The organism is Pseudomonas fulva (assembly GCF_023517795.1).
GTDB lineage: Bacteria > Pseudomonadota > Gammaproteobacteria > Pseudomonadales > Pseudomonadaceae > Aquipseudomonas > Aquipseudomonas fulva_D.
In genome coordinates, this window is record NZ_CP082928.1 from 5,094,620 (window position 1) to 5,151,474 (window position 56,855).

The window sequence follows — 56,855 nt, forward strand, 5'->3', positions numbered from 1 at the left end:
ATGGGTGATGATCAGCATGGCCATGCCCAGGCGCGCCTGCAGGTCCTTGAGCAGCTCGAGGATCTTCAGTTGCACGGTCACGTCCAGCGCGGTGGTCGGCTCGTCGGCGATCAGCAGCTCCGGCTCGTTGGCCAGTGCCATGGCGATCATCACCCGCTGGCGTTGGCCGCCCGACAGCTCATGGGGCAGGGCCTTGAGGCGCTTGTGCGGTTCCGGGATGCCGACCAGCTCCAGCAGCTCCAGGGTGCGCTGGGTAGCGGCCTTGCCGCGCAGGCCCTTGTGCAGGGCAAGTACTTCATTGATCTGTTTTTCGATGCTGTGCAGCGGGTTCAGCGAGGTCATCGGTTCCTGGAACACCATGGCGATGCGGTTGCCGCGGATGCCACGCAGTTTGCGTTCGGGCAGTTTGAGCAGGTCTTCGCCGCCATAGTTGATACGGCCACTGGGATGCTGGGCCAGGGGGTAGGGCAGCAGGCGCAGGATCGAGTGGGCGGTCACCGACTTGCCGGAGCCGCTTTCACCGACCAGCGCCAGGGTCTCGCCCCGGCGAATCTCGAAGTTGATGTGCTTGACCACGCTGCGGCTGCTGTCGCCGTTGACGAAGGCGACGGAGAGGTCGCGGATTTCGACGAGGTTATCGGGGTGGCTCATCTTATTTCCTCGGGTCGAACGCATCGCGAGCCGCTTCGCCGATGAACACCAGCAGGCTCAACATGATGGCCAGTACGGCGAAGGCACTGATGCCCAGCCAGGGCGCCTGCAGGTTGGACTTGCCCTGGGCGACCAGCTCGCCGAGCGACGGTGCGCCGGCCGGCAGGCCGAAGCCCAGGAAGTCCAGGGCGGTGAGGGTGCCGATGGCGCCCGTGACGATGAACGGCAGGAAGGTCATGGTCGAGACCATGGCATTGGGCAGGATATGGCGGAACATGATCGCCCCATTGCGCATGCCCAGGGCACGGGCTGCACGCACGTATTCGAGGTTGCGGCCGCGCAGGAACTCGGCGCGCACCACGTCCACCAGGCTCATCCAGGAAAACAGCAGCATCAGGCCGAGCAGCCACCAGAAGTTGGGCTGCACGAAGCTGGCCAGAATGATCAGCAGGTAAAGCACCGGCAGGCCCGACCAGATCTCCAGGAAGCGTTGCCCGGCCAGGTCCACCCAGCCGCCGTAGAAACCCTGCAGGGCGCCGGCGGCAACGCCGATCACCGAACTGGCCAGGGTCAGCGCCAGGGCGAACAGCACGGAAATCCGAAAGCCATAGATGACCCGGGCCAGCACGTCGCGGCCCTGGTCGTCGGTGCCCAGCCAGTTGGCTGCCGAGGGCGGTGCGGGGGCGGGCACCTTGAGGTCGTAGTTGATGCTCGAATAGCTGAAGGGGATCGGCGGCCAGACCATCCAGCCGTCCTTCTGCTCGATCAGCTCCTGGATATACGGGCTCTTGTAGTTGGCCTGCAGCGGAAATTCACCGCCAAAGGTGGTTTCCGGGTAGCGCTTGAGCACCGGGAAGTAGTACTGGCCGTCATAGCTGACCACCAGCGGCTTGTCGTTGGCGATCAGCTCGGCGCCCAGGGTCACGAAGAACAGCGCGAGAAAGATCCACAGCGACCACCAGCCGCGCTTGTGGGCCTTGAAGCGCTCGAAACGGCGCTGATTGAGCGGGGAAAGTGCCATGGTTCAGGCCTCCCTGCTTTCGAAGTCGATGCGTGGATCGACCAGGGTGTAGGTGATGTCACCGATCAGTTTCACGACCAGTCCCAGCAAGGTGAAGATGAACAGGGTGCCGAAGACCACCGGGTAATCGCGGTTGATCGCCGCCTCGAAACTCAACAGGCCCAGGCCGTCGAGGGAGAAGATCACCTCGATGAGCAGTGAGCCGGTGAAGAAGATGCCGATGAAGGCGGCCGGGAAACCGGCGATGATCAGCAGCATGGCGTTACGGAACACGTGGCCGTAGAGCACCCGGGCGTTGCTCAGGCCCTTGGCCCTGGCGGTGGTCACGTACTGCTTGTTGATCTCGTCGAGAAAGCTGTTCTTGGTCAGCAGCGTCAGGGTGGCGAAGTTGCCGATCACCAGGGCGGTGACCGGCAGGGCCAGGTGCCAGAAGTAGTCGAGGATCTTGCCGCTCAGGCTCAGCTCCTCGAAGTTGCTGGACGTCAGGCCGCGCAGCGGGAAGAAGTCCCAGTAGCTGCCGCCGGCGAACAGCACGATCAGCAGGATGGCGAACAGGAACGCCGGAATGGCGTAACCGACGATGATCGCCGAGCTGGTCCACACGTCGAAGGCGCTGCCGTGTCGGGTGGCCTTGGCGATACCCAGCGGGATGGACACCAGGTACATGATCAGCGTGCTCCACAACCCCAGGGAAATGGACACCGGCATCTTTTCCACGATCAGGTCGATGACCTTGGCATCGCGAAAGAAGCTTTCGCCGAAGTCCAGCCTGGCGTAGTTCTTGATCATGATCCAGAAGCGTTCGGGGGCCGACTTGTCGAAACCGTACATCTTCTCGATTTCGGCGATCAGCTCCGGATCCAGGCCCTGGGCGCCGCGGTAGTTGGAGCCGGCGGTGGACACCTCGCCGCCGCCACCGGAGATGCGCCCCGTGGCGCCGCCGGCGGCCGCGTCGAAGCCCTCGAGCTTGGCAATCATCTGTTCTACCGGGCCGCCGGGCGCGGCCTGAATGATCGCGAAGTTGATGACCAGAATGCCGAACACGGTCGGGATGATCAGCAGCAGGCGCCGCAGGATATAGGCGAGCATCTAGCGGGCTTCCTGCTCGGGGGTGGACGCATCGTCGCGGCTGATCACTTCGCCGATCGGCTTTTCCTGCCACCAGGTCATCAGGCCATAGTCGTAGAGCGGCGATTTCTCGGGATGGCCGAAGCGCTTCCAGTAGGCGACACGGTAGGCATCCACGTAGTAGTTGGGCACCACGTAGTTGCCCCACAGCAGCACGCGATCCAGGGCGCGGGTATGGGTGATCAGCGACTCGCGGGAGTCGGCCTGGATCAGCCCCTCGACCAGTTTGTCGATCGCCGGGTCACGCAACCCGATGAGGTTGCGGCTGCCCGGGTTGTCGGCACTGCTGGAGTGCCAGAATTCGCGCTGCTCGTTGCCGGGCGAGCTGGATTGCGGCCAGATCGACGACGTCATGTCGAAGTCCCGCGAGCGCAGGCGGTTCATGTACTGGGAAACGTCGACGCGGCGAATCTGCAGGTCGATGCCCAGTTCGGCCAGGTTGCGCTTGAATGGCAGGATCACCCGCTCCAGGTTGGCCTGGGTGTTGAGGAATTCGAATGCCAGCTGGTTGCCATTGGCATCGACCATCTTGTCGTTCTCGATCCGGTAGCCGGCCTCGGTGAGCAGCTGATAGGCGCGGCGCGCCTGGTCGCGAATGATGCCGCTGCCGTCGCTGACCGGCGGTGCGAAGGCTTCGGTGAACACGCGATCGGGAATCTGCCCGCGCAGCGGCTCCAACAGCTTCAGCTCGGCCGGGCTGGGCAGGCCCCGGGCGGCCATTTCCGAGTTCTCGAAGTAGCTGTGGGTGCGCTTGTAGGCCCCGTAGAACAGCTGCTTGTTGGCCCATTCGAAATCGAACAGCTGGGCGATCGCCTCACGCACCCGAGGGTCCTGGAACATCGGCTTGCGGGTATTGAACACGAAGCCCTGCATGCCGGCCGGGTTGCGGTTGGGGAAGGCTTCCTGGACGAAGCGGCCGGCGCGCAGCGCCGGCGAGTTGTAGCCGGTGGCCCAGTCCTTGGCCGAGTACTCGAGGTTGACGTCGAACTGGCCGGCCTTGAAGGCCTCCAGGGCCACGGCCATGTCGCGAAAGTACTCGATACGGATTTCGTCGAAGTTGTACATCCCGCGGGCCACCGGCAGGTCCTTGGCCCACCAGTCCTTCACGCGTTCGAAGCGGATGGAGCTGTTCGGTGAGAAGCTGGCGATGCGGTAGGGGCCGCTGCCCAGCGGCGGCTCCAGGCTGCCCCGGGAAAAATCACGGTCAGCCCACCAGTGCTTGGGCAGCACCTGCAACTGGCCGAGGATCAGCGGCAGCTCGCGGTTGCCGGCATGCTTGAAGTTGAAGCGCACGGTGCGTGGGTTCTCGGCGACCACGTCGGCCACGTCGGCGTAATAGTGCCGGTACAGCGGGTCGCCATGTTCGAGCAAGGTGTTGAAGGTGAAGATCACGTCCTCGGCGGTGACCGGCTCGCCGTCGTGAAAGCGTGCCTTGGGGTTGAGATGGAAGCGCACGTAACTGTCGTCGGCCCCTTTCTCGACCTTTTCGGCGAGCAGGCCGTATTCGGTGAAGGGCTCATCCGGCGAATGGTAGGTGAGGGTGTCGTAGATCAGGCCGATACGGTCGGCCGGATTGCCCTTGGGAATGAACGGGTTGAAGCTGTCGAAGCCGTTGAGGCCCGGCAGACGCAGCACGCCGCCCTTGGGCGCATCGGGGTTCACATAATCGAAATGCTTGAAGTTGGCCGGGTATTTCGGCGCCTCGCCGTACAGCGTCAGGGCGTGTTGCGGGGCGGCCTGGGCCAGGCTGGCGAGGCCGAGCAGCAGCAGGGCGCTGCCGTGCATGAGAAATGAACGCAGTGGGCGCGTCATTGGGTGGTCTCCGTGGGTTTCAGCCACCAGCTGCGCAGCCCCAGCGTGTAGGGCGGCGTGGCGACGAAGGCAAAGCGGTTGCGGTACGCCAGGCGGTGATAGTCGATGTACCAGTTGGGTATGGTGTAGTACTGCCAGAGCATCACCCGATCCAGGGCCCGGGTCGCGGCCACCTGTTCGTCGCGGGTACGGGCGGCGAGCAGCTTTTCGAGCAGGGCGTCGACGACCGGATCAACGATGCCGGCGTAATTCTTGCCGCCCTTCACGCTGGCCTGGCTGGAGTGGAAGTACAGGGATTGCTCCAGGCCAGGGCTGAGGGTTTGCGGCAGGGTCAGCAGGATCATGTCGAACTCGAAGCGATCCAGGCGTTGTTTGTATTGGGAGCGATCCACGGTTCTCAAGTTGGCCTGGATGCCGATGCTGGCCAGGTTCTCGGTGAATGGCTGGAGAATGCGCTCCAGGTTGGGATTGACCAGCAGGATCTCGAAACGCAGCGGCTGGCCCTTGGCATTGGCGAGGCGCTGGCCGGAGGGTTTGTAGCCTGCCTCGGCAAGTAGACCGAGCGCGCGGCGCATGGTTTCCCGGGGAATGCCACGGCCATCGGTCACCGGCATCCTGAACGGTTCGGTGAACAATCTTGCCGGCAACTGACCGCGAAATGGAGACAGCAGCAGCCATTCGGCGCCCTCGGGTTTGCCCCTGGCGGAAAACTCGCTGTTCGGGTAGTAGCTGGCGGCGCGGGTGTAGGAGCTGTTGAACAGGGTGCGGTTGGTCCACTCGAAATCGAACATCAGGCCCAGGGCTTCGCGCACGCGCGCATCCTCGAAGGTGGCGCGGCGGGTATTCATGAACAGCGCCTGGGTCTGGGTGGGGATCTGGTGGGGGATTTCCGCCCGCACCACGTCGCCACGGGTCACCGCCGGGAAGCGGTAGTTGTTGGCCCAGTTCTTCGCCTGTTGCTCGATATAGAAATCGAATTCGCCGGCTTTGAAGGCCTCGAAGGCGACATGGCTGTCACGGTAGAAGTCCACCTCGACCCGGTCGAAGTTGTATTTGCCGCGGTTGACCGGCAAGGACGCGCCCCACCAGTCTCCGACCCGTTCGAAGGTCAGGCTGCGCCCCGGATTGACCCGGGTGATGCGGTAGGGGCCGCTGCCCAGCGGCGGTTCGAAAGTAGTGGCCTTGAAGTCGCGGTCTTTCCAGTAGTGCTGGGGCAACACCGGCAGCTCGCCGAGGCGCAGGATCAGCAACGGATTGTTGGCCCGCTTGAGCACGAAGCGCACGCGATGGCGGTTGAGGATATCGACCCGTTTCACTTCCTGCAGACTGGTGCGGTACTGCGGGTGGCCTTCCTTGCGCAGCAATCGGTAGGAAAACGCCACGTCATAGGCGGTGATGGGCTTGCCATCGTGGAATCGCGCCTCCGGGCGCAGGTTGAACACCACCCAGCTGCGGTCTTCGCTGTATTCCACGGAACTGGCGATCAGCCCGTAGCTGGAAGCAGGCTCGTCGCCGGACGGATCGTAGAGCCCGGTGCCCACCATCAGCGGCTCGTTCAGCTCGGTCACGCCGTATTGAAGAAAGTTGGCGGTGGCCACCGGGCTGGTGCCCTTCAGGGTGTAGGGGTTGAGCGTGTCGAAGCTGCCCGCGGCCATGATGCGCAAGGTGCCGCCCTTGGGGGCTTCGGGGTTGACCCAGTCGAAGTGGGTGAAACTGGCGGGATACTTGAGTGCGCCGAACTGCGCATAGCCATGGCTTTCGCTGAGCGTTGCCCAGGCCGGGAAGCTGGTGGCCAGGCCAAAAAACAGCGAGAGGAAAGGGCGTCTCAAGAGCAATATCCGGTCCGGGGCAGCAAGATTTCCGTACAGTAACAGCTTGTCTGTACAGGAAAAAGAGCGGCCCCGGCGGCTCGCGTCAAAGGTATTGCAACGCGCGTCAGTCAGGCAGCCGCAGGGTCAGTACCTGGCCTGGTTTCAGGGCCTTGCCGGTGCGCGGGTTCCAGCTCTGCAGGTTTTTCATCTGCACGTTGAAACGCTTGGCGATCAGGTGCAGGGAGTCGCCCTTGCGCACCTTGTAGTAGGTGACGCCGTCACGCTGGGCGACGGTTCTGGTGGTGGAACCGCCACCCTGCAGCCTGATGGTCTGCCCGACGCGCAGCGAATTGCCTTTCAGGGCGTTCCAGCGCTGGATATCGTTGACCGACACGTTGTGGGCCTTGGCGATCTGCCAGAGGTTGTCACCATTGCGGATGGTGTAGTTGCGCGAGGCCACCGCCGTGTTGACGGTGCGTTGCGGCGCCTGGTCAGGCACGGCCTGCAGGCGGGTCGGCAGGTTCAGGTGCTGACCCACGGCCAGGGTATTGCCGCTGAGCTGGTTGAGCTCCTTGATGCTGGCAACGCTCAGCTCGTAGCGATTGGCGATGCCGTGCAGGTTGTCGCCGGCGCGCACCACGTATTCCTGCAGGCCACGCTCCTCGGGCTTGAGCGTCGACAGGTTGGCCGTCAGCAGTTCGACCTTCTGGGTCGGCACCAGCAGGTGCTGCGGGCCGTCCATGGTGATGCGTTTCTTGAAGGCCGGATTGAGCAGGTACAGCTCGTCTTCATCGACCTCGGCCAGGGCGGCGACGCGGGCCAGATCCATGCGCTGCTTGAGCTCCACCTCCTCGAAGTAGGGCTGGTTGGCGATCGGTGCCAGGCTCACGCCATAGGCATCCGGCGCCATGACCACCTGGGACAGGGCCAATAGCTTGGGCACGTAGTTCTGGGTTTCCTGGGGCAGCGACAGGTTCCAGTAGTCGGTCGGCAGGCCGAGCTTCTGGTTGCGCTCGATGGCGCGGCTCACGCGGCCTTCACCGGCGTTGTAGGCCGCCAGGGCCAGCAGCCAGTCACCGTTGAACATCTCGTGCAGGCGCGCCAGGTAATCCATGGCCGCCTGGGTGGACGCCGTGACATCGCGGCGGCCGTCGTACCAGCGGGTCTGGCGCAGGTTGAAGTTGCGCCCCGTGGAGGGGATGAACTGCCACAGGCCGACGGCATCGGCCGGCGAGTAGGCGAACGGGTTGTAAGCGCTCTCGATCATCGGCAGGAGCGCCAGCTCCATCGGCATGTTGCGCTCTTCGAGACGCTCGACGATGTAATGAATGTAGGGGTTGCTGCGCTCACCGGCCTTCTCGACGAACGACGGGTTGCTGGAGAACCACAGGCGCTGCTGCTCGATACGCGGGTTGACGCCGATGGCATCCTGCAACTGATAGCCGGAACGCACCCGCTCCCAGATATCCTTGGGCTGTTCGGCCTTGGCCGTGCCTTCGATCCACAACGGCTGATGCGGCGTTCTGCCGCTCAGATCCACCGTCGGCCCATTCTCGACCTGCTGTTGATCGAGGCTCTGGCAACCGCTGAGCACGGCACAAACCGCCAGGGCGAGCGCCGGATAGCGCAGGGCCAATGCCTTTGAATTCAAGGGTTTAGGTCGAGAAGAAGGCATTGGTTATGGAGGGTATCCTGGATCGAAAGTCGGGGGATTCTAGAAACCGATCCAGGGGTGGTCAAGTTTTGACCAGGATTTTGCGGGCCAGTCGGCGCTTCAGAAGCGATCCTTCCAGGCCCGCAGTGCGGCAAAAACCTCGCTTTCGCTGGTCATGGCGCGTCCCTCCCGGTTGGCGACCATTTCTTTAACCGATGTTTCGGCGGCGCGCAAAAACGGGTTGGTGGCCCGTTCGAGCTTCAAGGCGGACGGCAGGCTGATCTGCCCATGCTGACGCCACGCCTCGACCTGGGCGAAGCGCTCGGCAATCTGCGGGTTGCCCGGCTCGACGGCCCTGGCGAAGCGCAGGTTGCTCAGGGTGTATTCATGGGCGCAATAGATGAGCGTGTCGTCCGGCAGTTCGGCCAGGCGCTGCAACGACTGGTGCATCTGCAGGGGCGTGCCCTCGAACAGGCGACCGCAGCCGGCAGCGAACAGGGTGTCACCACAGAACAACCAGTGTTGCTCGGGTTGGTAGAAGGCGATATGGCCCAGGGTGTGTCCGGGCACCTCGAAAACCTGCAGGACCAGGCCCAGCACCTCTATACGGTCGCCGTCGAGCAGCGCCTGGTCGCGGCCCGGGATGTTCTCGCTGGCCGGGCCGTAGACCCGCGCGCCGGTTTCGCGGCGCAGTTGTTCGACGCCGCCGACGTGATCGTTGTGGTGATGGGTGATCAGGATATCGCTCAGCGTCCAGTCGCCATGTTGCTGCAGCCAGGCCTGCACGGGTGCCGCGTCGCCGGGGTCGACCACCGCGACACGCTTGTGCCGCGCATCCTGCAGCAGCCAGATGTAGTTGTCGGAGAATGCGCTGAGGGCTTCGATCTTGATCATCAGGAGGTCGCCAAGCTGGGGACAAAGGTGCATCTTAGGGGCTGTTGAGGTTTCAACGCGAGCCGTGCGTGAAACGTCGTCAGACCCCAGGTGTCATTGTTGGAGATGGCTATGCAGGTACTTTTCATCAACAAGCAGCCCATGAGCAAGCGTCCATGACCGACAACCCCTTCGCCCAGGCCGATGCCGACTGGCTGCAACTGATCGGCGCGGCCCGCCAATGGTTCACCAGCCCCCTGGGCCGCCTGCTGCTCGAGCAGGAACAGCGCCTGCTCGACGAGGAACTGGCGCGGTTCTTCGGCGGCTACCTGGTGCATTACGGCCCGTGCGCCGAAACCTCCCTGCAGACCCAGCAGATCCAGCGCAGCGTGCGCCTGGGCGCGCCATTCGCCGGGGTCGAAATCGTCTGCGAGGAGCAGTCCTGGCCGCTGGTCGAGCACGCGGCCGACGTGGTGGTATTGCAGCATGGCCTGGATTTCAGCCAGTCCCCCCATGGCTTGTTGCGCGAGGCCGCGCGCAGCGTGCGCCCGGGCGGGCACCTACTGATCGTCGGCATCAACCCGATGAGCGCCTGGGGCGTGCGCCACCTGTTCGCCCACGACGTGTTGCACGATGCCCGCTGCATCGCCCCGGGGCGCCTCGGTGACTGGCTCAACCTGCTGGGCTTCGCGCTGGAGAAACGACGCTTCGGATGTTATCGTCCGCCGCTTGCTTCGGCGGCCTGGCAGGCTCGGCTGGCCTCCCTGGAGCGCTGGGGCGGCGCCTGGCAATCGCCGGGCGGCGGGTTTTACGTACTGGTGGCGCGCAAGCTGGTGGTCGGCCTGCGCCCGCTGCGCCAGTCCCGTCGCGAGCCGATGGGCAAGCTGATGCCCATGCCGGTGGCCAAGCTCAGCCGTCGCGACCGTGACGGCGCCTGACCCGGCCCCGCACCTCGAAATCAGAGCATAGATAAAGGCGCTGCATGTCCGATCAAGTTGAGCTTTACACCGACGGTGCCTGCAAGGGCAATCCGGGCGTCGGTGGCTGGGGGGCATTGCTGGTGTTCCAGGGTGTCGAGAAGGAATTGTGGGGCGGCGAGGCCGTGACCACCAACAACCGCATGGAACTGATGGGCGCGATCCGCGGCCTGGCCGAACTGAAGCGTCCGTGCAACGTGCGCCTGGTCACCGATTCGCAGTACGTCATGAAGGGCATCAAGGAATGGATGCCCAACTGGAAGAAACGCGGCTGGAAAACCGCGGCCAAGGAACCGGTGAAGAATGCCGACCTCTGGCAACAGCTGGACGAGCAGGTCAACCGCCACAACGTGACCTGGGAATGGGTGCGCGGCCATATCGGCCACCCCGGCAACGAGCGAGCCGACCAACTGGCCAACCGTGGCGTCGAAGATATCAGGAGCATGAAGCGTGCGTAGAGTCGTACTGGATACTGAAACCACCGGTATGCCGGTAAACGATGGCCACCGGGTCATCGAGATTGGTTGCGTGGAAGTCGAGGGGCGGCGCCTGACCGGGCGGCATTTCCACATCTACCTGCAGCCGGATCGCGAGATCGATGAAGGTGCCATCGCGGTGCACGGCATCACCAACGAGGATCTCAAGGACAAGCCGCGCTTCAAGGACGTCGCCGACGAGTTCTACGAATTCATCAAGGGCGCGCAGCTGATCATCCACAACGCGCCGTTCGACATCGGCTTCCTGAACAACGAATTCGCCCTGATCGGCCAGCTCGAGCGCGCGGACATTTCGTCCTATTGCGACGTGCTCGACACCCTGCAGATGGCCCGTGAGCGTCACCCGGGCCAGCGCAACAGCCTCGATGCACTGTGCAAGCGCTACGGCGTCGACAACTCCGGCCGCGAGCTGCACGGCGCCTTGCTCGACTCGGAGATTCTCGCCGACGTCTACCTGGCGATGACCGGTGGGCAGACCAACCTGTCGCTCGCTGGCGAAGGCGCCGAGGGCGATGGCAGCGGTCGCCAGCAGGCCACGCCGATTCGCCGCCTGCCCGTCGACCGGCCCCGTGGCGTGGTGCTCGCCGCCAGCGCCGACGAGCTGGCTGCCCATGCCGCACGCCTGGCGGTGATCGAAAAGGCTGCCGGGGCACCGGCCCTGTGGGCGCAGATGGAAGCCGCGGAGCAGGGTGCGACGGCCTCCTGAGCGGCCAATTGCGACCTTTTCGTATAGCGCTCTGCGCGAGGGGTTCCGTCCTCTGCGGCGAGTCTCTACCCTGAGGGCATAGCGGGGCCATCCCGCATGACCTCAGGTGTAGCCGATGTACAAAGACCTCAAGTTCCCGGTACTCATCGTTCATCGTGACATCAAGGCCGATACCGTGGCCGGCGAGCGGGTGCGGGCCATCGCCGCCGAGCTGGAACAGGACGGTTTCACCATTCTGTCCACCGCCAGTTCGGCGGAAGGCCATATCGTCGCCTCGACCCACCACGGCCTGGCCTGCATCCTGGTCGCCGCCGAAGGCGCCGGGGAGAACCGCCACCTGCTGCAGGACATGGTCGAGCTGATCCGCATCGCCCGGCGCCGCGCGCCGCAGCTGCCGATCTTCGCCCTCGGCGAGCAGGTCACCATCGAGAACGCGCCGGCCGAAGCCATGGCCGACCTCAACCAGCTGCGCGGCATTCTCTACTTGTTCGAGGACACCGTGCCGTTTCTGGCCCGCCAGGTGGCCCGCGCTGCGCGCAATTACCTCGACGGCCTGCTGCCGCCGTTCTTCAAGGCGCTGGTGCAGCACACCTCGCAGTCCAACTATTCCTGGCACACGCCGGGGCACGGCGGCGGCGTGGCCTACCGCAAGAGCCCGGTGGGGCAGGCCTTTCACCAGTTCTTCGGTGAGAACACCCTGCGCTCCGACCTGTCGGTCTCGGTGCCCGAACTCGGCTCGCTGCTCGACCACACCGGCCCCCTGGCCGCTGCCGAGGAGCGCGCCGCGCGCAACTTCGGCGCCGACCATACCTACTTCGTGATCAACGGCACCTCGACCGCCAACAAGATCGTCTGGCACTCGATGGTCGGCCGCGACGACCTGGTGCTGGTCGACCGCAACTGCCACAAGTCGATCCTCCACGCGATCATCATGACCGGCGCGATTCCCCTGTACCTGTCGCCGGAACGCAACGAGCTGGGCATCATCGGGCCGATTCCGCTCAGTGAATTCACCCGCGAGTCGATCCAGGCCAAGATCGATGCCAGCCCGTTGGCCCGCGGCCGTGCGCCCAAGGTCAAGCTGGCGGTGGTGACCAACTCGACCTACGACGGCTTGTGCTACAACGCCGAGCTGATCAAGCGCACCCTGGGTGATTCGGTCGAGGTGCTGCACTTCGACGAAGCCTGGTACGCCTATGCGGCGTTCCACGAGTTCTATGCCGGCCGCTATGGCATGGGTACCACCCGTGAAGCCGCCGGGCCCATGGTGTTCACCACCCATTCCACCCACAAGCTGCTCGCCGCCTTCAGCCAGGCGTCGATGATCCACGTGCAGGACGGCGGCGTACGCCAGCTCGACCGCGACCGCTTCAACGAAGCCTTCATGATGCACATCTCCACCTCGCCGCAGTATGGCATCATCGCCTCGCTGGATGTGGCCTCGGCGATGATGGAAGGGCCCGCCGGGCGCTCGCTGATCCAGGAAACCTTCGACGAGGCCCTGAGCTTCCGCCGTGCCCTGGCCAACCTGGGGCAGAGCCTGAGCAGCGAGGACTGGTGGTTCAGCATCTGGCAGCCGCCGCAGACCGAAGGCACCGACGACGTGTCGACGCCGGACTGGCTGCTGCAACCCGAAGCCGACTGGCATGGTTTCGGTGACGTCGCCGAAGACTACGTGCTGCTCGACCCGATCAAGGTCACCCTGGTGATGCCCGGCCTGACCGCCGGCGGCCGCCTCGACGAGCGCGGCATTCCCGCCGCGGTGGTCAGCAAGTTTCTCTGGGAGCGTGGCCTGGTGGTCGAGAAGACCGGCCTGTACTCGTTCCTGGTGCTGTTCTCCATGGGCATCACCAAGGGCAAGTGGAGCACGCTGCTGACCGAGCTGCTGGAGTTCAAGCGCAGCTACGACGCCAACCTGCCGCTGAGCTCGGTGCTGCCCTCGGTGGCCCGCGAAGGCGCGCTTCGCTACCAGGGCATGGGCCTGCGCGACCTGTGCGATGCGCTGCACGACTGCTACCGCGAGAATGCCACCGCCAAGTCCCTCAAGCGCATGTACACCGTGCTGCCGGAAATCGCCCTCAAGCCCGCCGATGCCTACGATCAACTGGTCCGCGGCGAGGTCGAGGAGGTGCTGGTCGATGACGTCGAAGGGCGTATCGCCGCGGTGATGCTGGTGCCGTATCCGCCAGGTATCCCACTGATCATGCCGGGCGAGCGCTTCACGGCGCAAACCCGCTCGATCATCGACTACCTGCGCTTCGCCCAGGCCTTCGAGCAGCGTTTTCCGGGCTTCGATGCCGATGTCCACGGCCTGCAGCGCCATGAGGGCGAGCAGGGCAGTTACTACACCGTGGACTGCATCATCGAGCCGTGAGCCAGGCGCTGGCGATGGCGTGACGTGCTGTGCGTCACGCGCGGCGTGATCGACTTTCAGGCGCCGCTTGCTATAGTTGCGCGGTTCGCCCCCTGCCGCCGTGACGGGGGGCTCGGGCCGCCAGCAGAAGGATGAGTTGCATGCCGCACTACCAGGCTTTTCGCGTCGAATTGCAGGACAAGATCGCCCATGTGGTGATTGACCGAGCGGACAAGATCAATGCTATGAACGCCGCATTCTGGACGGAAATCATCGATATCTTCCGCTGGGCCGACGAGACCGACGAGGTGCGCGTGGTGGTGCTCTCGGGGGCCGGCAAGCACTTTTCCTCCGGCATCGACCTCAACCTGCTGGCTCAGGTCAGCAGCCAGCTGGGCAAGGATGTCGGCCGCAATGCGCAAACGCTGCGCCGCAAGATCGTCGAGCTGCAGGCCTCCTTCAGCGCCGTCGACCAGTGCAGCAAGCCGGTGCTGGCCGCCATCCAGGGCTACTGCCTGGGCGGCGCCATCGACCTGATCAGCGCCTGCGACATGCGCTACTGCAGCGCGGACGTGCAGTTCGCCATCAAGGAAATCGATATCGGCATGGCCGCCGATGTCGGCACCCTGCAGCGACTGCCGCGCCTGATCGGCGACGGCATGCTGCGCGAGCTGGCCTACACCGGGCGCGTCGTCGAGGCCACCGAAGCGCGGCAGATCGGCCTGGTGAACCGCGTATTCGAGACCCACGACACATTGCTGGCCGGCGTGATGGACATTGCCCGGGCGATCGCCGCAAAATCGCCGGTTGCCGTGCGTGGCACCAAGGAAATGATTCGCTACATGCGCGATCACCGGGTCGATGACGGCCTCGAATACGTCGCCACCTGGAACGCCGCCATGCTGCAGTCGGCCGACCTGCGCGTGGCGATGATGGCCCATATGAACAAGCAGAATCCCGAGTTCGCTGATTGAGCGCGGTTTCATCACCTGTGCGGGAGGCACACTAGCGAATGGTTTCTGGAGCATCGTCACTGGGGCTGGTTCGCGACGAACTGTTCGCCACGATCGAAGAGGCCGAAGCGAGCCTCGAGCAGTTCATCGTCGAGCGCAATAACGGCGCCCTGTTGCAGCAGGCCGTCGACAATCTGCAGCAGGTGCGCGGCACGCTCAACCTGATCGAACTGACCGGCGCGGAATTGCTCGCCCAGGAAGTGCTCGACCAGGCCACCGACATCCCGGCGGGCGTCGGCAACGAGCGTGATGCGCAGCTGGCCGCGCTGAGCAATGCCCTGCACGTGCTGCGCCGCTACCTCGAAGGGCTGGATGCCCATCGCCAGGAAATGCCCGAGCTGCTGCTGCCGGCGATCAACGACCTGCGTCAGGCGTGCAGGCAGCCGCCGTTGCCCGAGAGCTTCTTCTTCAGCGTACGCCTCGACCAGGCCCGGCCGCGCATGGTGCCGCCGGCGCTGGACGCCGCCGCCAAGGAGAACGAAGGTCGCCGCTTGCGGCAGATGTACCAGGTCGGCCTGCTGGGCTATATCCGCGAGCAGAACCCGGCGGCCAGCATGAAGCTGATGGGCCGGGCCATGAGCCGCCTGGATGGGCTGTTCGCCAACGAGCCGCGCGGGCGCCTGTGCTGGCTCGGCGCGGCCGCCCTGGAGGCGCTGAACGATGGCCAGCTGCTGCCACGCAAGTCGCGCAAGCAACTGTTCTCACGCATCGACCGGGAATTGCGGCAGATGCTGGTCAACGGCTCCTACGAGCCGCCACGCAGCCTGCTCAAGGAGCTGCTGTACCTGGTGGCGCTGTCCGCCGGGCGCGGCCCGCTGGCAAGCGAGGTGCGCGAGCTGTTCGGCATCAACGCGCTGCCCTTTACCGATCACCTGCTCGAAGAGGAATACCAGCGCCTCGCCGGCCCCGGCAAGGCGGTGATGCGCTCGCTGAGCTCGGCGATTCGCGAGGAACTGGCCAGCGTCAAGGACCTGCTCGACCTGAGCGAGCGCGGCACCCTGCAGGAAGACGGCCTGGCCAGCCTGCATGCGCTGCTCGGCAAGCTGAGCAAGACCCTGGCCATGGTCGGCCTGAGTTCGGCGGGCAATTCACTGGCCAATCAGCTGCCAACGGTCAGTGCCTGGTGCGAAGGCGCGCCGGTCGAGTCGCAACAACTGATCGCCCTGGCGGACGCCGTGCTCTACGTCGAAGGCATGGTAGCGACCCTCGAGCGTGGCGAGCGCGTGGCCACGCCAAGGGTCGAACCCGAGGTGTGCACCTTCGCCCAGCATCAGCTGTTCGAGGCGCGCGTGGTGGTGCTCGACGAAGCCCGAGCCGGCCTGGCCCTGGCCAAGCGGGCGATTACCGCGTACCTGGAATCGTCCGGCGATCGCATGCACCTGTCCAATGTGCCGTTCAGCCTGCAGGCCGTGCGTGGAGGCCTGTGGTTCCTCGGCCAGGAGCGCGCGGCGACGCTGGTGGGCGCCTGCGCCGACTACATCCAGACGCAGATGCTCGATACCGACCAGATGCCGGCCGAGGCGCGCCTGGAAGTGCTGGCCGATGCCCTGAGCAGCCTGGAGTACTACCTGGAGGCCGACAGCGGGCTGGCCCAGCCGAGCGTGCTGGACCTGGCAGCCGAGAGCGTGCGGGCCCTGGGCCACGAGGTGGCCGCCTGATGGCCGGGCACTGGCAACCCGGGTTGCTCGAGGGTGAGCAGCCAGGCGGTTTGGTGCTGGCCCATCATCGTCAGCATTTTCTCGGCGATGCCAACGGCCTGCTGCTTCCCCGTGAGTGGTTGAAGCAGCAGGCGCTGCCGGTGATCGCCGAGCATGGCCTCGGCCATTTTCATGGCGAGCCGGTCTACCTGCTCGAACTGCAGGGCAAGGCCGAGCTGCCGGGCTGCCAGTGGCAGTCGTTACGCCAGGTGATGCTCGAGGGCGACGCCGAGCTGTTCCAGCTGCTCGGTTTCGCGGCGCAGATCGGCACCTGGGCCAGCGACAACCGCTTCTGTGGCAGCTGCGCCACGGCGATGCGGCAGGTACCGGGGGAGCGTGCCATGCAGTGCCCGGCGTGCAACCTGCGCCACTATCCGCGCCTGTCGCCAAGCATGATCGTGCTGGTCACCCGCGGCGACGAGGTGCTGCTGGCCCGTTCGCCGCGCTTCGTCAGCGGGGTGTACAGCACCCTGGCCGGTTTCGTCGAAGCGGGCGAGTCGGTGGAGCAGTGCGTGGCCCGCGAGGTACGCGAGGAAGTGGGCGTGGAAGTCTGCAATATCCGCTACCAGGGCAGCCAGAACTGGCCGTTCCCGCACTCGCTGATGCTCGGCTTTCATGCCGACTATGCCGGCGGCGAGATCGTCATGCAGGAAGAGGAGATCGAGGACGCCCGCTGGTTCTCGATCCATGCATTGCCGCCATTGCCGGCTTCGCGCTCGATCGCCCGTTACCTGATCGATTCCTATGTGTCGCGCCGCCTAGGCGGCAGCGAACCAGTGCTGCCAGACTAGCCGCGTGGTCAGCCCCAGCACCACCAGGATGAACACCGGGCGGATGAACTTCGAACCGCCGCCAATCGCCGTACGGGCTCCGAGAAAGGCGCCGGCCATCAGCGAAAAGCCCATGCACAGGCCCACCACCCAGGCCACCTGACCGCCGACGATGAACACCGCCAGGGCGCAGGCATTGCTGATGAAGTTCATCGAGCGCGCCACGCCGCTGGCGCGCACCAGGTCCAGGGGGTACATGAGCAAGGTGCTGACCGTCCAGAACGCGCCGGTTCCCGGCCCCGCCACGCCATCATAGAACCCCAGGCTGATGCCCTGGGGCCATTGCCGCCGGGTGGCGATGGGCAGATCGGCGTCCAGCGGCGCGTCCGGCGTCTTGCCGAACAGCAGGTAGAGGCCGCAGGCGAACACCACCACCGGCAGCATCTTGTTGATCCATTCGGCGGGCATCCAGTGCACCAGCACTGCGCCGCCAATGGCGCCGATGGCCGTGGCGACCATCGCGTTCTTCCATTTGCCGGGGCTGAACAGCTTGCGGCGGTAGAAGGTGTAGCCGGCGGTTGCCGAGCCGAAGGTCGCGCACAGCTTGCTGGTGCCCAGTACCAGGTGCGGCGGCATGCCGGTGGTGAGCAGGGCGGGAATGGTCAGCAGGCCGCCGCCACCGGCGATGGCGTCGATGAACCCGGCGATGAAGGCCACCAGGGCGAGCAACAGCAGCGTCGTGGGATCGACGGCCAGTTCGAAGGGCAGAGACATAAAAGGCGACCTGTATCCGATTGTGCGGCAACGGTGCTATTCGCAGGCGAACGCGCTGCGCATAATGCCGACATTTTCACTGACAAGGAATCGATTCGATGCAGTACAACGCGCTCGCCTGGGCAACGGCTCTGCTGGCATTGCTGGTGCTGTTCATCGCCCTGCGCATTCTGTTCGGCGGGCGCTGGTTTCTCGCCTGGTTGCGCGGCACCAGCGGCCTGGTGTTTCTCGCTGCCGCGGTGCTGGTCGCTCTGGTGGCCTACGACCTGAGCCGCTACCAACCCTTGCCCGCCAACAAGCCGCTGCTGACCCTGAGCTTTCATCGCACGGCCAACGTCTACCAGGTCGATATTCTCGAAGGCGGCGTACAACGCAGCGTCAACCTGGAAGGCGACCTGTGGCAGCTCGACGTGCGCCTGCTGCAATGGAAGGGGCTGGCCGCGCTGATCGGCCTGGAGCCGGGCTACCGGCTGGAGAAGCTCAACAGTCGCTTCCTGTCCATCGAGCAGCAGAGCCAGGCGCGTTACACCCAGGCCGAGCTGACCCGCAGCCTGTACGGCATCGATCTGTGGCGCTGGCTGCGCCTGGGCCAGCATGACCTGTTCATGTTCGATGCCCAGGCGCGCCGGGTGACCTACCTGCCGATGGCCGACAAGGCGGTGTTCAACGTCAGCCTGACGCCCACCGGGCTGCTGGCCGAGCCGATGAACGAAGCGGCCCACCAGGCGCTCAAGGATTGGCAGTAGGTTCTACGCGTCTGACCAGTGTTGGAACCCTTCCAGCAATTCCAAGGAAAGCACGGCAGGTGGCGCAAGTGATGGGGGACCTGTGGGAGCGGGCCATGCCCGCGATTTTTCGCGCGCATGGCGCGCTCCCACAATGTTCTGCTGAGTTACAGAAATTAGGGGACGCATAAGGTAGGGTGGGCTTCAGCCCACCAACCCGGATAGGCTCTCAGGAAAGGAACCCCCCGTCGACGTTCAGCGCCACACCCGTGGTGTAGCTCGACGCCTCGCTGGCCAGGTACAGCACCGCCCCGGCCATTTCGCTCGGCTCGGCCACGCGCTTGAGCGGAATGCGTTGCAGGGCGAAGTTGAGGATCGCCTCGTTCTTGGTCAATGCCGAGGCGAAGCGCGTGTCGGTCAGGCCCGGCAGCAGGGCATTGCAGCGGATGCCGAACTGCGCGCATTCCTTGGCGAACACCTTGGTCATGCTGATCACCGCGGCCTTGGTCACCGAGTAGATGCCCTGGAACTCACCGGGTGATACACCGTTGATCGACGCCACGTTGATGATGCTGCCGCCGCCGTTGTCCTTCATCAGCTTGCCGCCTTCGATGGACATGAAGTAGTAGCCGCGAATGTTCACGTCGACGGTTTTCTGAAAGGCGCCCAGATCGGTATCCAGCACGTTGCAGAACTGCGGGTTGGTGGCCGCGTTGTTGACCAGGATATCGAGGCGCCCGTAGCGCTGGCGAATCTCGGCGAACACCGTCTGGATCTGCTCCATCTCACCGATATGGCAGGCCATGGCCACGGCCTTGCCGCCCCTGGCGACGATGGCATCGGCCACGGTCTGGCAATCGTCCAGCTTGCGGCTGGCGACGATCACCTCGGCGCCCTGCTGGGCCAGCAGGTGGGCAATGGCTTCACCGATGCCGCGGCTGGCACCGGACACGAAGGCGATCTTGCCGTCGAGGTCGAACAACTGGGTCTTGGACATGGCGTGAGTCTCTGTAAGTGGTGGCGTCAGAGCGATGAGCGCGCGATGACCCCGAGGGCCATCTGCTCGAGCAAGGCGTTCATCTGCACGAAGGAGGCGAAGCGCTTGTCGGCGGTTTGCCCATGGTAGTAGCGGTAGTAGATCTGCTGGACGATGCCGGCCAGGCGGAACAGGCCGTAGAGGTAATAGAAGTCGAAGCAGCCGATGCGGATGCCCGCTCGCTCGGCGTAGTAATCGACGAACGCCTGGCGGGTCAGCATGCCAGGCGCGTTGCTCGGCTGGCGACGCATCAGCTGCACGGGCGCCGGGTCGTCGGCCTCGATCCAGTAGGCCAGGGTATTGCCCAGGTCCATCAGCGGGTCGCCCAGGGTGGTCAGCTCCCAATCGAGCACGCCGATGATGCGCAGCGGCTCATTGGCATCGAGGATCACGTTGTCGAAGCGGTAGTCGTTGTGCACGATGGCCGGCCGCGGGTGGTCGGCCGGCATCTTCTCCTGCAGCCAGCTGCGCACCTCCTGCCAGCCGGGCGCATCGGGGGTGCGCGCGTTGTCGTAGCGTTCGCTCCAGCCGTTGATCTGCCGCGCCACGTAACCCTCAGGCTTGCCCAGGTCGGCCAGGCCGCACGCCTGATAATCGACCTGATGCAGCTCCACCAGGCGGTCGATGAAGCTCTTGCACAGGGTGGTGGTCTGGGCAGACGTGAACTGCAGCTGCGCTGGCAGATCGGCGCGCAGGATGATGCCGTCCAGGCGTTGCATGACGTAGAACTCGGCGCCGATCACCGATGCGTCGGTGCAGTGCACGAAGGCCTGCGGGCAATACGGAAAGGCGCTTCTGAGTTGGTTGAGGATGCGAAATTCGCGGCCCATGTCGTGGGCCGATTTGGCCTTGCTGCCGAACGGCGGGCGGCGCAATACCAGCTCGCGGTCGGCATAGCGCAGCAGGTAGGTCAGGTTGGACGCGCCGCCGGGGAACTGGCTGATCTGCGGTTCACCGCGCAGGTCGCTGATATGGGCCTTGAGGTAGGCGTCGATGGCGCGGGCATCGAGTTCTTCGCCCTGGCGGATGGCGCTGGGCCGGTCGGTGAGTGTCATCCCTATCCCTTCTCATTGTCGTTGGCGGTGATGATCGGGCCAATCTAATCAGCCCGGCAGCAGGTCACAAGCGCGGTGCGGGCTTATCGATACCGCTGTTGGCGGCGAATCAAACCCGCTGATGCGCTGGCGGCGGCTCGAAAACCGCCGAGAGCGATTCTCGACGTCGGCTTTGCCGAGGGCCTCGAGGTGCCCGCCAGCAACGGCGAGCCAAAAAAAACCGGAATCCTGGGATTCCGGTTTCTGTGTTCAACGGCTGGCCAGTGGCTCAGACCGGGAACAGTTCGCTCAGCTTCAGTGCCAGCATCATGTCGCCCTCGGCGCGCAGCTTGCCGGCCATGAAGGCCTGCATGCCGTCGGTTTCACCGGTGGTGATGCCCTTGAAGGTTTCCTTGTCCATGATCAGGGTGACGTTGGCGTCCGGGCTGTCGCCCTGTTTGACCTCGCAGGTGCCGTCCTTGACGATCAGGTAGTGGTTGTCGGCATCTTCGATGTTGAACTGGAAAACCAGGTCCAGGCCTTCGGCGGCGCTGGGGTTGAACTTGGCTTTCATGGTTTGGACGATGTCTGCGACGCTCATGGTGGTTTCCTTGTGGTTTCCGATTGTTCTGCACCCTTGCGGGTACGTTGACTGTCGCTCAGCGATAGGTAATGAGCGATGGGGTGTTCAACAGCTGCAGATGCGCATGGCCGTTGAAGGAAGCTAGGGTCACCCGCTCGCCCTGGAACTTCAGGCAGCTTAGCGAGGTGTTGACGATTTGCCAGTTCATGGCGAACGCGCTGGCGACCGGCATGCCGGTCAGCAGGTGGACCAAGGCGGTGATGGTACCGCCGGAGGTGAACACGGCGATGCGCTCGCCGGCCTGGGCCTGGTCGAGCAGGCGTTGCAGGCCGCCGTTCACCTGATCGACAAAGGCTTGCCAGCTTTGCAGCGCCGGTGCGTCGTAATCACCGCCGACCCAGGTGTCCATCAGGCGCACGAACAGCCGCTGGAACTCGGCGCGGTTGTGCGCGGCATTGCGCATCACCTCCAGGGCCTGGGGCTCATGGGGCAGCAGGGCGGGGAGCAGGGCGCGGATCACGCCTTCGGCATCGAATTCGTTGAAGGCCGCATCGGTTTGCAGCCCAGGCGCTTCGGCAAGCTGTTCGAGCACCAGGCGGCCGGTATGGGCCTGGCGGGTGAGGCTGCCGCTGACCGCGCGATCGAGCTGTACGCCGGTCCGCGCAAGGTGGCTGCCGAGCAGTACCGACTGACGCTCGCCCAGCGACGAGAGGACATCATAATCCTCTGCACCGAATGAGGCCTGGCCATGTCGAATCAGGTAGATGCTGCCCACGTGCGCTGCAACCCGGGAACCTTGAATGTGAGGCGAGGGTAGGAGGGATGGGCGGAGGCTGTCAACGAAAAATCATACGTTTGTTTGAATCGTCTGATGGGCGCTGCAAAGCCGCTGCTGCCGCTGGTCGCTGCCTGGCGCCGCCGGTATGCTGGACGCTGCAGGCCTCCGCGCGAGGCGATTGGATAAAGGGGAAGTGTGTGGAGTTTCTTGCTGATTACGCGGGGTTTCTGGCCAAGACGGTCACCCTCGTGGTGGCCATTCTGGTCGTGCTGGTGGCGCTTGCCGTACTGCGCAGCCGTGGGCGTCGCAGTGGCGGCCAGTTGCAGGTCACCAAGCTCAATGATTTCTACAAGGCGCTGCGCCAGCGTCTCGAGCAATCGATTCTCGACAAGGATCAACTCAAGGCCCTGGGCAAGGACGAGGCCAAGGCTGCCAAGGCCGCGAAGAAGCAGCCGCAGCAGAAGTCGCGGGTCTACGTGCTCGACTTCGACGGTGATATCAAGGCTTCGGCCACCGAGGGCCTGCGCCACGAGATCACCGCGCTGCTGAGCCTCGCCACCCCCCAGGACGAGGTGGTGCTGCGCCTGGAAAGCGGCGGTGGCATGGTGCACAGCTACGGCCTGGCCTCCTCGCAACTGGCGCGCATTCGCCAGGCTGGCGTGCCCCTGACCGTGTGCATCGACAAGGTCGCGGCCAGCGGCGGTTACATGATGGCCTGCATCGGCGAGAAGATCATTTCCGCGCCGTTCGCCATCCTCGGCTCCATCGGCGTGGTCGCCCAGTTGCCCAACGTCAACCGCCTGCTGAAAAAGCATGATATCGATTTCGAGGTACTGACCGCCGGCGAGTACAAGCGCACCCTGACGGTGTTTGGCGAGAACACCGAGAAGGGCCGGGAAAAATTCCAGGAAGATCTGGAAACCACCCACGAGCTGTTCAAGAACTTCGTGGCCCGCTACCGCCCGCAGCTGGAGATCGACGAGATCGCCACCGGTGAAGTCTGGCTGGGCATGGCGGCTCTGGAAAAGCAGCTGGTCGATGAGCTGAAGACCAGCGACGAGTATCTGGCCGAGCGCGCCCGCGAGGCCGATCTGTACCAGCTGCACTACGTGCAGAAGAAATCCCTGCAGGAGCGTGTCGGCCTGGCTGCCAGCGTAGCGCTGGATCGTTTTGCCCTGACCTGGCTGGGCCGTCTGAGCCAGCAACGCTTCTGGTAACCCGCACCCTCCGCTCTGGCGGATCAAGGAGGTTTGGATGACCCATTTCACTGCGCTGCAGGCAGCACCCGACACCAACGGCCATTTCGCCTTGCAAGTGGTCGAGCGCGAGGTGGCCGACTTGCCCGCGGGCGAGCTGTTGATCCGTGTTCGCTATTCTTCGCTGAACTTCAAGGATGCGCTGTCCGCCACCGGCCAGCGCGGCGTCAGCAAGCACTATCCGCATACGCCGGGGATCGATGCCGCCGGCGTGGTGGAGCACTCCAGCGCCGCCGAATTCGCCGAAGGCGATGAAGTGATCGTCACCGGCTACGACCTGGGCATGAATACCGCCGGTGGCTTTGGCCAGTACATTCGGGTTCCCGCCAGTTGGGCGATCAAGCGCCCGCAAGGGCTGTCGCTGCGTGAGGCGATGATTCTCGGTACCGCAGGCCTGACCGCGGCGCTGTGTGTCGACAAGCTGGAGCAGGCTGGCGTGGAGCCCCAGGGCGGCCCGGTACTGGTCACCGGCGCCAGCGGTGGGGTGGGCAGCGTTGCGGTCATGTTGCTCAGCACCCTGGGTTATCAGGTAAGCGCCGCCACGGGCAAGGCCCAGCAGAGCGACATGCTCACGCGCCTGGGTGCCTCCCAGGTCGTGCCGCGTCTGGAGCTGCAGAGCGGCACGGATCGACCGCTGCTGCGCGAGCAATGGAGCGGGGCGGTGGATACGGTGGGCGGCGATATCCTGTTCAACGTGCTCAAGGCCACCCGCTACGGTGGCAGCGTGGCCTGTTGCGGGTTGACCGCCGGTGTCGACTTCCAGGCCAGCGTGCTGCCGTTCATCCTGCGTGGCGTGAATCTGCTGGGTGTCGACTCGGTCGAGCTGCCCTTGGTGGTCAAGGCCTCGATGTGGGACAAGCTGTCGCTGCAGTGGAAACTGCCGAATCTGCAAGCGCTTGCCACTGAGGTCGGACTTGCCGAATTGCCGGCAGCCATCGAGCGCATCCTGCAGGGCGAGCAGACGGGGCGGGTGCTGGTCCGGCTCGACTGAAGCCCGAAAAGCGCCCATGAAAAACCCGCCAAGAGGCGGGTTTTTCACTCTCAGGCGCGGCGCCTGAACAGCGGCTGTGGCTGGTCGGCGGAGGCCTGGTAGACCTCGGAAAACTCCTCGAAGGCTTTCAGTGCATCCTCGGCGTCCTTGTCTTCGCGCAGGGCGAAGGCATCGAAGCCGCAGCGCTTGAGCGCCCATAGCTGGTCACGCAGCACGTCGCCGATGGCACGCAGCTCGCCCTGGAAACCGTAGCGGGTGCGCAACAGGTAGGCGGATGACGAGTGGCGGCCGTCGGTGAAGGCCGGGAAGTTCAGGGCGATGACCTGGAAGGCGTCCAGGGAGTCGACGATCGATTCGATCTCTTCCTCGGCGTCCAGCCACACGCCCAGGCCGCCGTCGCGGGCCTTGAGGGCGTGGCCGTGTTCCAGCCACAGGTTAAGCGGCACGATCAGGTCGTCGCAGTTGGACAGCTCTTCGAAGGCGGTTTCCTTGGGCAGCAGGTGCCAGCTTTCGTCGACGATCTGGCCGTTCTTAATGATTCGCTGCATATACGCGCTCCTTGAACGGGGCGACACCGATACGGCGGAAGGTGTCGATGAAACTCTCTTCTTCGGTGCGTTGCTCGACATAGACGTTGACGATCTTGTCGATCACGTCCGGCATGTCGTCCTGGGCGAAGGACGGGCCGAGGATCTGCGCCAGGCTGGCATCACGGCCGGCGCTGCCGCCGAGGGACACCTGGTAGAACTCCTGGCCTTTCTTGTCCACGCCGAGGATGCCGATATGGCCCACATGGTGGTGGCCGCAGGCATTCATGCAACCGGAGATGTTCAGGTCGATGTCACCGATGTCGAACAGGTAGTCGAGGCTGTCGAAGCGGCGCTGGATGGCTTCGGCCACCGGAATCGACTTGGCGTTGGCCAGGGAGCAGAAATCGCCGCCCGGGCAGCAGATGATGTCGGTCAGCAGGCCCACGTTCGGCGTGGCGAAGCCCTTGTCGCGCAGTTCGCCCCACAGGGTGAACAGCTGCGCCTGCTCGACGTCGGCGAGGATGATGTTCTGGTTATGGCTGTTGCGCACTTCGCCGAAGCTGTAGCGATCGGCCAGGTCGGCGATGGCGTCGAGCTGCTTGTCGGTGACGTCGCCCGGGGCCACGCCGGTCGGCTTGAGCGACAGGGTAACGGCCACGTAACCCGGCTTCTTGTGGGCGAAGGTGTTGCGCTGGCGCCAGCGGGCAAAGCCCGGGTGCTCGGCATCGAGCTGGGCGAGTTGCGCGTCCTGATCCTGCAGCGCCTGGTAGGCTGGGTCGACGAAATGCGCGGCAACGCGGGCCACCTCGGCTTCGGTCAGGGTGGTCGGGCCATCCTTGAGGTGCGCCCATTCGGCGTTCACGCGCTCGGCGAACACTTCCGGGGTCAGCGCCTTGACCAGGATCTTGATGCGCGCCTTGTACTTGTTGTCGCGACGGCCATAGCGGTTGTACACGCGCAGGATGGCGTCGAGATAGGAGATCAGGTGCTGCCAGGGCAGGAACTCGTTGATGAAGCTGCCGACGATCGGCGTACGGCCCAGGCCGCCGCCCACGGCGACGCGGAAGCCCAGCTCACCGGCGGCGTTCTTCACCGCTTCCAGTCCGATGTCGTGCACTTCGATGGCCGCGCGGTCACTGGCGGCGCCGTTGACGGCAATCTTGAACTTGCGCGGCAGGTGGCTGAACTCGGGGTGGAAGGTCGACCACTGACGGATGATCTCGCACCAGGGGCGCGGATCGACGATTTCGTCCTTGGCCACGCCGGCGAACTGGTCGGTGGTGGTGTTGCGGATGCAGTTGCCGCTGGTCTGGATGGCGTGCATCTGCACGGTGGCCAGCTCGGCGAGAATCTCCGGCACGTCTTCCAGTTCAGGCCAGTTGAACTGCACGTTTTGGCGGGTGCTGATATGCGCGTAGCCCTTGTCGTAGTCGCGGGCGATCTGCGCCAGCTTGCGCACCTGGGTGGAGGAGAGCAGGCCGTAGGGGACGGCAATGCGCAGCATGGGCGCGAAACGTTGGATGTACAGACCGTTCTGCAGGCGCAGCGGACGGAATTCTTCGCCGCTCAGTTCGCCACTGAGATACCGGCGGGTTTGATCGCGGAACTGCTTGACGCGGTCCTCGACGATTTTCTGGTCGTACTGGTCGTATACGTACATGGGAATCCTGTTATCAGGCTGCTTGCCAGATCGATGAAAACCATTGCGGCGCGACAGTGCGGCTTGGATCAGCAGGCGAATGGTCGTTCGTCGGCTGAATGGCCCTGGCAAGCCGTCACTCACAATGCTTCGATGACCTGTTACAGCAAATCTGCGCGCACGGCCGCGCACTCCTGGTGCGGAGCCGGGGCACGATACCAGTTCAGGTTTATGCGCAAAAGTGATGTTTGAGTATAAGAAAAGAACTTTTGGTGCTAAGCCGGAAAGCATGCATAACCGTGTCGGTGAAACGCTGTACAGGCTCTTCACGAGCGGGCGCCGGGGGGGCGGACGACTGAGAATCATCCGCGCCGTCAGGCCGTGACGCGGCGCTTCGCCAGAATGCGCCGACCGTGCAGCGCAGAGGTGAAACGCGGGCGATACTCTGCTTGTCGCACTACACAGGCAGCCCGTTGGCGCCGCCTATTTTCAGGGTTGATCAAAGAGGTTCTATGCAAACGCTTTCCGAGCGCAACGGTTTCCTGCAGGCATGGATGTCCCAGGTGCGTGAGTCGCCCTGGGTAGCGGCTGGCCTGGGTGTCGCCTTGCTGGTCGTGGTATGGCTGCTGGTCAGCAGCCTGTTCAACATATTCGATGACGGCCATCCAGAACGCATCCGCCACGCCCTGTATGGTGGCGGGGCCGGTTTTGCGGCAACCACCCTGGGTGCGCTCGCGGCCCTGGCGTTGGGCAGTATCAGCGTCAAGACCCAGGACAGCATGCTGGGATTCGCAGCGGGCATGATGTTGGCAGCGAGTTCCTTCTCGTTGATCCTTCCAGGCCTGGAGGCTGCCGAGAACCTGACCGGCAGCGGTATGCGGGGCGCCGCGACGGTAGTCATCGGGCTCGCCCTGGGCGTGCTGCTGATGCTGGGGCTCGATCATTTCACCCCGCACGAGCACGAAAGTGCTGGCGCCCAGGGGCCGCACAGCAGCCGGCTGAGTCGCGTATGGCTGTTCGTGTTCGCCATCACATTGCATAACCTGCCCGAAGGCATGGCCATCGGTGTCGGTTTCGCCGCCGATGACATGCAGGTCGGCATTCCCCTGGCGTCCGCTATTGCGATTCAAGACATTCCCGAAGGCCTGGCGGTCGCCCTGGCACTGCGCACCATTGGCGTGTCGGCATTGCGGGCGGCGCTGATCGCGGCGGCCAGCGGGTTGATGGAGCCCCTGGGGGCGCTGGTGGGGGTCGGCATGTCCAGCAGCTACGCGCTGGCCTATCCAATCGGCCTGGGCCTGGCGGCCGGCGCCATGTTGTTCGTGGTTTCCCACGAGATCATCCCCGAGACCCACCGCAACGGTCACCAGACATCCGCGACCCTGGGGCTGATGGGCGGTTTTGCTGTGATGATGTTCTTGGATACCGCACTGGGCTGATAGGCATTTGCCGGGCGCTGATGCACACTGCGCGTCGTCCTGGGGCTTCAGCGAGTGGAGTGGAATTGGCGCGTGTGCATAAATAAGGTCATGGCCCGTGGTCGTCGCGCCACCTGCACCCTGGTGCTGGCGGTCGTCCTGGGTGGCGCTGGTGGCGTGCAGGGCGAACCGCTGAACGTCTATGTCGGCCAGGGGCAGATGCCGTTTGCCGATGGCGCTGCCAGGCGTGCCGGGCTGTTCGGCGAATTGATGCATGAGCTTTGTGCGCGCACCGCGCAGCAATGCGTGTTTCGCAGCGTGCCGTGGCGCCGGGTGTTGAGCGAAGCCGAGGGCGACCCCCGTGGCATCGTGCTCAACCTGGGGCGCACCCCCGAGCGCGAGGCGGGATTCGTCTGGCTGCTCGACGTGCTGCCCACACCCTATGTACTGGTCAGCCTCGATCGCACCTTCGACAGCCTGGGCGATGCCCTGCGGGCTGGCCCGGTGGCAGTAATGGCCGGCACCGCGCGTGCCGATGAAATCAAGCGGATTCGCGCCGGCGATCAGCGGGTGGTGGAGGTCACCGACCCGCAACAGGCGGCCGAGTTGTTGCGCAGCGGCCGGGTGGTGGCCTGGTATGAGATCGACCTGCGGGCGTTTTATCTCTGGCACGAGATGAACGCCCAGGCCCCGCTGCGGTTCGGCAAGCCCCTGAGCAATACCCGCAGCCATATCGCCGGGAGCCTCAAGCTCGAGGGCGCCCAGGCCTTGTCCCGGCAAATGACGGCCGCCTTCGCCGACATGCGCCGTGACGGCAGTTGGCAGCGTATTCTCGCCAGTTATCTGGGCCTGGATCGGTCGCGGGCTTTGCTGTCGGACGGCTGGTGAGTCATGCTAGCGCCCTGAAACCCTGAGGAGCGCTTGATGAAGTACATCCACCAGCGCGAGCACCTCAACGAGGATGACCTGGTCATCATCGAATGCTCGCAACCCTGCAATATCCGCCTGATGAACGATGCGAACTTTCGCAGCTTCAAGAATGGTGGCCGTCACACCTATCACGGCGGCGCATTCGACAAGTTCCCGGCCAAGATCACCGTACCCAGTAGCGGCTTCTGGAACATCACCCTCGACACCGTGACCCGCAAGGCGATCAGCGTGACGCGCAAGCCGACCCTCAAGCACTCGATCAAGATCGTCAGGCGTTCGTCGTCGCATCTATCTTGAGTGCTGGCCAGCTGGCTTTTCCGCTAGGCGCATTTGTCGGCAAGTGCTGCTTCGATGGTGGCGGAGTCAGTCCGCTTCCGCGCTGACCGCGCCCAGGCAAACCAGCCGGTGGCCATCGATCAGCCAGCTGTCGTCGCCAGCCTCGTATTCAGCCTCCATCACCGCGTTGTAGCTGAACTGCCAGCGTTTGCGGTCGCGGCCGTCCTGGGCCTCGATGGTCAGCACCACGGCTTCGCTGGCGAACGGCTGATCCGCCTCGGCGGCCGCGTCGGCCTGGTCGAGAAGTTCGTCGTCGAGCTGGAAGTCGAACGCATGCAGGCCGTCGATGACCAGCATGTCGGCGGTTTCCAGCCCGTCGAGCAAATAGGGTTGCTCACTCATTCGTCATACCCCAGGTTGGGCGCCAGCCAGCGTTCGCTGACGGCGATGTCCTGCGCCTTGCGCTCGGTGTAGCGCTCGATCTGATCCTTGTCGACCTTGCCCACGGCGAAATACTGCGCCTCGGGGTGGGCGAAGTACCAGCCGGACACCGCTGCCGCCGGGAACATGGCGTAGTGCTCGGTAAGGAACACGCCGCTCGTGCCGGCCTTGTTGTAGTCGGCCTCGGGGTCGAGCAGTTTGAACAGCGTGCCTTTCTCGGTGTGGTCCGGGCAGGCCGGGTAGCCGGGGGCCGGGCGGATGCCCTTGTACTGCTCGCGGATCAGCGCCTCGTTGTCCAGCTGTTCGTCCGCCGCGTAACCCCAGTGCTCCTTGCGCACCCGCTCGTGCAGCCACTCGGCGCAGGCTTCGGCGAGGCGGTCGGCCAGGGCCTTGACCATGATCGCGTTGTAGTCGTCGCCCTTGTCTTGGTAAGCCTTGGCCACTTCCTCGGCGCCGATGCCGGCGGTGGTGATAAAGCCACCGACGTAATCCGTAATGCCGCTTTCCTTCGGCGCGACGAAGTCGGCCAGGGACAGGTTCGGTTTGCCGTCCGGCTTGATGGTCTGCTGACGCAGGTGGTGCAGGGTGGCGAGTTGCTCGCCGTTGTCGCCGTAGACTTCGATATCGTCGTCACGCACCTGATTGGCCGGCCAGAAACCGAACACGGCGCGGGCCTTGATCAGTTTCTCGTCGATCAGCTTGCGCAGCATCGCCTGGGCATCGTTGAACAGGCTGGTGGCCGCCTCACCGACCACTTCGTCGGTGAGGATGCGCGGGTACTTGCCGGCCAGGTCCCAGGAGATGAAGAACGGCGTCCAGTCGATGTACTCGGCCAGCACGTTGAGGTCGATGTCATCGAGTACCCTGGCGCCGGTGAAGCTCGGTTGCGGTGCGCTATAACCGGCCCAGTCGAACTTCGGCTTGTTGGCGACGGCGTTGGCGTAGCTCAGGCGCTCGGTGCGGGTCGCCCGGGCCGCGGTGCGCTCGCGCACCACCACGTATTCGTCGCGGGTGCGCTGCACGAAGTCGGGCTTGAGTTCCTTGGACAGCAGCTGGGTGGCCACGCCCACCGCGCGGGAGGCGTCGGTGACGTAGATCACCGCATCATTCTTGTACTGCGGGTCGATCTTCACCGCGGTGTGCGCCTTGGAAGTGGTCGCGCCGCCGATCATCAGGGGCAGGGTAAAGCCCTGGCGCTGCATTTCCTTGGCGACGTGGACCATCTCGTCCAGCGACGGGGTGATCAACCCGGACAGGCCGATGATGTCGCACTTCTCGGCGATGGCGGTCTGCAGGATCTTCTCTGCCGGCACCATCACGCCCAGGTCGACGATGTCGTAGCCATTACAGCCCAGCACCACGCCGACGATGTTCTTGCCGATGTCGTGCACGTCGCCTTTCACGGTAGCCATCAAGATCTTGCCCTTGGCTTCGGGCTTGTCGCCTTTCTCGGCCTCGATGAAGGGAATCAGGTGCGCCACGGCCTGCTTCATCACCCGGGCGGACTTGACCACCTGGGGCAGGAACATCTTGCCCGAGCCGAACAGATCGCCGACCACGTTCATGCCGCTCATCAACGGGCCTTCGATGACCTCTATGGGCCGCGCGCATTGCTGGCGGCATTCCTCGGTGTCCTCGACGATAAAGGCGGTGATGCCCTTGACCAGCGCGTGCTCCAGGCGCTTGTCGACCGGCAGCGAGCGCCACTCCTCGTTCTCGACTTCCTTGGCGGCGCCGTCACCCTTGTACTTGTCGGCGATGGCCAGCAGGGCCTCGGTGGCGCCTTCGTTACGGTTGAGCACCACGTCCTCGACCGCGTCGCGCAGCTCCTTGGGAATCTCGTCGTAGATCTCCAGCTGGCCGGCGTTGACGATGCCCATGGAGAGGCCGTTCTGGATGGCGTAGTAGAGAAACACCGAGTGGATCGCCTCGCGCACCGGGTTGTTGCCGCGAAACGAGAACGACACGTTGGAGACGCCGCCCGAACTCAGCGCATACGGTAGCTGGTCACGGATATAGGCGCAGGCCTCGATGAAATCCACCGCGTAGTTGTTGTGCTCCTCGATGCCGGTGGCCACGGCGAAGATGTTCGGGTCGAAGATGATGTCTTCCGGCGGGAAGCCCACTTCATTGACCAGGATGTCGTAGCTGCGCTGGCAGATTTCCTTCTTGCGCGCCGCGGTATCGGCCTGGCCGACCTCGTCGAAGGCCATCACCACCACGGCGGCGCCATAGCGCTTGCACAGCTTGGCGTGGTGCTTGAACTGCTCGACGCCTTCCTTCATGGAGATCGAGTTGACGATGCCCTTGCCCTGGATGCATTTCAGGCCGGCCTCGATCACCTCCCACTTGGAGGAGTCGATCATGATCGGCACGCGGGAAATGTCCGGCTCGCCAGCGATCAGGTTGAGGAACCTGACCATGGCGGCCTTCGAGTCGAGCATCCCCTCGTCCATGTTGATGTCGATCACCTGGGCGCCGGCTTCCACCTGCTGCAGGGCGACTTCCAGGGCCTCGGTGTAGTTCTCTTCGCGGATCAGCCGGGCGAACTTGGCGGAACCTGTGATGTTGGTGCGCTCGCCGACGTTGACGAACAACGACTGGCGATCGATGGTGAAGGGCTCCAGACCCGACAGGCGGCAGGCCTTGGGAATCTCCGGAATCGGGCGCGGCTGGTATTTGGCGACCGCCTCGGCGATGGCCTGGATGTGGCCCGGCGTGGTGCCGCAGCAGCCGCCGATGATGTTCAGCAGGCCCGACGCGGCGAATTCCTCGACCACCTCGGCCATCTGCGCCGGGGTTTCGTCGTATTCACCAAAGGCATTGGGCAGGCCGGCATTGGGGTGCGCCGACACGTGGGTGCCGGCCTTGGCCGCCAGTTCGGCCAGGTAAGGGCGCAGCTCCTTGGCACCGAGGGCGCAGTTCAGGCCCACGGAAATCGGCCTGGCGTGGGCCACCGAGTTCCAGAAGGCTTCGGTGGTCTGACCGGACAGGGTGCGGCCGGAAGCGTCGGTGATGGTGCCGGAGATCATGATCGGCAGTTCGACGCCATCCTCGTCGAACACCTGCTGCACGGCGAAGATCGCCGCCTTGGCGTTGAGGGTGTCGAAGATGGTCTCGATAAGGATCAGGTCGGCGCCGCCCTCGATCAGGCCGCGGGTCGCTTCGGTGTAGTTCTCCACCAGCTCGTCGAAGGTGACGTTGCGATAGCCGGGGTCGTTGACGTCCGGGGAGATCGAGCAGGTGCGGCTGGTCGGGCCCAGAACGCCTGCGACGAAGCGCGGGCGATCCGGGGTTTCCAGGCTCTTGGCGTCGGCCACTTCACGGGCCACGCGGGCGCCGGCGACGTTCAGTTCGTAGACGATCGACTCCATGTCGTAGTCGGCCTGGGACACCTGGGTGGCGTTGAAGGTGTTGGTTTCCAGGATGTCGGCGCCGGCATCCAGGTAGGCCTTCTCGATGGCGGCGATGATCTGCGGCTGGGTGAGCAGCAGCAGGTCGTTGTTGCCCTTGACGTCGCTCGGCCAGTCGGCGAAGCGCTCACCGCGGTAGTCGGCTTCTTCGAGCTTGTAGCTCTGGATCATGGTGCCCATGCCGCCGTCGAGGATCAGGATGCGTTCCTTGAGGGCTTGCTGAAGTGCTTGGAGGCGGGCGCTGCGATCTGACAAGGGCATGGAAAAGGCTCTGAACGGGGGCTACGACAAGGCCGCAGATGATAACAAACCCTGAGGTCATTTCTGCGCTGCGCGCTTGTGCATGAATTATGTTCATGTTGCGGCGGTGTTACACGCGGATGCAGGCATAGCGATAGCACAGACGAGGCGGCTAGAATGCGCGGCCAAATTCGTGGAACTCTTCCCATGTGCCGTTGGCTGCTGTTGACCCTCTGCCTGCTCATCAGCCCCCTGACAATGGCACAGAGCGTTTCCTACAGCCGCGATATACAGCCGATCTTCACGCACAACTGCGTGGCCTGCCACGCCTGCTACGACGCGCCGTGCCAGCTCAACCTGGGCAGCGGCGAGGGCGCCGAGCGCGGCGCCAGCAAGGCCACGGTGTATGACGGCACCCGCACCCATACCCAGGCCACCACGCGGTTGTTCATGGATGCCCACGGTGCGCCGGCCTGGCGCCGCAAGGATTTTCATTCGGTGCTGGAGCAGCAGGGCGGCCAGGCGGCGCTGATGGCGCGTATGCTCGAACTGGGGCACGCCACGCCGCTGCCGCCCAACAGCAAGCTGCCCAAGGATCTGGACATCGGCATCGAGCGCGCCAACCAGTGCGCGCTACCGGGCGAGTTCGCCGACTTCGCCGGCAAGAACCCCATGGCCGGCATGCCGTTCGCGGTCACCGGCCTCACCGAGCAGGATTACCAGACCGTGCAGCGCTGGCTGCAGCAGGGCGCGCCGGTCGATGAGCAGCCGCTGCAGCCCAGCCCCGCTGAAGCCAGGCAGGTCGCCGACTGGGAGCGCTTCCTCAATGCCGACGGCGACGAGCAGCGGCTGGTCAGCCGCTGGATCTACGAGCACCTGTTTCTCGCCCATCTGTATTTCGAAGGTGGCGAGTCCGGGCATTTCTTCCAGCTGGTGCGTTCGCGCACGCCGAGCGGCCAGCCGGTGGATATCGTCGCCACGCGGCGCCCCAACGACGATCCAGGCACCGACATCTATTACCGGCTGATGCCGATCCAGGGCGTGATCGTCCACAAGACCCACATCACCTATCCGCTCGGTGCCGCCAAGCTTGCGCACGTGCGCGAGCTGTTCTTCGGCACCGACTGGCAGGTGACTGCGCTGCCGGGTTACGGCGTGCAGCACCGCTCCAATCCGTTTCTGGCCTTCGAGGCGATTCCGGCCCAGGCGCGCTATCAGTTCATGCTCGATAACGCCGAGTACTTCGTGCGCACCTTTATCCGTGGGCCGGTGTGCCGCGGGCAGATCGCCACCGACGTGATCCGCGACAACTTCTGGGTGTTCTTCCAGGATCCGCAGCACGACCTGTACATCACCGACCCGGCCTACCGCGGCGCGGCCACGCCTTTGCTGGCCATGCCGGGCCAGCTCGACGAGATCGGCGATCTGCTGGGCCTGTGGCGCAGCTACCGCGACAAGCGCAATGACTACGAGGCGCTACGCACCGAGGCGTATGGCAATGCGCCGGCGCCGGGCTGGTCGCAGATCTGGCAGGGCAACGACAACGCGCTGCTGTCGATCTTCCGCCAGCACGACAGCGCCTCGGTGCGCAAAGGCCTGGTGGGCGAGATCCCGCAGACCCTCTGGTGGATGGACTACCCGCTGCTCGAACGCACCTATTACCAGCTGGTGGTCAATTTCGACGTGTTCGGCAACGTCTCGCACCAGGCGCAGACACGCCTGTACTTCGACCTGATCCGCAATGGCGCCGAGCAGAACTTCCTGCGGCTGATGCCGGCCGATGCCCGCAAGGCGATCTTTGGCGACTGGTACCAGTACAGCGGCAAGCTCAAGGCGTGGATGGATTACTACCCACTGGATCGGAAAACCCCGAGCGGCCTGTCCTTGGCCGATGACGAGCCGAAGCGCCAGTTCGCCGAGCAACTGCTGCAGCGCTTCGCCGCCCTCGACGCCCGGCCCGATCCGATCAATCGCTGCGCCGGTGAGCACTGCTATCGCGATGGCCTGCCAGGTGAATTGCGTCAGGCGGAGCAGGCGTTGAGCCGCCTGGCTTCCACGCCGGCCGCGCGACTCAGGGTGATCGAGCAACTACCAGAAGCCACGCTGCTGCGGGTCGAGGGGGGCGGTCGTCGCGAGGTCTACAGCCTGCTGCGCAATCGCGCGCACAGCAACGTCGCCTTCATGCTTGGCGAGGAGCTGCGCTACCAGCCGCGCCTCGACACCCTGACGGTCTACCCCGAGGTGCTGAGCAGCTACCCCAACTTCATGTTCTCGATGCCGGCGGCCCAGGTGCCGGACTTCGTCGCCGCCATGGAACAGGCCCGCGACGCCGCGGCCTTCGAGCAGATCGTCGAGCGCTGGGGCATTCGCCGCACTCATCCGCAGTTCTGGCAGTACTTCCACGACCTCACCACGCATATCCGTGAGCACGAGCCGGTAGAGGCCGGCGTGCTGGACATGAACCGCTACCAGAACCTGTAGGCCGCCGCCCCGGCTATCGCTGCTCGCCGCAACGACTGCGAACTAGCGGTTCCCAGATAACGCTTCGCTAATTCACCCGATCTTTCTCTCGCCACTGCGGTCGGACGCAGTGGCAGCCGGTTATCGACGGTTGCCCGTATCGGTTTCAACGAGAGGGAGAGTGGCGGTTCTATGCTGATTTCAGTGCAGGCACTGCGGGCATTGGCAGCCTGGGTAGTGGTCTTTCACCATGTCATGCAGGTGTTTTTCGATTTCAAGGCCGAGAGTTTCATGGGCCATCTTTTTTCCGACAAGGGCGCCGTGGGCGTCGATATCTTCTTCGTCATCAGCGGCCTGGTGATCTACCTGTCCACCCAGGGCAAGACCATCACCCCGTGGCGCTTCATGCTCAACCGCGCCCTGCGCATCGTGCCGGCCTACTGGCTGTATTCGCTGATTGCCGCGCTGATCATCGCCTTCGCCAACCCGGTGATGCCGACCCAGGCCTTCGACCTGCAGCACCTGGTGCTGTCGCTGCTGTTCATTCCCGCGGAAAACCCCGCAGGCTTCGGGCTCTACCCGACGCTCAACGTCGGCTGGACGCTCAACTACGAGATGTTCTTCTACCTGCTGTTCGCCCTGGCCTTCGTGGTTCCCCAGCGCCTGCGCCTGCTATTCGTGGCGGTGATGCTGATGCTCTTCGGCCTGCTGGCCACCCAACCCTGGCTGAGCAACTTCTACCGCAACAGCATCGTCTACGAGTTCCTGTTCGGCGTGCTGCTGGGCATGGTCTACAGCCGCGGCTGGATCCGCCAGGGGCTGTGGCTGCCGCTGCTGGTGATCGCCGGCTCGCTGCTGGCCATCTACCACTTCGACAACAGCATGCGCCTGCTGCACTGGGGCGTGCCCAGTGCACTGATCGTCGCGGCCTGCATCGCCATGGAGCCGTGGTTCAAGGACAACCGCCTGCTGGCGCGCATGGGTGATTGCTCGTATTCGGTGTACCTGCTGCACGTGATCATCCTGTCCCTGGGCTGGTACCTGCAGGCCAGCCTGGATCTCAATCCGTACCTGGTGATCGTCGCCTGCATGCCGCTGATCGCCCTGGCGTCGTGGGGCAGCTACGAACTGATCGAGAAGCGCTTTTTCGTCCAGGCCAAGGCGTGGATCAACGAACGGTCGGGCAAGTGCCAGCTCCAGGCCTTATCCTGAGTAAAATGGTAGGACTTTATTCGAGGCGGTCATTTGGCGTACACTTCGCCCCATGACCGTGAGGAGTTGCCATGAGCACCATTACCATTACCGATGCCGCCCATGATTACCTGGCCGACCTGCTGAGCAAGCAGAACACGCCGGGAATCGGTATCCGGGTCTTCATCACCCAACCCGGTACCCAGTACGCGGAAACCTGCATCGCCTATTGCAAGCCGGGCGAGCAGAAGCCGGAGGACCAGGCCATCGGCCTGGCCAGTTTCACGGCCTGGATCGACGCCGTCAGCGAGCCGTTTCTCGAAGACGCCGTGGTCGACTACGCCACCGACCGCATGGGCGGCCAGCTGACCATCAAGGCGCCGAACGCCAAGGTGCCGATGGTCAACGAAGACAGCCCGCTCAACGAGCGCATCAATTACTACCTGCAGACCGAGATCAATCCCGGCCTGGCCAGCCATGGCGGCCAGGTCACGCTGATCGACGTGGTCGAGGAAGGCATTGCCGTGCTGCAGTTCGGTGGCGGCTGCCAGGGCTGCGGCCAAGCCGACCTGACCCTCAAGGAAGGCATCGAGAAGACCTTGCTCGAGCGCATTCCGGAACTCAAGGGTGTGCGCGACGTGACCGACCACAGCAATCGCGAGAACGCGTATTACTGACCGCCATGGCTGCGATGACAAGGCGACTTCGGTCGCCTTGTCTGCTTTAAGTGCTAGAAAACCCCCGAGACGAACTGGCGCTCTGCTATAAGTGTCAGCAGCGCACCCAGCAATGGCGCCGCTGCCGGTATACCCGCCGCAGCCCAAGCCGGATCAGGCCCACCTCTTGAGGCGTATCGATGCCCACCGCATCTCTTCTCGTCTGCGATGACTCCAACATGGCCCGCAAGCAACTGCTGCGCGCCTTGCCTGCGGACTGGCCGGTAACCGTCAGCCAGGCCGCCAACGGTGAAGAAGCGCTCCAGCAACTGCGCGCCGCTCACTTCGATCTCCTGCTGCTCGACCTCACCATGCCGGTGCTCGATGGCTACGGCGTGCTCGCGGCGCTGAAGGCCGAGGGGCGTGCGCAAAAGGTCATCGTGGTGTCCGGCGACGTGCAGGACGAAGCGATCCGCCGGGTCAAGGAACTCGGCGCCCTGGCATTCCTGAAAAAACCTGCCGACCCCGAGCTGTTGCGCCAGACCCTGGATCAGCTTGGCTTCCTGCACGTGGCGGCGGCGCCCGTCGCGGCGCTGCCCGAGCCCAAGGTGTCGTTTCGCGATGCCTTCCGCGAGGTGGTCAACATCGCCATGGGCCGTGCGGCGGCGTTGCTGGCCCGGGTGCTCGGCGTGTTCGTGCAACTGCCGATCCCCAACGTCAATATCCTCGAGGTCAGCGAGCTGCACATGGCCCTGGCCGACGCCCAGCGTGGCAATGGCCTGACCGCGGTGTGCCAGGGTTATATCGGCGAGGGCATCGCCGGTGAGGCGCTGCTGATCTTCCATGATTCGGAAGTGGCCGACATGGCCAAGCTCATGCAATGGCAGGAGCACAACCATTCGTCCATGGAAATGCTCCTGGACATGTCCAGCATCCTCATTGGCGCGTGCCTGAGCGGCATCGCCGAGCAGCTTGACGTGAGCTTCTCCCAGGGCCACCCACAGATACTCGGCGAGCACGCCTCCATCGACGAGCTGATTCGCATCAACAGCCAGCGCTGGCGCAAGACCCTGGCCGTCGAAGTGAGCTACAGCATCGAAGGCCACGACATCCACTTCGACCTGCTGCTGCTGTTCACCGAGGATTCGGTGTCGCTGCTGACCAACAAACTCGCCTATCTGATGGAATAAGCCGCATGGCCGAGAGCATGGATTTAAACGATTTCCACTGGCTGCTGGCCATCGTGCAGAGCATCGATGTCGGCGTGGTGGTGCTCGACCGTCAGTACCGTGTGGAAGTATGGAACAGCTTCATGGAGAACCATTCCGGGCGTAGCGCGCGGGATGCGGCCGAGCGCTCGTTCTTCGAGCTGTTTCCCGAGGTCGACGAGGTGTGGTTTCGCAACAAGGTGGAAAACGTCGTCACCCTGGGTACGCCGGCCTTCACCATCTGGGAGCAACGGCCGTACCTGGTGCGTTTCAAGAATTACCAGCCGATCACCGGGCTGGAAGATTTCATGTACCAGAACACCACCATCCTGCCGCTGGTGGCCACCAACAGCAAGATCGAGCACCTGTGCGTGATCGTCTACGACGTGACCAGCGTGGCGGTGAACAAGCGTCAGTTGCAGGCCATGAGCGATCAGTTCAAGCACCTTTCGCGTACCGACCGGCTGACCGGGCTGAACAACCGCGGCCACTGGGAGGAGGAGCTCAAGCGCGAACACGCCCGTCATCGCCGTTACGGCAGCAGCGCAGCGCTGGTGATCTTCGATATCGATCATTTCAAGAAGGTCAACGACACCTACGGGCACCAGGCCGGCGACACGGTGATCCAGAGTGTCGCCAAGGTGCTGCGCGAGCAGTTGCGTGATACCGACATCGCCGGGCGCTATGGCGGCGAGGAGTTCGTGGTGCTGCTGCCGGATGTCGATGCGGCGGGCGGGCGGGTCTTCGCCGAACGTTTGCGCCTGATCGTCGAGCGCTTGCAGGTCAGCCACGAGGGGCAGGTGATTCCCTTCACCATCAGCCTCGGTGTGGCCGACCTGAGCGAGCCCAGCCACGATCACCAGCAGGTCATCCAGTGGGCCGACCAGGCGCTCTACAGCTCCAAGCGCAACGGTCGCAACCAGGTCACGGTGTTCGGCGTCTAGCCGGCCGCCGCTGCCCTGGTTGCAGGGCGTGCCAACAGTGCGATCAGGGCGATCGCCAGCAGCGGCAGCATGGCCAGGTTGATCTGCGCCCAGCCCAGCCCGGTGATCAGTGCACCGGACGCGAAGGCCGCACAGGCGGCAACGCCGCTATTGGTCAACTCCATGAGCCCTTGGGCCTTGCCTCGTTCGTCGGGCTGGTGGGCCGAGGCCAGCAGCGTGGTACCGGCAATCAGCATCAGGTTCCAGCCGATGCCCAGCAGCAGCGAGGAAACCAGGAAGAAAGCCTGGCTTTGCCCGCTCAATCCGACCAGCGCACTGCCGCCGAGCGTTGCGATACCCAGCAGGGCCACCGGCCGGCTGCCCAGGCGATCCACCAGTGGGCCGGCGATCAGCGCAGGCAGGAACATGCCCAGCACGTGCCACTGGATCACCCCGGCAGCGCTCTCCAGCGGCAAGCCGCAGAAGCTCATGGCCAGCGGCGTCGCGTTCATCACCAGAATCATCAGGCCATTGCCGACGGCGGTTACCACCAGTGCAGCGCGGATCGCCGGGCGCGCCAGCAGGCTGCGCATGTCGCCTCGCGGCGCGACGGTGATGGTTCCCACGCGCAGGGTGCTGAGCAACGCCAGGCCAAGCAGCGCCAGGCCGGCCAACAGCACGTAAGCACCTACGAAGGGCGTGCTCAGTGCGTTACGCGCCCACAGCGTCAGGCTCGGCGCAATCAGGGCGGCGCAGATGCCGCCGGCGATCACCCAGGCAGCCGCGCGCCCCTTGTAGGCATCGTCCACCGTTTCCAGCGCCGCGAAACGGTAATACGCGGCCGAGGCCTGATAGACGCCGGTGGCGAGCGCGCCGAGGCAGAACAGGATGAAGTCGCCGAGCCAGACACCCAGGGCGCTGGTCAGGCCGCCGAGTATGCCGGCTGCGGCGCCCAGGGTCAGGCCGGGCCTGCGGCCATGGCGCTGCATGAACAGCGACAGCGGGTGAGTCGCCAGCAGGTTTCCGAGCACCAGCAGCGCCAGGGGCAGGGTGGCCAGCGCGTTGTAGGGCGATAGTTGCAAGCCGATCAGCGCGGTGAGCGTGATGCCGATCAGCGAGCAGCTCCAGTACAGCGCCTGGGCGAGAAACAGGGTCAGCAGGGCCCGGTTACGAATAAGCAGCATCGCTTCCTCCCGCCTTGAGCACGCGCAAGGTAGAGGGCGGGTTGGCCGGCAGCTTGGTGGCAGGGCGAATCGGCCGGCGCACCAGCTCTCCCGCGCAGTTCGGGCAGTGCCCTTTGAGGTGCGTGTCGGCGCACTGGCTGCAGTAGGTGCATTCGAACGAGCAGATGCGCGCATCGAGAGAGTCCGGCGGCAGGTCGCGGTCGCAGCATTCGCAGTTGGGGCGTAGCTCAAGCATGGTGGATCTCCCGGCCGAAACGTTCGGCGTATTGCTGAGGGCTGATGGACAGGTGTTTGTGAAAGGCCCGACGCAGGTTCTCCGGGTGGCCGAAGCCGGTCAGGCGGGCGACGGTACTGATCGACGCCTGGGCGTCCTGCAGCAGGCTACGGGCAGCCTCCAGGCGAACACGCTCCACATAGCCGGCCGGCCCAGTGCCGAGTTCCCTGGCGAATACCCGCGACAGCGTGCGCGGCGTCATCCGCGCCTTGTCGGCCAGGGCGTCGAGCGACAGGTCGCCGCCCAGGTTGGTTGGAATCCACTCGAGCAATTCGGCCAGACGCGGGGTGCGGCTCGGCTCCGGGGCGAGCAGGGCGCTGAACTGCGCCTGGCCGCCCGGGCGGCGTAGGAACATCACCAGGCGTCGCGCCACCGCCAGTGCGGTGCTGCGGCCCAGGTCGGCCTCGACCAGGGCCAATGCCAGGTCGATACCGGCGGTAACGCCAGCGGAGGTGAACAGATGCTCGCTGCCATCGCCTGCACTGGGGGCATAGGTGTGCAGGCAGTCGCTGTCGACCAGCAGCTTGTGGTGTTGGCGCAAGGTGTCGATATCGGCCCAGTGGGTGGTCACCCGCCTACCGTCGAGCAGGCCGGTACGGGCCAGAATCAGCGCGCCCGAGCAGACCGAGCCCAGGCGCCGGATATGGGGCTCGGCCTGCTGCAGCCAGCTCAGCAGTGGTCTGTTTTCGCATTGCTGGGTTTCGCCAGCACCGCCGGGAATCAGCAGGGTATCCAGGCTGGCGGGGTCCACCTCGCCCCAGGCGGCGTCGGCCACCAGGCGTATGCCCGAGGAGCTGCTTACCTGGCCGGCCTGCTCGGCCAGTAGCAGCAGCCGATAGGCATCGTCGAGCCCCTGGCGGCTACGCTCGGCGTTGGCAGAGGCGAATACCTGCAAGGGGCCGACAACATCCAGGCTCATGAAGTCCGGGTAGATCAGGGCGGCAATGCATTTGCGGCTTTCCATGGTGGCCCCTCGTGAATGAGGAGCCAGTGTGCGGACAAAGCACTATGGCGGCAATGACATTGAACCCACAGATCTTGCCACTTCAGCTGACGGGGAGTTTTTCCAGAAAACGCATCAGCAGGCTTTCCTCGCTGCGCAACCCCTTGCGGGCGGCCGCCAGGCGCAGGTCAGACAGTTCGCCGGCGTGGAAGGCCTCGATCAGCGCCGGGTGGATGTAGCACTTGCGGCACACGGCCGGCGTGTTGCGCAACTCTTCGGCAACCTGCTTGACCATGCCCACCACATGTTTCTTGGCCGAGCTTTCCGGCTGCCATTCCAGCTCACGCAGCAGCGTCAGCGCCAGGGCGCTGCCGGCCCAGGTGCGGTAATCCTTGGCGGTGAAGTCGGCACCGGTGAGCTCACGCAGGTAGTTGTTGACGTCCGTCGAGGTCACCGTGTGGCGCTCGCCATTGGCGTCCAGGTACTGGAACAGGTGCTGGCCCGGCAGCTCCAGGCAGCGGCGGATGATGCGCGCGAGGCGACGATCGCTGACTTCCACCTCATGTTCGATGCCGCTCTTGCCACGGAAATGGAAGCGAATGGCGCTGCCCTGCACCTCGACATGGCGGTTGCGCAGGGTGGTCAGCCCATAGGAGCGGTTTTCCTTGGCGTAGCGCACGTTGCCGATGCGGATCAGCGTGTTGTCGAGCAGGGTGATCACGGTGGCCATGACCTTTTCGCGGCCATGGTCGGGCAACAGCAGATGCTGTTCTATGGTCTGGCGCAGTTTGGGCAGTGCCTTGCCGAACAGCAGCAGGTTGGCGTACTTGTCGGTGTCGCGCACTTCACGCCAGCGCGGGTGGTACCGATACTGCTTGCGGCCGCGCGCATCACGGCCGGTCGCCTGCAAGTGGCCCTTGGGGTCCGGGCAGATCCACACGTCCACGTAGGCGGGCGGTATCGCCAGGGCATTGATGCGGGCGATCTCCTGGGCGTCGCGAATGCGCTGGCCATTGGGCTCGAAATAGCAGAACTTGCCGCGCAGCTTGCGGCGCGTGATGCCGGGCGAGCGGTCGTCCACGTAGTGCAGGTCGTTGGGCAGTTCCGGGGTGATCGACAGGCTGCTCATCGCGTGGTCTCCACGATCATGCAACCAACAGGCAGAAGAAGATCATCGGCCGGATACACGGCAGCGCGATATAAGGTGGGCGGCGAAGTTACAACGAGGTTTTGCATGCCGGTCCGCTCATGGCAACAGTTAAAGACTTAGCCCGCTGGACAGGGTGGTAAGTTCAGACTTTAACGAGGACACCAGGGCGAACGCATAAACGAGAAGAGGGTATTACAAGGCTGGGACAAGTTGCCGCACCAGCTGGTGCGGCAACGGGAAAAACAAGTGCCGAAGAATTATTCCGGCATGCTCCAGGGCGCGAGATCGAAGCCCTTGCTGCTGAGTTCGTCGCGGGATTTCTTCAGGGCCTTGGCCAGCTCCTGGGGGTCGCTGTAGATGCTGCTGGTCAGTTGCGCGCGATCGATCAACGGCGTATTGGTGCGGTCGACGATCGTCAGGCTCAGTACGCCGGTACCGTCCTGCGGCGCCCAGGCCACGCAGTGGAAAGGTTGAAAGGCGCGGTCGGCAATCAGCAGTGCATCATTGAAACGCAGCGAAGCGTTCATGGGGTCGGTTCTCCGAGGGTTTCCCAATGATTCATAGTGTCAGCGAGCTTGTTCTACGCTGACGTTCCTAGCTGTTGATGGTTCGATGAGCCCTGCAAGTCACATCCAAATTAATTAATTTTCAAAAAAACCGAAAATCATCTTGTGAAGTTGATGGGCGTCAAAGTTTTCAAGGGTGGCGGCACGCCGTTGGGCCGTGCATTTATGTTTAACCAGCGAAAATGGCATCAACACCAAATAGGAAAATAGCCCTGCTGATCAGTTCCGTTAAGTTCAGGATTTTTATTAATGCAGACAGGCGGTTAATTCGTTTGAAATAACCAATGGCGGTTTTCTGACTGCCGCCGCAAATGCCCGCGAGGGGCCTGCGGCGGGTTATAGCGGCAGCAGATGGTCGGCCAGCCGGCCCGATTCGGCCAACTCGAGAAATTCGTCGCCCATGCGCCGGCTCTCATCCATCGCCTGGCGCCAGTAGCGTTCGCGCCCGGCATCGTCGCCCAGGAACCGGGTGAAATCCTTGCGATCCGGCAGCTTGCCATAGGGCAGGCGGACCAGGTAATCACGCGAGGGGGCCAGCAGCAGGACGTCCTGCAGGCGCACGGCATCGCCCCGGCGCCAGGGCATGCCCTTGTCGAACCAGCCGGGAATGATGCGATCGGTGAAGTGCGGGTACAGCACCACGTCATCACCGCTGTAGGGCAGGTCGAGGTGGTAATCCAGCAGGCCGCCGTCGCGGTAGGTGCCGGGGCCTGCGCCGGGAATGTCGCGCACGCCCTGCATCACGAAGGGGATCGAGCCGGAGGCCAGCAAGGCATGGCGCAGGTTGCCGACATCCAGCGGCAGGCAGCGCGAAGGAAAGTCGGTCAGCGGATGCAGGGGCGGTGCCAGGCGCGCGTCGTGCAGGATCACCCGCTCGAAGTGGCGGGCCAGGCGCGGGCGGCCCAGCAGGTTGCTGCCGATCACCGACGACAGCCCCAGGCCTAGGGAGCGGCGGTCGTCCTCGGCAAGCCGGCCGTGACTCTTCACCACCACGATGTTGAGCCGGTAGTGGGGATTGTCGAGCACGGCGGCGTCCTGGCTTTGCAGAAGCTCATCGAGCATGCGCACGCAGCGCTCGGTCACGTCGCTGATGCTCACACCCTTGGCGAAGCGCATGCCGGTGTACAGCTCACCCAGGCGCTGCAACGCAGCGGCAGGGTCGGGGAGGCAGGCGCTGGCGAAGCGCCAGGAGCCGATGGACGCGCCGATCAGCGAGCGCTCACGGGGCGCCCGGGCCAGCCAGTCGCCGAACAGGGCGATATCCAGCCCCTGAATGCCCAGGGCCTTGGGCCCGCCCGCAGCGCCGGGCAGGGTGCCGACATCCCCGGGTTGCAGGCCGCGCTCGCGAATGCGTGCCAGGGCGCGCTGGCCGGCCTTGAGGGTGAGGGCAGGGAATTTGATCTGAATGGCGCTCATGCCGGTCTCCGCTGAAGAAACGCCAGTATAAAGCCGTGGCCGGCGCGGGTCTGTGGGGCAATTCAGGTTGAATTAAGTCGTTCCCCTTAACCTGATCATCGTCGAAACACGATTACTCAGGAGATCACCATGAAGAAATTGACCGCTTTGTTCGCCGTTGCTGCTCTCACCGCCACCGCCGGTATCGCCCAGGCCCGTGACCTGGGGCCGGACGAGGCGCTGAAACTGCGTGACGCCGGCACCATCCAGTCCTTCGAGAAGCTCAATGAGGCTGCCCTTGCCGCCCATCCCGGCGGTAAACTGGGCGATACCGAACTCGAGGAAGAATACGGCCGCTACCTCTACCAGGTGGAAATCCGCGATGCCCAGAACCAGAAGTGGGACGTCGAGCTGGATGCCACCAACGGCACCGTCCTCAAGAACCACCAGGATGATTGATGAAAGGCAACCCCGTTTTTCGCTGCATCTGCATCGTTTCGCTGGCCGCGCTGACCTGCGCGGCCAGCGCACGTGACCTTGACCAGGACGAGGCGCGGGACCTGCGCCTGAGTGGCGTGATCCTGCCGCTCGACCAGTTGATGCGCGCCGCCATGGAGCGCTATCCGGGCGCGACCCTGCTCGAGGCCGAGCTGGAAGAAGAGGACGATGTCTTCGTCTATGAAGTGGAACTGCTGACCCGCGAGGGGGTGGTTCGTGAACTGGAGCTCGATGCCCACGACGGCAAGATCCTGAAGGATGAGGTAGACGACTGACATGCGCCTGTTGCTGGTTGAAGACCACGTACCGCTTGCCGATGAACTGACCGCCTCACTGACCCGCCAGGGCTATGCCGTCGACTGGCTGGCCGATGGCCGCGATGCCGTGTACCAGGGCGCCAGTGAGCCCTATGACCTGATCATTCTCGACCTCGGTTTGCCCGGCAAGCCGGGGCTCGAGGTGCTGCAGGAGTGGCGCCAGGGTGGCCTGGTCACCCCGGTGCTGATTCTCACCGCCCGCGGCTCCTGGGCCGAGCGCATCGAAGGCCTGAAGGTCGGTGCCGACGATTACCTGACCAAACCCTTCCACCCCGAAGAACTGCAACTGCGTATCCAGGCGCTGCTGCGCCGTGCCCGCGGCCTGGCCAACCAGCCGCAGCTGCAGGCTGCCGGTTTGCACCTGGATGAAAGCCGGCAGTGCGTCAGCCGCGGAGAGCAGGCGATCGAGCTGACCGCCGCGGAGTTTCGCCTGTTGCGCTACTTCATGCTGCACGCCGGGCAGATCCTCTCCAAGAGCCACCTGGCCGAACACCTGTACGACGGCGAGACCGAGCGCGACTCCAACGTCATCGAGGTGCACGTCAATCACCTGCGCCGCAAGCTCGGCCGCGAGGTGATCGAAACCCGCCGCGGCCAGGGCTATCGGTTCACCGGTAGCGCCGCTTGAGGTCGATCCAGCGGCGCCTGAGCCTGGGGCTGATCAGCGTGCTGCTGATCATCGGCCTGTTGCTCGCGCAAACCTGCCTGTGGCTGTTCGACAGCAACCTGCGGCGCTATATGCAGGCCGGCCTCGAAGAGGAAGCGCAATCACTGCTGATCGCGCTGGTACGCGGGCCGTCCGGCATCCAGCTCGACGAGTCGCGGCTCAGCGCGGCCTACCAGCGGCCCTATTCGGGCCTGTATTTCCGGATCGACTTCAGCGACAAGAGCTGGCGTTCGCGTTCATTGTGGGACAGCGAACTGCAACCCTCGGACGTGGACGGCCTGCAGCCCGAGTTGCAGGAAGGCCCGCAAGAGCAGGTGCTGGTGACCTTTCGTGGCGAATACCGGCGCTTCGGCCAGGACCTAACCATCAGCGTGGCGCGCGACTACACGCCGGTGCTGGACAGCTTCCGCCGGGTGCAGCGTATCGGCCTGGGGCTGGGGTTGGGCAGCCTGGCCCTGATCCTGTTGCTGCAGCGCCTGGCGGTCAGCCGTGCATTGCGGCCGCTGGAGCAGACCCGCGTGCAGATCGCCCAGTTGCAGCAAGGGCAGCGCTCCGGGCTGGACGAGCAGGTGCCCGAGGAACTGGAGCCGCTGGTCGAGCAGATCAACCACCTGCTGGCCCACACCGAAGATACCCTGAGACGCTCGCGCAACGCCCTCGGCAATCTGGGCCATGCGTTGAAGACGCCATTGGCGGTGCTGGTCAACCTGGCCTCACGGGATGAGCTGCGTGCGCACCCCGAACTGCGCGACAACCTGCTCGAGCACCTGCAACAGATCGAGCAGCGCATCGCCCGTGAGCTGGGCCGTGCGCGTCTGGCCGGTGAAGCCTTGCCCGGTGCGCATTTCGATTGCCGGGAGGAGCTGCCTGGCCTGTTCGCCACCCTTGGCATGATCCACGACAGCGCCATCGAGCTGAGCTGGCAGGCGTCACCGCCCGACCTGCGCCTGCCGCGCGACCGCGAGGACCTGCTGGAGCTGCTCGGCAACCTGCTCGACAACGCCTGCAAGTGGACCGACAGCCAGGTGCGCCTGCGCATCGAGCGTACCGATACGGCCTACGTATTGAGCGTCGACGACGATGGCCCGGGGATCGACGGTGAACGCCGCGAGGAGGTGCTCAGCCGCGGCATTCGCCTGGACGAGCAAACCGCGGGACACGGCCTGGGCCTGGGCATCGTGCGCGATATCGTCGATGCCTGGGACGGTACCCTGTCGCTGCACGACAGTGACCTGGGCGGCCTGCAGGTCAGGATCGAGCTGCCGCTGCGCGCGCGATAGTCACGCCTGAAAGCGGTTCCACGGGTTTCGCTGCGCTCTACCCAGGCCACGGGCGGATCACCTGGAGCGATCCGCCGTGTTGCTTACATGCCGTTGGTGAAGGCCGGATCACTGAGGTCGATGGCCGCACGTACGGGTTTCAGCGCTTCGCCGTACTTGGCCAGGATATCCAGGGCGTAATCGATACGGGCGCGGATGCGGCTGTCGTCTTCGCTGGCTGGTTGTTCGTCGTTGAGGACCTTGGTCACCGAGCGGACGATCAGATGCTCGGGCAGGTAGTTGATCCGGCAGTTCTTGTAGCTGGAGCTGCGCAGCTCGGCGATCGGGCTGCCGCCGCCGATACCCGACGACACACCCACCAGCAGCCCCGGCTTGTGCGCCAGCTCGGCCTTGCTGGCATAGATGAAGAAGTTCTTGATCGCCGGGCCGGCCATGCCGTTCCACTCCGGGGCGATCACCACCACGGCGTCGGCACGCTGCAGGCGCGGGCCATAGTCGGCCCAGGTGCCGGCGTCTTCGGCAGGCCACAGCGGCAGCGGGCCGCTGCCGAGGTCGATGACCTGGCTGAGCTCGGCACTGGTCTTGCCCAGGGTGATCAGCCGTTGGCGCAGGAACTGGGCCACCTTGGCGGATTGGCTGTCGGGGCGGCTTGAGCCGGCAATCAGAACGATATCGAGCATGGGATCCTCCGTTGATGATGAGGCGAGAGGCTAACGTTCGCGGCGCCAGGCGCAAAGTACGTTTGTGCTATTTGCTTAGAACCAGGCTCGACGAGAGCTCGCCTGGCGCCGATTTTTGACACCCAGGTCAGCTTCCGGCAGAGTGCGACGCTTTTTTGATTGCGCCGCGCTTGCGGTGATTCGAGGAGCCTTTCATGAACGCAGTTATCGCCGCCGTCGGCATCATGCTGATTCTCAGCCTTTGCCGGGTCCACGTCGTGGTGGCGCTGATCATTGGCGCACTGGCTGGCGGCATGATCGGCGGCCTGGGCATGGACGGTTCGCTGGCGGCCTTCAACAAGGGCCTGGGCGGCGGCGCCACCGTGGCACTTTCCTACGCCTTGCTGGGCGCCTTCGCGGTGGCGATCGCCAAGTCCGGCCTGGCCCATGCCCTGGCCGACAAGGCGCTGACCCTGGTCGGACGCCAGGAGCAGGGCGGCGGCGGGGCGCTGAAATGGATGCTGGTCGGCCTGTTGCTCGCCGTGGCGATCTCGTCGCAGAACATCCTGCCCATCCATATCGCCTTCATTCCGCTGCTGGTGCCGCCGCTGCTGTACGTGATCACCCGCCTGCAGATCGACCGCCGGCTGATCGCCTGTGTGCTGACCTTCGGCCTGATCACGCCCTACATGTTTCTGCCGGTAGGCTTCGGCAACATCTTTCTCAACGAGATCCTGCTGGCCAACGTGGTGCGCAGCGGCGTGGACGTGAGCGGCGTGAACGTCAGTCACGCCATGCTGATCCCCGCCCTGGGCATGGTCACCGGTCTGCTGCTCGCCCTGTACAGCTACCGCGGCAAGCGCAGCTACGACCTGGCGCGGGTCGAGCGCACCGAACGGGTCGACGCCAGCTACAACCGGCGCAGCCTGATCGTCGCCGGCGTGGCGGTGGCCATCGCCTTCGGCGCCCAGTTGTGGCTCGACTCGATGATCATCGGGGCGTTGCTGGGGTTCGTGGTGTTCTCCGCCTCGGGCATCGTGCGCTGGAAGGAAACCGACGACCTGTTCACCGAAGGCATGAAGATGATGGCGATGATCGGCTTCATCATGATCGCCGCCTCGGGCTTCGCCGAGGTGATGCGCGAAACCGGCGAAATCCAGGGCCTGGTCGACGCCAGCGCCGGCTGGATCGGCGACAGCAAGGGCCTCGGCGTGCTGCTGATGCTGCTGGTCGGCTTGCTGGTGACCATGGGCATCGGCTCGTCGTTTTCCACGGTGCCGATCATCGCCGCGATCTTCGTGCCCTTGTGCGTGCAGCTGGGCTTCAGCCCCCTGGCCACGGTGTGCATCGTCGGCACTGCTGGGGCCATCGGCGATGCCGGCTCGCCAGCTTCGGACTCGACCCTGGGGCCGACCGCGGGCCTCAACGTCGATGGTCAGCACAATCATATCTGGGACACCGTGGTGCCCACCTTCCTGCACTACAACCTGCCGCTGCTGGCGTTCGGCTGGGTTGCCGCCATGGTGCTGTAAGAGAGTTTCCCGGCCGTCGCCCGCCTGCTCAAGTTTTCGCAGGCGGCGGCCGATGACCCGAGCAGAAGCCAGCTATCCTTGGCTTTGTCTGGTCAAAGGAAAATAAAAATGCGCCTGACCTTGAAGTCCAAAGTTGTGCTGTTGGCCCTGGTTCCCGTTCTGCTGTTCGCCGTGGTGCTCAGCGGCGCCGCCGCCAAGGTGCTCTATGGCCTGGCGGAGCAGGAGGTCGCTGAAACCCGTGAGCGCCTGCTCGCCGAGAAACGCAACGAGCTGCAGAACTACGGCGCCATCGCCATGGGCGCCGTGCAGAGCCTGTATGACGCCGCGCCCAATGGCGACCTGGAGAGCCGCAAGCAGGCCATCGCCATCCTGTCGAAGATCAAGTACGGCAAGGACGGCTATTTCTTCGGCCACGACTCCAACGTGGTACGGCTGTTTCGCAGCGACAGCCCCGTGGATGTCGGCAAGAGCCTCAATGACCGGCAGGACGTCAACGGCGTGTTCGTGAACCGCGAGCTGGTGCGCGTCGCCAAGGACAACAGCTACTACGTCAACTATTCCTCGCCGTTACCCGGCAACGAATCGATCCAGGTGCCCAAGCTCGCCTACAGCTACTACCTGCCCAAGTGGGACATGGCCCTTGGCACCGCGGTCAACCTGGACGGCGTCGAGGCGCAGATCGTCGAAGTGCGCGCCGGCATCGACCAGCGGGTGAGCACCATCATCACCAGCATTCTGGTGATCGCCGCCGTGCTGCTGGTGATCTTCGGCGTGGTTGGCGGCATCCTCGCCAACACCTTTCTGCGCCCGCTGCAGCAGATCAAGGCCAGCCTCGATGACATCGCCGCCGGCGACGGCGACCTGACCAAGCGCCTGCCGGTCACCAGCCGCGACGAGTTGGGCGAGCTGGCCGGCTCGTTCAATCGTTTCGTCGACAAGGTGCACGGGCTGGTGCGGCAGATTACCGAGATGACCGGCCAGTTGACCGAGCTGGTTGGCCAGGTCGCCGCCCAGGCGCAACGCTCCGAGCAGGCGATGGAGCGGCAGCGCCACGAAACCGATCAGGTGGCGACCGCCATCAACGAGATGTCCGCCGCGGCCCATGAAGTGGCCAAGAGCGCCCAGGGCGCTGCCGAGGCGGCCCAGCAGACCGACCGTGAAGGGCAGGCGGCCAAGCAGGTGGTGGATGGCAGCCTCGCCCGCATCCATTCGCTGGTCGGCGACATTCGCGGCAGCGGCACCTCCCTCGATAGCCTGCAGCAGGACGTGCACTCCATCGTCAGCGTGCTCGACGTGATCCGCTCGATCGCCGAACAGACCAACCTGCTGGCGCTCAACGCGGCCATCGAGGCGGCGCGTGCGGGCGAGGCGGGACGCGGCTTCGCGGTGGTCGCCGATGAGGTGCGCGCCCTTGCCAGCCGTACCCAGCAGAGCACCCAGGAAATCCAGGGCATGATCGACCGGTTGCAGAGCGGCACCCGCGAGGCGGTCAATGCCATGCGCCAGTCGAGTGACGCCGGCGAGATCACCAGCGAGCAGGCCAACAAGGCTGGCGCCTCGCTGGATGCCATCGCCGGGTTGATCGGCACCATCAACGCCATGAACGCACAGATCGCCAGCGCGGCCGAGGAGCAGACCGCGGTGGCCGAAGAGATCAACCGCAGCGTGCACCAGATTGCCGGCGCGGTGGACAGCGTCGCCGAGGAAACCCGCCAGGGTGCCCAGACCGCACGCAGCCTGGCGCAGCTCGGTCAGGGACTGGAAAGCCTGGTGCGCCAGTTCCGCATCTGAGCTGTCGAGGCGAGCAGGGACGCTGGCCTGAATAAGAGTGCACTTTGTCGGCGGCAGGGGAGACTAACGGGCATATCCCCTCCTGTGATCCGGCCATGCAGACAACGTCCCTCGAAAAGAAAACCTTCATCCTCCTGCTCGTCCTGGTGACGATCGCCTTTATCTGGATCCTGCTGCCGTTCTACGGGGCGGTGTTCTGGGCAGTGGCGCTGGCCGTGGTGTTCGCGCCCCTGCAACGGCGCATGGCGCGGCGCCTGGGCGGACGCGGCAACCTGTCGGCGCTGATGACATTGGTCGTTTGCCTGCTGGTGGCGATTCTGCCGGTGATCTTCATCACCTCGGCGATAGTCGCCGAGGGCACCAGCATCTACCAGCGCATCGACTCCGGTGAGCTGGACGTCGGGGCCTACGTGACCAGCACCAAGCAAATGCTGCCGCCGTTCCTGCAGCAGCAGATCGACCGTATCGGCGTGGGCAACATGGACGATCTGCAGGAACGCATCACCAGCGGCGCCGCTGCCGGTAGCCAGTACCTGGCGACCAAGGTGTTCGCCATCGGCCAGGGCACCTTCGAGTTCGTGGTCAGCTTCTTCATCATGCTGTACCTGCTGTTCTTCCTGCTGCGCGATGGCCAGGAGCTGGTGCGTGACATCCGCATGGCGGTGCCGCTGGGCGACAACACCAAGCGCCGCCTGCAGATCAAGTTCACCCGCGTGGTGCGCGCCACGGTGAAAGGCAACATCGTGGTGGCAGCGGTGCAGGGTGCTCTCGGTGGCTTGATCTTCTGGGTGCTGGGCATCCCCAGCCCGCTGCTGTGGGGCGTGCTGATGGCTTTTCTGTCGCTGTTGCCAGCGGCGGGTGCCGGCATCGTCTGGGCGCCCGTAGCGGTCTACCTGCTGCTCAGTGGCGATATCTGGCAGGGTGTGGTGTTGACTCTGTTCGGGGTATTGGTGATCGGCCTGGTGGATAACATCCTGCGCCCGATCCTGGTCGGCAAGGACACCCGCATGCCCGATTACCTGATCCTGATTTCCACCCTCGGCGGCATGGCCTTGTTCGGTCTCAACGGCTTCGTGCTGGGCCCGCTGATCGCCGCACTGTTCGTCGCCAGCTGGAACCTGTTCGCAGCCGGCAAGAAGACCGTCAGGCTGCCCGAGTAATCACTCGCTTCGCCCCAAACGGCTGCCCTGTGCAGCCGTTTTTCGTTATCACGCACAGCCGTAAACCCGCGTAGCCTGGGTAGAGCGAAGCGAAACCCGGAGTCTGAGCCCTGCGACTTTTCTTGACCCATCCTGCGAATCGCTTTGCTCAGCAACAGGCTACGAAAAGCGGACGCCGTAGCCCAAGTCCAGGTATGACAGCCGCTCGATCTGGCATAGGCAAAGCGTGAGGCACAAACAAAAACGGCTGCCCTGAGGCAGCCGTTTTTTCATGACGCGACTCGGATCAGAGCGCGGTAGTGGCCAGACCGGCCTGCTGGACCAGATCCAGCAGCGGCTGCGGGTACACGCCGAGCACGAAGGCCAGGGCCGCCACCAGCATCAACATGATGCCGCCGGCACGTTGGCCCCAGTTGAACGGTGCATCGTGACGCTGCAGGTTCGGCTCGTTGAGGAACAGGGTGACCATCACGCGCAGGTAGTAGAACACCGCGATGGCGCTACCCAGGATCAGCGCACCGATCAGCCACCACAGCTGCGCCTGCACACCGGCAGCGATCACGTAGAACTTGCCGATGAAGCCTGCAGTGAGCGGAATACCGGCCAGCGACAGCATCATCACGGTCAGCACCGCGGTCAGGTACGGACGGCGCCAGAACAGGCCGCGGTACTCGTACAGCGCATCGGCGTCACGGCCGTTGTAGGGCGTGGACATCAGGGTGATCACGCCAAACGCGCCCAGGCTGGTCAGCACGTAGGTGGCCATGTACACGCCGATGGCTTCCACGGCCAGACCCTTGCTGGCGATCAGCGCCACCAGCAGGTATCCGAAGTGGGCGATGGACGAATAGCCGAGCAGACGCTTGAGGTTGTTCTGCACCAGGGCCAGCAGGTTGCCGAACAGGATCGAGGCGATGGCGATGACCGTCAGCAGGTCGTTCAGCCAGCCGCCAGCGGTGGCCGGGGAGAGCTGATACAGGCGCAGCAGCACGGCGAATACCGCGACCTTGCTGGCGGTGGCCAGGAACGCTGCCACTGGCGCCGGAGCGCCTTCGTAGACGTCCGGCGTCCACAGGTGGAACGGCACCATGGACAGCTTGAACGCCAGGCCGATGAGCATCATGCCGATACCGATCTGCACCAGCTGGCTGCCGCTGGCACCGGCCAGGCTGGCACCGATCTGGGCGAAGCTCAGGCTGCCGGCGTCGGCATACAGCAGTGCCATGCCGAACAGCAGGAAGGCGCTGCCGGCGGCCGACAGCACCATATACTTGATACCGGCTTCCAGCGAACGCTTGTTGAAGTAGGCGTAGGCGATCATCCCGTAGGTGGGTACCGAGAGCAGCTCCAGGCCGATGAACAGGCCGGCCAGGTGTTCGGTGCTGACCAGCACCAGGCCGCCGGCCGCGGAGAGCAGCAGCAGCAGGTACATCTCTTCGCGGTTGCGCGGGTAGCCCTTGGTCTGCCCGTCACTGACCGTCGCCTCGCCCAGGTAGGCGTGGGTCAGGGTCACGCAGGCCAGGGTGGCGATCAGCACCAGCGCCATGTAGTAGCAGGCGAAGGTGTCGATCTGCATCAGCGGGGTGACCTGCAGCGGGGTGACGCCGAGGGTCGGCAGCAGCGACAGCAGGGCAGCGTTGAGGCCGATCACCGAGAGCACGAAGGTCATCGCGTGGCTGCGCTTCCAGGCGATGGCCAGCATGACCACCACTACCGTGGCGCAGGTGACCAGCAGCGGCAGCAGGGCGATCAGGTGTTGGGTGGTGAATTGCACAGCATGATGTTCCATAGATTTTGAACCCTTACCGGCCCGAAGCGAGTTGATCGAGGGCGCCACTGAACCACTGCTGCACGCCTTGCATACTGGCGGCAGAGGTGTCGAGCACCGGCTGCGGGTAAACACCGAGCAGGATCAGCAGCACCGCCAGGCACAGCACCATGCTCAGTTCACGAAATTGCAGGCCCGGCAGCGGGCTGTCGTTCTTCACCGGGCCGAAGTGGGCGCGGTGGATCATGATCAGCGAGTAGACGGAGCCGAGTACCAGGCCGGTGGCAGCGATCACCGTGACCCACGGCGCGGCCGGGAAGCTGCCGATCAGGATCAGAAACTCGCCGACGAAGTTGCCGGTGCCCGGCAGGCCCAGTGCGGCGGCGGCGAAGAACAGGCTGAGCGCCGGCAGCCAGGACATGCGCGCCCAGATGCCGCCCATTTCGCGCATGTCGCGGGTGTGCAGGCGTTCGTACAGCTGGCCGCAGAGGATGAACAGCGCCGCGGCCGACAGGCCATGGGCCATCATCTGCACCACCGCGCCCTGCAGGGCGATCTGGCTGCCCGAGTAGATGGCGATCAGCACGAAGCCCATGTGCGACACGCTGGAGTAGGCCACCAGGCGCTTGATGTCGGTCTGGGCGAAGGACAGCAATGCGCCGTAGATGATCGCGAACACGCCGAGGTACATGGCGATCGGCGCGAATTCCGCCGAGGCATTGGGGAACAGCGGCAGCGCGAAACGCAGCAGGCCGTAGGCCGCGGTTTTCAGCAGGATACCGGCCAGATCCACCGAGCCTGCGGTGGGCGCCTGGGCGTGGGCGTCGGGCAGCCAGGAGTGCAGGGGCACCACCGGGAACTTGACCGCGAAGGCGATGAAGAAGCCCAGCATCAGCAGGTATTCGGTGCCTTCGGACAGCTCGGTCTTGAGCAGGTCGGCATAGTTGAAGGTGAACACGCCGGTCTGGTTGAAGTGCACGAACACCAGGCCAAGGATCGCCACCAGCATCACCAGGCCGCTGGCCTGGGTGAAGATGAAGAACTTGGTAGCCGCGTTGATGCGGCTCTTGCCAGGGCTGCCGCTATGACCCCAGAGCGCGATGAGGAAATACATCGGCACCAGCATCATTTCCCAGAAGAAGAAGAACAGGAACAGGTCGATGGCCAGGAACACGCCGACCACGCCGCCGAGGATCCACATCAGGTTGAGGTGGAAGAAGCCGACACGGTTCTGGATCTCTTTCCACGAGCAGAGCACCGACAGCACACCGAGCAGGCCGGTGAGGGTGACCATCAGTACCGACAGGCCATCCATCGCCAGATGGATGCTGATGCCGAAGCGCTCGATCCAGCGCACCTGGAATTCGTGGGCCCAGCGTGGCTCGGCGCCCGGCGCAGGCGCCAGGCTGAAGTCGCCGGTGCCCCACAGCCACAGGCCGAGGCCGAACAGCAGGGACATGGTCAGCAGCGCGATCCAGCGCGGCAGGGTTCCGCCGAAGCGCTCCGCCTGCCAGCACAACAGGCCGCCGATAAAGGGGATCAGGATTAGCCAAGGCAGAATCATGACGGGCGAGTTTCCTTAGAAAAAGTATTCGGGATCATCGGTCAGGCCAGCAGCACGGCAGCGAGCACCAGCACGGCGCCCCCGGCGATGGAGATGGCGTACCAGCGCAGATGCCCGGTTTCGCTGCGGCTCAATACGCCATGACCACCACGCGCCAGGCGCGGGACGATGCCGATGGCACCGTCGATCGGATCACGGGCGAGCACGCGGCACAGGAACAGGTACGGCTGCACGAAAATCTTGTCGTAAAGCCAGTCGAAGCCCCAGGCGGCGAACCACCAGGCCGACAGGAAACGTCCCGGCGCGCTGCCCGCGACGGTATTTACGAAACTGCGCTTGCCGAGGAACAGCAGGGCCGCCAGCAGGATGCCCGCCAGGGCGATGCAGCCCGAGACGATTTCCAGGCTGTGCTTGGCATCGCCACCGGCGTGCCCGGCGCTCTCTGGCAGCACGCCAGCCAGCGGCGGGGTGATCCAGGCGCCGATGAAGGTCGACAGCACGATCAGCACCATCAGCGGCAGGTTGTGGGCGATGCCGTGACCGGCATGGGCCTCGGTCTTGGCTTCGCCGTGGAAGGCGATGAAGATCAGCCGGAAGGTGTAGATCGAGGTCATGAAGGCGCCCAGCAGGCCGGCATAGAGC

At 64.5% G+C, this 56,855-nt stretch carries 51 protein-coding genes (2 of these 51 running past the window's edge); 25 read left to right on the top strand and 26 right to left on the bottom strand.

Translation table 11 applies throughout. The annotated features are described in order from the left end of the window. The 7 genes from K8U54_RS23550 to gloB all read right to left on the bottom strand — a co-directional run. Positions 1–651: the 5' end (the start) of an ABC transporter ATP-binding protein gene (locus tag K8U54_RS23550; RefSeq protein WP_249908069.1), read on the bottom strand. It extends 969 nt beyond the left edge of the window; only the first 651 of its 1,620 coding nucleotides appear in the window; its start codon is at positions 649–651; its stop codon lies off the left edge, out of view. A gap of 1 nt (position 652) precedes the next feature. Continuing rightward, positions 653–1,672 (bottom strand): ABC transporter permease, encoded by a 1,020-nt coding sequence (locus K8U54_RS23555; protein ID WP_249908070.1) that lies wholly within the window; start codon positions 1,670–1,672, stop codon positions 653–655. A 3-nt stretch (positions 1,673–1,675) separates the two neighbouring features. Beyond that, a complete protein-coding gene (locus tag K8U54_RS23560) occupies positions 1,676–2,761 on the bottom strand; it encodes a microcin C ABC transporter permease YejB (protein WP_249908071.1) in 1,086 nt (361 codons plus the stop codon). Next, on the bottom strand, positions 2,762–4,612 hold the full coding sequence (locus tag K8U54_RS23565; RefSeq protein WP_249908072.1) for an extracellular solute-binding protein: 1,851 nt from the start codon (positions 4,610–4,612) through the stop codon (positions 2,762–2,764). Next, the gene (locus K8U54_RS23570) at positions 4,609–6,441 is read right to left on the bottom strand and encodes an extracellular solute-binding protein (RefSeq protein ID WP_249908073.1); all 1,833 of its coding nucleotides are present in this window, start codon (positions 6,439–6,441) and stop codon (positions 4,609–4,611) included. The genes K8U54_RS23565 and K8U54_RS23570 overlap by 4 nt, the downstream gene beginning before the upstream one ends. A gap of 106 nt (positions 6,442–6,547) precedes the next feature. After that, positions 6,548–8,098 carry a LysM peptidoglycan-binding domain-containing protein gene (locus tag K8U54_RS23575; protein WP_249908074.1) on the bottom strand — a complete coding sequence of 517 codons (1,551 nt, stop codon included), beginning with the start codon at positions 8,096–8,098 and terminating at the stop codon, positions 6,548–6,550. A gap of 99 nt (positions 8,099–8,197) precedes the next feature. Continuing rightward, positions 8,198–8,971, bottom strand: coding sequence for a hydroxyacylglutathione hydrolase (gene gloB / locus K8U54_RS23580; protein WP_249908075.1), 774 nt, complete (start codon positions 8,969–8,971; stop codon positions 8,198–8,200). A gap of 155 nt (positions 8,972–9,126) precedes the next feature. On the opposite strand from gloB, the gene K8U54_RS23585 reads away from it, so the two are divergent. From K8U54_RS23585 to nudC, 7 genes are all read left to right on the top strand, one after another. Continuing rightward, the gene (locus tag K8U54_RS23585) at positions 9,127–9,888 is read left to right on the top strand and encodes a class I SAM-dependent methyltransferase (RefSeq protein ID WP_249908076.1); all 762 of its coding nucleotides are present in this window, start codon (positions 9,127–9,129) and stop codon (positions 9,886–9,888) included. Positions 9,889–9,932: 44 nt separating this feature from the next. Then, positions 9,933–10,385, top strand: coding sequence for a ribonuclease HI (rnhA, locus tag K8U54_RS23590; RefSeq protein ID WP_070887466.1), 453 nt, complete (start codon positions 9,933–9,935; stop codon positions 10,383–10,385). Continuing rightward, the gene (dnaQ, locus tag K8U54_RS23595; RefSeq protein ID WP_249908077.1) at positions 10,378–11,130 is read left to right on the top strand and encodes a DNA polymerase III subunit epsilon; all 753 of its coding nucleotides are present in this window, start codon (positions 10,378–10,380) and stop codon (positions 11,128–11,130) included. Before rnhA ends, dnaQ begins: the two co-directional genes overlap by 8 nt. Positions 11,131–11,245: 115 nt before the next feature. Further along, a complete protein-coding gene (locus tag K8U54_RS23600) occupies positions 11,246–13,504 on the top strand; it encodes an arginine/lysine/ornithine decarboxylase (RefSeq protein WP_249908078.1) in 2,259 nt (752 codons plus the stop codon). Between the two features lie 140 nt (positions 13,505–13,644). Then, on the top strand, positions 13,645–14,457 hold the full coding sequence (locus K8U54_RS23605; protein ID WP_249908079.1) for a crotonase/enoyl-CoA hydratase family protein: 813 nt from the start codon (positions 13,645–13,647) through the stop codon (positions 14,455–14,457). Between the two features lie 38 nt (positions 14,458–14,495). Next, positions 14,496–16,154 carry a ferrous iron transporter B gene (locus tag K8U54_RS23610; protein WP_249908080.1) on the top strand — a complete coding sequence of 553 codons (1,659 nt, stop codon included), beginning with the start codon at positions 14,496–14,498 and terminating at the stop codon, positions 16,152–16,154. After that, positions 16,154–16,984: an NAD(+) diphosphatase gene (gene nudC, locus K8U54_RS23615; protein WP_249908081.1), complete on the top strand. Its 831-nt coding sequence runs from the start codon at positions 16,154–16,156 to the stop codon at positions 16,982–16,984. The genes K8U54_RS23610 and nudC overlap by 1 nt, the downstream gene beginning before the upstream one ends. Here the strand turns inward: nudC and K8U54_RS23620 are convergent. Then, positions 16,952–17,731: a TSUP family transporter gene (locus tag K8U54_RS23620; RefSeq protein WP_249910507.1), complete on the bottom strand. Its 780-nt coding sequence runs from the start codon at positions 17,729–17,731 to the stop codon at positions 16,952–16,954. The two genes, nudC and K8U54_RS23620, sit on opposite strands and share 33 nt — an antisense overlap. A gap of 104 nt (positions 17,732–17,835) precedes the next feature. Between K8U54_RS23620 and K8U54_RS23625 the strand changes: the two genes are divergently transcribed. Then, positions 17,836–18,483, top strand: a complete 648-nt coding sequence (locus tag K8U54_RS23625; protein WP_249908082.1) for a hypothetical protein — start codon at positions 17,836–17,838, stop codon at positions 18,481–18,483. A gap of 208 nt (positions 18,484–18,691) precedes the next feature. On the opposite strand, the gene K8U54_RS23630 is transcribed toward K8U54_RS23625, so the two are convergent. The 4 genes from K8U54_RS23630 to K8U54_RS23645 form a co-directional block, all read right to left on the bottom strand. After that, positions 18,692–19,459: an SDR family oxidoreductase gene (locus K8U54_RS23630; protein ID WP_249908083.1), complete on the bottom strand. Its 768-nt coding sequence runs from the start codon at positions 19,457–19,459 to the stop codon at positions 18,692–18,694. 26 nt (positions 19,460–19,485) lie between these two features. Beyond that, a complete protein-coding gene (locus tag K8U54_RS23635) occupies positions 19,486–20,553 on the bottom strand; it encodes a phosphotransferase family protein (RefSeq protein WP_249908084.1) in 1,068 nt (355 codons plus the stop codon). 268 nt (positions 20,554–20,821) lie between these two features. Continuing rightward, positions 20,822–21,133: an SCP2 sterol-binding domain-containing protein gene (locus tag K8U54_RS23640; RefSeq protein ID WP_070887456.1), complete on the bottom strand. Its 312-nt coding sequence runs from the start codon at positions 21,131–21,133 to the stop codon at positions 20,822–20,824. A 58-nt stretch (positions 21,134–21,191) separates the two neighbouring features. Continuing rightward, positions 21,192–21,890, bottom strand: coding sequence for a histidine phosphatase family protein (locus K8U54_RS23645; RefSeq protein ID WP_249908085.1), 699 nt, complete (start codon positions 21,888–21,890; stop codon positions 21,192–21,194). A 200-nt stretch (positions 21,891–22,090) separates the two neighbouring features. Between K8U54_RS23645 and sohB the strand changes: the two genes are divergently transcribed. Then, complete coding sequence (gene sohB / locus K8U54_RS23650; RefSeq protein ID WP_249908086.1) at positions 22,091–23,110, top strand: protease SohB; 1,020 nt, start codon at positions 22,091–22,093, stop codon at positions 23,108–23,110. Positions 23,111–23,147: 37 nt separating this feature from the next. Next, complete coding sequence (locus K8U54_RS23655) at positions 23,148–24,140, top strand: YhdH/YhfP family quinone oxidoreductase (protein ID WP_249908087.1); 993 nt, start codon at positions 23,148–23,150, stop codon at positions 24,138–24,140. Between the two features lie 50 nt (positions 24,141–24,190). Here the strand turns inward: K8U54_RS23655 and K8U54_RS23660 are convergent, their stop codons facing one another. Together K8U54_RS23660 and K8U54_RS23665 are read right to left on the bottom strand one after the other, a co-directional pair. Continuing rightward, positions 24,191–24,688: a DUF934 domain-containing protein gene (locus tag K8U54_RS23660; RefSeq protein ID WP_249908088.1), complete on the bottom strand. Its 498-nt coding sequence runs from the start codon at positions 24,686–24,688 to the stop codon at positions 24,191–24,193. Then, complete coding sequence (locus K8U54_RS23665) at positions 24,672–26,330, bottom strand: nitrite/sulfite reductase (protein ID WP_249908089.1); 1,659 nt, start codon at positions 26,328–26,330, stop codon at positions 24,672–24,674. The genes K8U54_RS23660 and K8U54_RS23665 overlap by 17 nt, the downstream gene beginning before the upstream one ends. A gap of 491 nt (positions 26,331–26,821) precedes the next feature. On the opposite strand from K8U54_RS23665, the gene K8U54_RS23670 reads away from it, so the two are divergent. From K8U54_RS23670 to K8U54_RS23680, 3 genes are all read left to right on the top strand, one after another. Beyond that, positions 26,822–27,748, top strand: a complete 927-nt coding sequence (locus K8U54_RS23670) for a ZIP family metal transporter (RefSeq protein ID WP_249908090.1) — start codon at positions 26,822–26,824, stop codon at positions 27,746–27,748. Between the two features lie 90 nt (positions 27,749–27,838). Further along, a complete protein-coding gene (locus tag K8U54_RS23675; RefSeq protein WP_249908091.1) occupies positions 27,839–28,615 on the top strand; it encodes a substrate-binding periplasmic protein in 777 nt (258 codons plus the stop codon). A gap of 36 nt (positions 28,616–28,651) precedes the next feature. Further along, complete coding sequence (locus K8U54_RS23680; RefSeq protein WP_070887449.1) at positions 28,652–28,954, top strand: DUF1883 domain-containing protein; 303 nt, start codon at positions 28,652–28,654, stop codon at positions 28,952–28,954. Between the two features lie 66 nt (positions 28,955–29,020). On the opposite strand, the gene K8U54_RS23685 is transcribed toward K8U54_RS23680, so the two are convergent. Both K8U54_RS23685 and metH read right to left on the bottom strand, forming a co-directional pair. Continuing rightward, the gene (locus tag K8U54_RS23685; RefSeq protein WP_249908092.1) at positions 29,021–29,335 is read right to left on the bottom strand and encodes a DUF5629 family protein; all 315 of its coding nucleotides are present in this window, start codon (positions 29,333–29,335) and stop codon (positions 29,021–29,023) included. After that, positions 29,332–33,048: a methionine synthase gene (metH, locus tag K8U54_RS23690; protein WP_249908093.1), complete on the bottom strand. Its 3,717-nt coding sequence runs from the start codon at positions 33,046–33,048 to the stop codon at positions 29,332–29,334. Before metH ends, K8U54_RS23685 begins: the two co-directional genes overlap by 4 nt. A 186-nt stretch (positions 33,049–33,234) precedes the next feature. On the opposite strand from metH, the gene K8U54_RS23695 reads away from it, so the two are divergent. The 5 genes from K8U54_RS23695 (at position 33,235) to K8U54_RS23715 (ending at position 39,486) form a co-directional block, all read left to right on the top strand. Next, complete coding sequence (locus K8U54_RS23695; RefSeq protein WP_249908094.1) at positions 33,235–35,508, top strand: fatty acid cis/trans isomerase; 2,274 nt, start codon at positions 33,235–33,237, stop codon at positions 35,506–35,508. A gap of 171 nt (positions 35,509–35,679) precedes the next feature. Beyond that, positions 35,680–36,699 (top strand): acyltransferase family protein, encoded by a 1,020-nt coding sequence (locus K8U54_RS23700; RefSeq protein ID WP_249908095.1) that lies wholly within the window; start codon positions 35,680–35,682, stop codon positions 36,697–36,699. Positions 36,700–36,770: 71 nt separating this feature from the next. Continuing rightward, positions 36,771–37,355, top strand: a complete 585-nt coding sequence (gene nfuA, locus K8U54_RS23705; protein ID WP_074887614.1) for a Fe-S biogenesis protein NfuA — start codon at positions 36,771–36,773, stop codon at positions 37,353–37,355. A 179-nt stretch (positions 37,356–37,534) separates the two neighbouring features. After that, the gene (locus K8U54_RS23710; RefSeq protein WP_249908096.1) at positions 37,535–38,524 is read left to right on the top strand and encodes a response regulator; all 990 of its coding nucleotides are present in this window, start codon (positions 37,535–37,537) and stop codon (positions 38,522–38,524) included. A gap of 5 nt (positions 38,525–38,529) precedes the next feature. Continuing rightward, on the top strand, positions 38,530–39,486 hold the full coding sequence (locus tag K8U54_RS23715; protein ID WP_249908097.1) for a sensor domain-containing diguanylate cyclase: 957 nt from the start codon (positions 38,530–38,532) through the stop codon (positions 39,484–39,486). On the opposite strand, the gene K8U54_RS23720 is transcribed toward K8U54_RS23715, so the two are convergent. The 6 genes from K8U54_RS23720 to K8U54_RS23745 form a co-directional block, all read right to left on the bottom strand. Then, positions 39,483–40,646, bottom strand: coding sequence for an MFS transporter (locus K8U54_RS23720; protein ID WP_249910508.1), 1,164 nt, complete (start codon positions 40,644–40,646; stop codon positions 39,483–39,485). The genes K8U54_RS23715 and K8U54_RS23720 overlap by 4 nt on opposite strands. After that, positions 40,633–40,884 (bottom strand): DUF1272 domain-containing protein, encoded by a 252-nt coding sequence (locus K8U54_RS23725; RefSeq protein WP_249908098.1) that lies wholly within the window; start codon positions 40,882–40,884, stop codon positions 40,633–40,635. Before K8U54_RS23725 ends, K8U54_RS23720 begins: the two co-directional genes overlap by 14 nt. After that, the gene (locus tag K8U54_RS23730) at positions 40,877–41,887 is read right to left on the bottom strand and encodes a GlxA family transcriptional regulator (RefSeq protein ID WP_249908099.1); all 1,011 of its coding nucleotides are present in this window, start codon (positions 41,885–41,887) and stop codon (positions 40,877–40,879) included. Before K8U54_RS23730 ends, K8U54_RS23725 begins: the two co-directional genes overlap by 8 nt. Before the next feature lie 82 nt (positions 41,888–41,969). Continuing rightward, positions 41,970–42,995, bottom strand: coding sequence for a DNA topoisomerase IB (locus K8U54_RS23735; protein WP_249908100.1), 1,026 nt, complete (start codon positions 42,993–42,995; stop codon positions 41,970–41,972). 278 nt (positions 42,996–43,273) lie between these two features. After that, a complete protein-coding gene (locus K8U54_RS23740) occupies positions 43,274–43,543 on the bottom strand; it encodes a hypothetical protein (RefSeq protein ID WP_070887438.1) in 270 nt (89 codons plus the stop codon). Positions 43,544–43,918: 375 nt separating this feature from the next. Further along, the gene (locus K8U54_RS23745) at positions 43,919–44,998 is read right to left on the bottom strand and encodes a patatin-like phospholipase family protein (RefSeq protein ID WP_249908101.1); all 1,080 of its coding nucleotides are present in this window, start codon (positions 44,996–44,998) and stop codon (positions 43,919–43,921) included. Positions 44,999–45,127: 129 nt separating this feature from the next. On the opposite strand from K8U54_RS23745, the gene K8U54_RS23750 reads away from it, so the two are divergent. The 4 genes from K8U54_RS23750 to K8U54_RS23765 are packed head-to-tail and all read left to right on the top strand — an operon-like array spanning position 45,128 to position 47,739. Further along, complete coding sequence (locus tag K8U54_RS23750; protein ID WP_073266874.1) at positions 45,128–45,436, top strand: PepSY domain-containing protein; 309 nt, start codon at positions 45,128–45,130, stop codon at positions 45,434–45,436. Further along, positions 45,436–45,750 (top strand): PepSY domain-containing protein, encoded by a 315-nt coding sequence (locus K8U54_RS23755; protein WP_249908102.1) that lies wholly within the window; start codon positions 45,436–45,438, stop codon positions 45,748–45,750. Before K8U54_RS23750 ends, K8U54_RS23755 begins: the two co-directional genes overlap by 1 nt. Position 45,751: 1 nt before the next feature. After that, on the top strand, positions 45,752–46,420 hold the full coding sequence (locus K8U54_RS23760; protein WP_075960701.1) for a response regulator transcription factor: 669 nt from the start codon (positions 45,752–45,754) through the stop codon (positions 46,418–46,420). Further along, a complete protein-coding gene (locus tag K8U54_RS23765; protein ID WP_249908103.1) occupies positions 46,417–47,739 on the top strand; it encodes a sensor histidine kinase in 1,323 nt (440 codons plus the stop codon). Before K8U54_RS23760 ends, K8U54_RS23765 begins: the two co-directional genes overlap by 4 nt. 83 nt (positions 47,740–47,822) lie before the next feature. On the opposite strand, the gene K8U54_RS23770 is transcribed toward K8U54_RS23765, so the two are convergent. Further along, positions 47,823–48,419 (bottom strand): NADPH-dependent FMN reductase, encoded by a 597-nt coding sequence (locus K8U54_RS23770; RefSeq protein ID WP_249908104.1) that lies wholly within the window; start codon positions 48,417–48,419, stop codon positions 47,823–47,825. 194 nt (positions 48,420–48,613) lie between these two features. On the opposite strand from K8U54_RS23770, the gene K8U54_RS23775 reads away from it, so the two are divergent. The 3 genes from K8U54_RS23775 to K8U54_RS23785 all read left to right on the top strand — a co-directional run bounded on the left by K8U54_RS23775 (position 48,614) and on the right by K8U54_RS23785 (position 52,881). After that, entirely contained in the window at positions 48,614–49,930 is a 1,317-nt protein-coding gene (locus tag K8U54_RS23775) for a Na+/H+ antiporter family protein (protein WP_249908105.1), read from the top strand. 108 nt (positions 49,931–50,038) lie between these two features. Further along, complete coding sequence (locus K8U54_RS23780; protein ID WP_249908106.1) at positions 50,039–51,721, top strand: methyl-accepting chemotaxis protein; 1,683 nt, start codon at positions 50,039–50,041, stop codon at positions 51,719–51,721. A gap of 95 nt (positions 51,722–51,816) precedes the next feature. Beyond that, positions 51,817–52,881, top strand: coding sequence for an AI-2E family transporter (locus K8U54_RS23785; RefSeq protein WP_249908107.1), 1,065 nt, complete (start codon positions 51,817–51,819; stop codon positions 52,879–52,881). Positions 52,882–53,167: 286 nt separating this feature from the next. On the opposite strand, the gene nuoN is transcribed toward K8U54_RS23785, so the two are convergent. The 3 genes in view from nuoN to nuoL are tightly spaced (at most 41 nt apart) and all read right to left on the bottom strand, a layout consistent with a single transcriptional unit that may run on beyond the window. Beyond that, on the bottom strand, positions 53,168–54,655 hold the full coding sequence (gene nuoN, locus K8U54_RS23790; protein WP_249908108.1) for an NADH-quinone oxidoreductase subunit NuoN: 1,488 nt from the start codon (positions 54,653–54,655) through the stop codon (positions 53,168–53,170). A gap of 28 nt (positions 54,656–54,683) precedes the next feature. Further along, positions 54,684–56,213 (bottom strand): NADH-quinone oxidoreductase subunit M, encoded by a 1,530-nt coding sequence (nuoM, locus tag K8U54_RS23795; RefSeq protein ID WP_249908109.1) that lies wholly within the window; start codon positions 56,211–56,213, stop codon positions 54,684–54,686. A gap of 41 nt (positions 56,214–56,254) precedes the next feature. Beyond that, positions 56,255–56,855: the 3' portion of an NADH-quinone oxidoreductase subunit L gene (nuoL, locus tag K8U54_RS23800; RefSeq protein ID WP_249908110.1), read on the bottom strand. The gene runs 1,247 nt beyond the window's last position; only the last 601 of its 1,848 coding nucleotides appear in the window; the start codon falls outside the window, past its right edge; the stop codon is at positions 56,255–56,257.

Excerpts from the sequence above, each read along its gene's own strand:
- K8U54_RS23560 (WP_249908071.1), bottom strand. The coding sequence starts at position 2,761 with ATGCTCGCCTATATCCTGCGGCGCCTGCTGCTGATCATCCCGACCGTG.
- K8U54_RS23685 (WP_249908092.1), bottom strand. The coding sequence starts at position 29,335 with ATGAGTGAGCAACCCTATTTGCTCGACGGGCTGGAAACCGCCGACATG.
- K8U54_RS23775 (WP_249908105.1), top strand. The coding sequence starts at position 48,614 with ATGAACGCAGTTATCGCCGCCGTCGGCATCATGCTGATTCTCAGCCTT.
- K8U54_RS23630 (WP_249908083.1), bottom strand. The coding sequence starts at position 19,459 with ATGTCCAAGACCCAGTTGTTCGACCTCGACGGCAAGATCGCCTTCGTG.
- K8U54_RS23780 (WP_249908106.1), top strand. The coding sequence starts at position 50,039 with ATGCGCCTGACCTTGAAGTCCAAAGTTGTGCTGTTGGCCCTGGTTCCC.
- K8U54_RS23605 (WP_249908079.1), top strand. The coding sequence starts at position 13,645 with ATGCCGCACTACCAGGCTTTTCGCGTCGAATTGCAGGACAAGATCGCC.
- K8U54_RS23745 (WP_249908101.1), bottom strand. The coding sequence starts at position 44,998 with ATGAGCGCCATTCAGATCAAATTCCCTGCCCTCACCCTCAAGGCCGGC.
- K8U54_RS23565 (WP_249908072.1), bottom strand. The coding sequence starts at position 4,612 with ATGACGCGCCCACTGCGTTCATTTCTCATGCACGGCAGCGCCCTGCTG.
- K8U54_RS23600 (WP_249908078.1), top strand. The coding sequence starts at position 11,246 with ATGTACAAAGACCTCAAGTTCCCGGTACTCATCGTTCATCGTGACATC.
- K8U54_RS23785 (WP_249908107.1), top strand. The coding sequence starts at position 51,817 with ATGCAGACAACGTCCCTCGAAAAGAAAACCTTCATCCTCCTGCTCGTC.
- K8U54_RS23730 (WP_249908099.1), bottom strand. The coding sequence starts at position 41,887 with ATGGAAAGCCGCAAATGCATTGCCGCCCTGATCTACCCGGACTTCATG.
- K8U54_RS23760 (WP_075960701.1), top strand. The coding sequence starts at position 45,752 with ATGCGCCTGTTGCTGGTTGAAGACCACGTACCGCTTGCCGATGAACTG.
- K8U54_RS23770 (WP_249908104.1), bottom strand. The coding sequence starts at position 48,419 with ATGCTCGATATCGTTCTGATTGCCGGCTCAAGCCGCCCCGACAGCCAA.
- K8U54_RS23655 (WP_249908087.1), top strand. The coding sequence starts at position 23,148 with ATGACCCATTTCACTGCGCTGCAGGCAGCACCCGACACCAACGGCCAT.
- gloB (WP_249908075.1), bottom strand. The coding sequence starts at position 8,971 with ATGATCAAGATCGAAGCCCTCAGCGCATTCTCCGACAACTACATCTGG.
- K8U54_RS23710 (WP_249908096.1), top strand. The coding sequence starts at position 37,535 with ATGCCCACCGCATCTCTTCTCGTCTGCGATGACTCCAACATGGCCCGC.
- K8U54_RS23585 (WP_249908076.1), top strand. The coding sequence starts at position 9,127 with ATGACCGACAACCCCTTCGCCCAGGCCGATGCCGACTGGCTGCAACTG.
- K8U54_RS23740 (WP_070887438.1), bottom strand. The coding sequence starts at position 43,543 with ATGAACGCTTCGCTGCGTTTCAATGATGCACTGCTGATTGCCGACCGC.
- K8U54_RS23750 (WP_073266874.1), top strand. The coding sequence starts at position 45,128 with ATGAAGAAATTGACCGCTTTGTTCGCCGTTGCTGCTCTCACCGCCACC.
- K8U54_RS23755 (WP_249908102.1), top strand. The coding sequence starts at position 45,436 with ATGAAAGGCAACCCCGTTTTTCGCTGCATCTGCATCGTTTCGCTGGCC.
- K8U54_RS23725 (WP_249908098.1), bottom strand. The coding sequence starts at position 40,884 with ATGCTTGAGCTACGCCCCAACTGCGAATGCTGCGACCGCGACCTGCCG.
- nfuA (WP_074887614.1), top strand. The coding sequence starts at position 36,771 with ATGAGCACCATTACCATTACCGATGCCGCCCATGATTACCTGGCCGAC.
- K8U54_RS23555 (WP_249908070.1), bottom strand. The coding sequence starts at position 1,672 with ATGGCACTTTCCCCGCTCAATCAGCGCCGTTTCGAGCGCTTCAAGGCC.
- rnhA (WP_070887466.1), top strand. The coding sequence starts at position 9,933 with ATGTCCGATCAAGTTGAGCTTTACACCGACGGTGCCTGCAAGGGCAAT.
- K8U54_RS23700 (WP_249908095.1), top strand. The coding sequence starts at position 35,680 with ATGCTGATTTCAGTGCAGGCACTGCGGGCATTGGCAGCCTGGGTAGTG.
- K8U54_RS23625 (WP_249908082.1), top strand. The coding sequence starts at position 17,836 with ATGCAGTACAACGCGCTCGCCTGGGCAACGGCTCTGCTGGCATTGCTG.
- K8U54_RS23715 (WP_249908097.1), top strand. The coding sequence starts at position 38,530 with ATGGCCGAGAGCATGGATTTAAACGATTTCCACTGGCTGCTGGCCATC.
- K8U54_RS23735 (WP_249908100.1), bottom strand. The coding sequence starts at position 42,995 with ATGAGCAGCCTGTCGATCACCCCGGAACTGCCCAACGACCTGCACTAC.
- K8U54_RS23575 (WP_249908074.1), bottom strand. The coding sequence starts at position 8,098 with ATGCCTTCTTCTCGACCTAAACCCTTGAATTCAAAGGCATTGGCCCTG.
- K8U54_RS23640 (WP_070887456.1), bottom strand. The coding sequence starts at position 21,133 with ATGAGCGTCGCAGACATCGTCCAAACCATGAAAGCCAAGTTCAACCCC.
- K8U54_RS23675 (WP_249908091.1), top strand. The coding sequence starts at position 27,839 with ATGGCCCGTGGTCGTCGCGCCACCTGCACCCTGGTGCTGGCGGTCGTC.
- K8U54_RS23680 (WP_070887449.1), top strand. The coding sequence starts at position 28,652 with ATGAAGTACATCCACCAGCGCGAGCACCTCAACGAGGATGACCTGGTC.
- nuoM (WP_249908109.1), bottom strand. The coding sequence starts at position 56,213 with ATGATTCTGCCTTGGCTAATCCTGATCCCCTTTATCGGCGGCCTGTTG.
- K8U54_RS23695 (WP_249908094.1), top strand. The coding sequence starts at position 33,235 with ATGTGCCGTTGGCTGCTGTTGACCCTCTGCCTGCTCATCAGCCCCCTG.
- K8U54_RS23665 (WP_249908089.1), bottom strand. The coding sequence starts at position 26,330 with ATGTACGTATACGACCAGTACGACCAGAAAATCGTCGAGGACCGCGTC.
- K8U54_RS23610 (WP_249908080.1), top strand. The coding sequence starts at position 14,496 with ATGGTTTCTGGAGCATCGTCACTGGGGCTGGTTCGCGACGAACTGTTC.
- metH (WP_249908093.1), bottom strand. The coding sequence starts at position 33,048 with ATGCCCTTGTCAGATCGCAGCGCCCGCCTCCAAGCACTTCAGCAAGCC.
- K8U54_RS23670 (WP_249908090.1), top strand. The coding sequence starts at position 26,822 with ATGCAAACGCTTTCCGAGCGCAACGGTTTCCTGCAGGCATGGATGTCC.
- K8U54_RS23635 (WP_249908084.1), bottom strand. The coding sequence starts at position 20,553 with ATGACACTCACCGACCGGCCCAGCGCCATCCGCCAGGGCGAAGAACTC.
- nudC (WP_249908081.1), top strand. The coding sequence starts at position 16,154 with ATGGCCGGGCACTGGCAACCCGGGTTGCTCGAGGGTGAGCAGCCAGGC.
- K8U54_RS23660 (WP_249908088.1), bottom strand. The coding sequence starts at position 24,688 with ATGCAGCGAATCATTAAGAACGGCCAGATCGTCGACGAAAGCTGGCAC.